The following is a 57,671-nucleotide window of genomic DNA, read 5'->3' as shown; positions in this document are numbered from 1 at the left end:
ATGACCATATAGATAATTTTGTAAAGGTAGAGCAATGAACAAAGAGCAACAAGATAGAAGAAAGAAATCACCAGTTCAGATAAGAAACAAGAAAGCTTCATTTGAATATTTCTTTGTAGACACATTCACTGCAGGTATTGTTCTGACAGGAACGGAGATAAAATCTATTCGTGCAGGGAAAGCATCGTTAGTAGATTCCTTTTGTTATATAAATAAAGGTGAGATGTGGGTTCAGGGAATGAATATATCTCCTTATTTCTATGGATCTTATGCTAACCATGAAGCTAAACGTCCTCGCAAACTATTACTAACACGTAAAGAAATACGTAATCTTGAGGCTGAGTCAAAGACACCAGGTTTCACGATTATCCCAACACTGATATTCATTGATGAAAATGGACGTGCAAAGGTTGATATTGCCTTGGCAAAGGGAAAGAAAGAATACGATAAGCGACAGACATTGAAAGAAAAGGAAGACCGACGAGAGATGGATCGGGCAAAGAAACATTATTAGTAAAAACAATTCATGACGATAAGGGATAGCATAAAGGAAAGAATATTGATATTAGATGGTGCTATGGGTACCATGATTCAAGGATACAAACTAACGGAGATGGATTTCCGTGGTAACCTTGAACTTCTACAAATGCTCAATTATCAGGGTAACAATGATATGTTGAACCTTACACGCCCTGATATTATAGAGGATATTCATCGCCGTTATTTAAAGGCTGGAGCAGATATCATTTCAACTAACACTTTTTCTGCTCAACGCATATCACAAGCTGATTATCACATGGAGGATTTCTCTTATGATATTGCCTTGCAAGGAGCTAAACTTGCACGTAAATGCGCTGATGAATATTCGACAACCAATAAGCCTCGCTTTGTCGCTGGAAGTATAGGTCCAACGAATAAAACTTGTTCAATGTCGCCAGATGTTAGTGATCCCGCTAAGCGTGACCTTACATACGATACTCTCTTCCATGCCTACAGCGAACAAGTTGAGGCAATGATAAAAGGTGGTATTGATGCTATTCTGATAGAAACTATCTTTGACACCTTAAATGCTAAGGTTGCCATTGATGCTTCGTTATCAGAGATGAGAAAGGTTGGCATTGATTTACCTATTATGCTTTCAGTTACAATTACAGACTTATCTGGTCGAACATTAAGTGGGCAAACACTTGAGGCTTTCCTTGCTTCTATCTCATCTTATCCTATCTTCTCTGTTGGTTTAAATTGTTCGTTTGGAGCAGAACAAATGCGCCCTTATATAAAGGAATTAGCATCTAAGGCACCTTATTATATAAGTATTTATCCCAATGCTGGTTTACCGAATTCAATGGGAGAATATGATGAGACTACTGAGATCATGGTTCCACAGATGCGAACTTATGTTGACGAAGGACTCGTTAATATCATTGGAGGGTGTTGTGGAACTACAGATGAATTCATTGCTGGCTACACACAGATTGTTAAAGACAAGTTGCCCCATGTTCCTACTCCTGTCTCCAAAGAGATGATTCTATCAGGATTGGAGCAGTTCCGACTTACTCCAGAGATAACCTTTGTCAATGTCGGCGAAAGATGTAATGTTGCTGGTAGTCGTAAGTTCTTGCGACTTATCAAAGAACGTAATTATGAGGAAGCTCTAACAATAGCTCGCAAGCAGGTTGATGATGGTGCATTAGTGCTCGATATTAATATGGATGATGGTTTGTTGGAAGCGAAAGACGAGATGGTTCATTTCGTCAACATGATTTCATCAGAACCAGAGATTGCTCGTGTCCCATTAATGATCGACTCCTCTGATTGGGATGTTGTTGTTGCTGCATTAAAATGTGTACAAGGTAAATCTATCGTAAATTCTATCTCTCTGAAAGAAGGTGAAGAAACCTTTATACGTCATGCGAAGGATGTTTTGCGTTATGGAGCTGCCGTTGTTGTAATGTGCTTCGATGAAGAAGGACAGGCAACTAGCTTTGAACGTCGCATAGAGATTGCGAGTAGAGCTTATAAAATTCTTACAGAGCAAGTAGGAATACAGGCAAAGGATATCATCTTTGATCCAAATATCCTCGCTATCTGTACTGGAATGAAAGAGCATAATAATTATGCTGTTGAATTTATTCGTGCAACAGAATGGATAAAGAAGAACTTACCAGGTGCTCACATCAGCGGAGGAGTAAGCAACCTATCATTTAGTTTCCGTGGTAATAATTATATCCGCGAGGCTATGCACGCCGTCTTCTTATATCATGCCATTCAAGTTGGTATGGACTTTGGAATTGTAAACCCTGCGACAAAGATTACCTATGCAGACATTCCACAAGATGAGCTAAAGATTATCGAAGATGTTGTACTTGATAGAGAAGAAGGGGCAGACGAGAAACTAATAGAACTTGCTAACAGGATTCTAGCTCAAAAGGATATTCTTAAACAAAATGGCAAGGAATCTAACCAACAAGAGGAATGGCGTAATAGTTCTTTAGAAGACAGATTAGTATATGCACTTCGCAAGGGTATTTCAAATTATCTGAATGATGATATCCACGAAGCATTAGAGAAGTATCCTAATGCTGTCAGCATTATTGAAGGTCCATTAATGCGTGGCATGAATGAGGTGGGAGATTTATTTGGTGCAGGTAAAATGTTCCTACCTCAAGTAGTTAAGACTGCTCGAACAATGAAGGACGCAGTAGCTATTCTTCAACCTTATATAGAGAAGGAGAAGGTCGGTGGGAAAGCTACAGCTGGTAAGGTTCTTTTAGCAACAGTTAAGGGTGATGTTCACGATATTGGCAAAAACATAGTTGGAGTTGTTATGGCTTGTAACAATTATGAAGTGATTGACATGGGCGTAATGGTTCCAGCTGACAAGATTATAAAGAAAGCAAAAGAAGAATGTGTTGATTTGATAGGGCTTTCTGGACTAATAACTCCAAGTTTGCATGAGATGGTCAATGATGTCATCGCTTTTAAAGAAGCAGGTCTACATATCCCCGTCATGGTGGGTGGGGCTACTACTTCAAAGTTACATGTTGCATTAAAGATAGCACCTTTATACGATGCTCCTGTAGTTTGGGTAAAGGATGCTTCTGTGAATCCTTCAATAGCAGCGTCTTTGCTCAATGAGGCAGAACGCCCAGCATTTTGCGAGGAATTAAATAAGAGCTATGAAAAATTGCGTGCTAATTATAAAGAACAACAACAGAAGATTCTTTCTTTAGAAAAAGCTAGAGAGAACAAGTTAAACCTCTTTGATTAAAGGGATAAAGTGAAGAGAGCATATTGTTCTAATTCCACTATCCCTGGTGAACTAGATAGTAGGTTACTTGCAAAGATTAAACACTATTGACAAAGGGTGTTAAACACTTACGATGAAGAGTGTTTAACACCCTTACTTATTAGTGTTAAACACTCTTGATCCTCGTTATTCCTCAAACAAAATTGAGTTCTATTATGAAATACCCTCAGTCCTATACTTAGGGTACCTTAGTCTTATACTTAGGGTACCTCAGTCCTATACCGAGGTGTTTGACCCCAATAAGTTATCACGATTAGATAACCTTAAACTTGGCAAATTTAAGAAGTAGTTGCTTTCTACCAGCATTACGAAAGTCAACTGTGGCTTTGGCATTCTCGCCTGTCCCTTCAAGACTAACTATCTCCCCTACTCCGAAACGCTGATGCTCTATTGTTGCTCCAACGCTTAGGGATGTAGCATTGCTATTTCCGGTAGAAGGCATTGTACGACCACCATTCGTCATAGCTGAAGATAACCTTTTAAAATTTCCGCCCTCAGCAAGTAACCTCTGCTTAGTACGTGCAGACAATGGATCAACAGTTACTTCAGGACGTTTACGTTCTGTTATCTTCGGTTTAGGATCTGCTCTAAACTGACTGGCGACTGGGTTAGAGTTTTGATATCGAGAACCTAACTGATGATACTCTTGTCCCCAAGGTCGACTACCCGTATAGGCTTTATTAGGCTCATATTCACGGAAGTTATCAGTAGAGCGAGTTCTCCAATTACTACTAAAGCCCTCATTAGTATCCTCATCCCAAGGTAATCTGCGACGATTCTCTCCCAATAACCCTGAAGCACTATCCTCCACATGAAGTAACGAAGCATCAATGTCTCTCAAGAAGCGACTAGGAGAATCAATTTGCATCGTTCCAAAGCGAAATCTATTCTTTGCATTTGTCAAAATACAATGACGCTCTGCACGTGTAATTGCAACATAAAGAAGGCGACGTTCTTCCTCAAGTCCTCGTTTTGAATCAGATGACATTGGACTCGGAAATATGTTTTCTTCCAATCCAACAACAAAGACCGTTGGAAACTCCAATCCCTTTGCCGCATGGATTGTCATTAAAGTTACTTTCGGCGCATTATCATCCTCTTTGTCTGCATCAGTATAGAGTGCCACCTCCTGTAAGTAATCCGTCAAATAAACATTCTCTTCTCTCCCCTCTTCACGATTAGTATCAACAAAACCTTGCAAAGCAGACATGAACTCTGCTAAGTTCTCTCTACGTGCCAAGTCTTCTGGCTCACTCCCTAACATCAAGTCAGCCTTTATACCACTTTCTTCTATAATCTTACAACCGAGGGTATAAGCATCTGTTTGTGCAACATCCTTAATAAATTCGCTGATTAATGCTCTAAAGGTAAAGAGTTTGGTCATCGTACCTTTATTCACATTCAGCCCATGAGTAACGGAATCCATAATGGTTTCCCATAATGAGACTCCATTCATTTGTGCACAATCAATAATCTTCTTTACTGTCGCATCTCCAATACCACGTGTTGGATAATTAATGATACGCCTAAAGGCTTCTTCGTCATTAGGATTAGTCACTAATCGGAAATAAGCAATGATGTCTTTAATCTCTTTGCGTTGATAGAAAGAGAGTCCACCTATAATCTTATAAGGAATGCCTTGATTACGAAACTCATCCTCAAAGGCGCGGCTCTGTGCATTTGTACGATAAAGGATGGCAAAGTTGCTGTAATCACAATCATCCATGTGCTTAATACGCTTCAGTTCTTTTGCAACTACCATTGCCTCTTCACGATCACTATAACAAGGTTTGTACAATACCTTATCCCCTTCATCTTCTTTTGAATAGACATTCTTGGGGATTTGGCGTTCATTGTGCTTCATCAGCGAATTAGCAGCTTGTACGATAAGTTGAGTTGAACGATAATTACGCTCTAACTTAAAGAGCTTAGCCTCATCAAACTTATTCTTAAAGTCAAGGATATTATCAATATTTGCACCACGGAAGGAATAAATACTCTGATAATCATCTCCAACCACACAGACACGTCTATGTATCTCTGCCAACTGACTAATAATACTTACCTGGGCATAGTTTGTGTCTTGGTACTCATCAACTAAAATGTATTCAAACTGCTTTCCATACTTATTCCTAACTTCTTGATGATCTCGGAAGAGGATATAAGTATAAAGTAGGATATCATCAAAGTCCATTGCATTAGCCTGTCTACACCTCGCTTCATACGCCTTGTAAATCATACTAATAGCAGGCATCTTTGCACTTCTATCTCGTTCTATCGCTGCACGGTCTTCTGCATATTCAGAGGCAGTTATCAGACGATTCTTTGCATTGGATATCACATTATGTACCGTCGCTGGCTTATAAATCTTATCATTGAGATCCAAGGCTTTGATAATATTCTTTAGCAATGAACGAGAGTCTGCTTCATCATAAATGGTAAAGTTACCATTGAAACCAATCACCTCCCCTTCTCTTCGAAGGATTCGAGCAAAGATAGAGTGGAACGTACCCATATATAGCTGTCGAGCATCCCTTAAAGATGTGACTTGTGCTATACGTTCTTTCATTTCTCTTGCTGCCTTATTGGTAAAAGTTAGCGCAAGAATATTCCAAGGCTTCAACCCTTTACTCAGTAGGTAAGCAATCTTATAAGTTAGAACTCTTGTCTTCCCCGACCCAGCACCTGCGATGACTAAAGAAGGTCCAGTGCAATATTCTACGGCTTCACGCTGACTAGTATTTAATGTAGCAAGGATTTGTTCCTCTCTCTCTTGATCTGTCATTTATAACTATATGATGTGATATAAAGTAACTCTAAGTGAATAAACAATTACAACCTTCACCCTTAAAAGCCTAATGTTCTTCAGGGAAAGCAGGAATGAAAGTCATTTGATGCTCTATCTGCTTAACTCGCTTCAACATATAAGGTCCAGGATTCTTTGAAGAGAACCGACGAGGATTAGGCAACGTTGCTGCTATCAACGCACAATCACGACGGTTTAATTGCATTGCCTCCATACCGAAGTTCTGTTCTGCGCAAGCCTGTACTCCATATATACCATCACCCATCTCAATAGAATTTAAGTAAACTTCCATAATACGTTGTTTACCCCAAAGTGTCTCTATCAAGAAAGTGAAATAAACTTCAAGTCCCTTTCTTAACCACGAACGTCCTTGCCATAAGAACACATTCTTAGCTGTTTGTTGTGAGATCGTTGAGCCACCCCGTAACTTCTTTCCCTTTTTAAGGTGCTCTTCTGCCGCCTGCTCAATAGCCTGATAATCGAAACCATGGTGTGTCAAGAAACGCTGATCTTCGCTAGCCATCACTGCAACAGGCATTGACTTTGGCATTTCGTCTAAAGATATCCAATGGTGATAGAGTTTTATAGTTTCTCCCTTGCCTATTTGTTCAAAGCAACGTCCTATCATTAGGGGTGTGAAATAAACGGGAATGAATCGATAAGCAACAACCATCAATATGGAGGATATGAAAGCCAATGCAAATACCCAACGTATTATCTTAAAAATCTTCTTAACCATAAACTTGCGTTTTAATGTCTGCAAAGTTACTAAATCTTCTTTGATTGAGAGAATGAAAGAAGAAAAGAAGATTCTTCCCCTTGAGTGCTTTATACTTTTTGCAGAAGGGTTACTAGTATTTATCAAAAAGCTTAAGAGTTTTCTTCAAAAAGCTTAAGAGCTTTTCGCAAATAGCTTAGGAGTTTTTCTTAGATTGCTTTGCACGTATAAGTTCATCTACGAAGAAGCCGTAAGTTAACTAACGAAAGTAGTTATCTTACGGCTAATATTCTTCTATTGATTCACCTTATTTAATAAGGCTAACAGAACGTTTCAAGAACTTGTCTAATGCAGCTCCCTGAAGCATACCATTCTGAAGCAATGCTAAATCAATGAGTTGATGAACAACCTCATTATCTTTTGCGCAAGCCTCAATAACAGTCTTCTTCTTATCTTGCAATTCAGAGATAGACTTTTGCGTATTCTGTACATCGTCCTTCTCCTCCTGTGTCAATTCTTCAGCCTTCTTCTTGCTCTGAGACTGTTGTAAAGCTGCAAGTCGAGCCTTCTGTCCCTTCAACTCACTAGCGATAGGCTCTAACTCCTTGGTTGTACCTTCTGTTACCTCATTCAATACTCTCTTAATAAGTGGATGATCGGCATTCAAAACAAAGTTATAAGCATCTGGCATTTGTGCATAGAAGCCCATCCCTTGCTGGAACTGACTCATCTCCTTCATACGGCGCATATACTCGTTCTGTGTAATGAGCACCGGTTGGAAACTCTCACCCAGAGCCTGCACCTCAATATTGAACTCTGCCTTTTGTATCTTAGGCATCTGCGAACGGAAAGTCTCTGACAGATTGTCAGTCTCTTCTTCTGACAAATTATTCTTAGGTGCGTCTTCCTTCTGAATGATTCTATCAATAATATCTGAGTCAACACGAACGTAGCGTGTCTTCTCTAGTTTCTGTTCGAGCATTGACAACATTGGTACATCTAGCTGTCCACTTGCGTCAATAATGCTATATCCCTTTTGTTTTGCAGCCTCGATATAAGTGTACTGCTCTTCTTTATTAGTTGTATAAAGATTGACAAGCACTCCTTCTTTGTCTGTCTGATTATCTTTTACGAGAGTCTTGTACTCGTCTAACGTAAAGTATTTGCCTTCTGTATCTTTGATAAGCGCAAAGTCTTTTGCACGATCATAGAAATCAGCTTCTGACAACATACCATAGTTTATAAAGAGCTTCAAGTCGTCCCATTTCTTCTCATATTCCTTACGGTCTTCCTTGAAAATGCTTTGCAATCTGTCTGCTACCTTCTTGGTAATGTAAGATGCAATCTTCTTAACGTTTGAATCGCTCTGTAAGTAACTGCGACTGACGTTCAAAGGAATGTCTGGTGAATCAATCACACCATGTAACAATGTCAAGAACTCTGGTACTATTCCTTCCACCTGATCAGTAACGAAGACTTGATTGCAATAAAGTTGAATCTTGTTACGCTGTAACTCAATGTTATTCTTAATGCGTGGGAAGTAAAGAATACCCGTGAGATTGAATGGATAATCAACGTTTAAGTGAATCCAGAACAATGGTTCATCGTTCATTGGGAAGAGCGTCTGATAGAACTTCTTATAGTCCTCATCCTTTAGGCTGGATGGAGCTTTAACCCACAATGGTTCCACATCGTTAATAATGTTATCCTCATCCGTCTCAACACTCTTACCATCCTTCCACTCTGTTTTCTTACCAAAGGCAACAGGAACAGCCATGAACTTGCAATACTTATTCAGCAACTCCTCTATCTTAGACTTCTGCAAGAACTCTTTGCAATCATCATCGATGTAGAGAACAATATCACTTCCTCTGTCCGCCTTATCTGCGTCCTCAAGTGTATATTCTGGACTACCATCGCAACTCCACTTTACAGCCTTACTCCCCTCACGATAGCTCTTAGTAATGATTTCTACTTTCTTAGCTACCATGAAAGAAGAATAGAAACCAAGTCCGAAGTGACCAATGATGGCTTCTGCTTTATCTTGATACTTCTCCAAGAAGTCGTTTACACCAGAGAAGGCTATCTGGTTAATATATTTCTCAATCTCTTCTGCAGTCATACCAATACCACGATCACTGATGGTTAGTGTTCCTGCTTTCTCGTCCAAGGTGATACGAACGGTCAAATCGCCCAACTCGCCCTTAAAGTCGCCTGTTGCTGCAAGTGTCTTCAACTTCTGCGTTGCATCTACAGCATTAGAGACCATCTCACGTAAGAAGATGTCATGATCTGAGTATAAGAACTTTTTGATAACGGGGAAGATGTTCTCGGTCGTAACCCCAATATTTCCTTTTTGCATAGTTATATTTATTATAATTTTATATTCACGCCGACTAAATTACAAATACCATGCCATAACAGGAAATGAAACTTATTGATAGTTCTTCGATATACTAAACGAAGAAGAGACTTCCCTCACATGGAGGAAAGTCTCTTCTGTATCTAAAGGAAGCCTTACCTTATTTATATTCTAACGACTTCCTTCACACCTTTTATCGTACGTAACTTCTTCATCAGAATGTTCAGCTTAGAGTTATCGTCTAGCATAACAATTAGGTTGCCAGAGAACAATCCATCATGTGAATCAATATTGATTGAACGCATGACGACTTTCTCATCTTTTGAAATAACATTCGTAATGTTACTTACAATACCAATGTCATCATTACCTATGATTCGTAAGGTGATAGCGTATTGTGACGTTCCCTTCCCACTCCATCGAGCTTTCACAACACGATAGCCGAAGCGTTTACGCATTTCCGGAGCATTGGGGCAATCACAACGATGAATCTTAATACCGCCATTAACTGTCACGAATCCAAAGACTGAGTCACCATAGATGGGATGGCAACACTTAGCAAGAGAGAAGTCTAACCCTTTGAGGTTTTTATCAATAACTAAAACGTCATCGTTCTTCTTCAGAATGTCTGGCGTTGGGTTCTCATACTCAAAGTTCTTTGCACTCTCTGCCTCACGTGGTTGGTTAAGGTTATGAAGATGATTATATATCTTCTGATATTCATCAATGACATAGTTAGGATCTAATTTACCATCAGCTATTTGTTGGTAAAATTCGGAACCTTCCTTAAACCCGAGCTTACGAATAAGGTGCCCCATTGAGGCTTCATCCACATCTATCTTCTTATTCTTGAATCGACGTTCCAGCAACTCCTTTGCATAGAGTTTATCGTTAGCTTGTGTTTCTTTCAACGCAAGACGAATCTTGGATTTAGCACGTGATGACTTGCAGACCTTCAACCACTCTTGTCGTGGTTTCTGTGTAGACGAAGTAAGAATCTCTACCATGTCACCACTATGAAGTTCCGTGCGGAAGGACACGTTCTTACCATTAATCTTTCCTCCAACACACTGGTTACCCACACGTGAATGAATGTGATAAGCGAAGTCGAGCACCGTTGCACCCTTAGGGAACTTCAATAAGTCACCTTTCGGTGTAAAGACATATATCTCTTTGTCATAAAGATCAGATTTAAACTGATCCATGACTTCTAAATTATCTCCTGCTTCAAGGGCTGAACGTATAGAGGCTAGCCAGTCATCCATACCGCCCTCCGCCTTTACACCTTTATAACGCCAGTGAGCTGCTAAACCATGTTCGGCTATCTCATCCATACGCTCGGTACGTATTTGTACTTCAACCCACTTCTTCTCTGGACCTAGCACTGTGATGTGCAAACACTCATAGCCATTTGACTTTGGTACTGAAAGCCAATCTCTTAATCGCTTTGGATTAGGCTGATACATGTCGGTGACTATTGAATAAGCCTGCCAACATTGCATCTTCTCTTTGTCTTCTGGTGAGTCGAGGATAATGCGAATAGCAAAGAGATCATAGATACCCTCAAAGCCACATTTCTGTTTCTTCATCTTTTGCCAGATGGAGTGAATGGACTTTGTACGACCCTTTATATGGAACTTCAATCCTGCTGCTTTCAGATGTTCGCTGACAGGTGTAATGAACCGACTAATGTAAGCATCACGAGCTGTCTTAGTAGCATTAAGTTTATCTTTGATCAGATAGTAAGCATCATGCTCTAAGTACTTTAAAGATAAGTCCTCTAGCTCGCTCTTTAGCTGATAGAGTCCTAGCTTATGTGCTAATGGGGCATATAGATAACTTGCCTCTTCTGACACCTTCTGCCTTGCCTCCGTATTCTCAACGTCTCGTATCTGACGCATGAGGTTAACTCGGTCGGCAATCATGATTAGAATTACACGCATATCCTCGGCAAAGGATAGCAAGAGATTGCGGAAATTCTCACTCTCTATGATTGGTGTTCTTTGATAAAGAGTCTGTATATGAATTAAACCATGAATGATTCTAGAAACCCCTTCACCAAAAAGTTTATTTACATCTTCTAATGACAGATTATCATCCTGCACACTTTGATAAAGTAGAATGGCAATGACAGAGTCACGTTTAAGCCCAATGTCCCTTACGGCAATAATGGCTGTTTGTATAGAGCAAAGTATCGGGTTCAAACCAAATACATTGCGTTGAATCTTATTATTAATAACAGATTCATCAAGATGTTTACGCAACTTCGGAAGGTCACTTTCTGCAAATAATGGCTCAAGAAGTCCCTTCAATTCTTCTAGTAATTGGTCGGATAAGAGTCTCTCTTCTTCCGTGTAAATGAATTTATCCTCCATAAGCATACCCATTATAGTTCGCAGACAAAGGTACAAGAAAAATGACACTTAAAGGAATAAAACTAGTAATTACTTGCTTGTTTACAAATTAATTCGTTATTTTTGCAATTACAAAACAATCTTTTTAAAACTTTATCGAATATGATGAACCCAACTGACCTAAGACAGATTACTAGTAAAGGAATAAGTGAAGAACAAATCAATAGACAGCTTGAAGAGTTTAAATTAGGATTCCCCTATTTAAAATTAGAAGCTGCTGCAACACCAACCAAAGGTATCGTTTTGATGAGTGGTGAAGAGCAAGAGAAGGTATGTAATAGCTGGAAGACTTATCAAAGTGGAGATCATAGAGTTGTGAAGTTTGTACCTGCTTCGGGAGCTGCTAGTCGTATGTTTAAAGATCTGTTTGCTTTCCTTAATGGTGTAAACCAGAAGCCTACAAATGACTTCGAAAGGGAGTTCTTTGACAATATACATGATTTTGCTTTCTTCAATGAGTTGAATCAGAAATGTGAGCAGAATGAAGGGAAGAGCGTAGATGAATTAATGAAAGATGGGGACTATAAGTTGATCGTTGACACCTTATTAAATATAAGAGGTTTAAACTATGGGCAACTCCCCAAAGGTCTACTCTCTTTCCACAAGTATGACGATGGCGTACGCACGCCGATTGAGGAACACTTAGTGGAGGCTGCACTTTATGCTGCTAGTAACAAGCAAGCATACGTACACTTCACGATCTCGCATGAACATCTGGAACTCTTTAAACAAAAGGTAACAGAGAAGATAGCACAATATGAAGCTAAATACGATGTTAAACTGAATGTCTCTTATTCGGAACAGAAACCTAGTACAGACACGATAGCTGTAAATCCAGACAACAGTCCTTTCCGCAACGATGATGGTTCTTTGCTCTTCCGTCCAGGTGGGCATGGTGCATTGATAGAGAACTTAAACGACCTCGAGGCTGATATTGTTTTCATCAAGAACATTGACAATGTTGTTCCTGATCGATTGAAGAAAGAAACTATCGATTGGAAGATGGTAATTGCAGGAAAACTCGTGGAACTACAGAAACAAACATTCGATTACTTACACCTGTTGGATAAGGGCTGTTATACACGTACTGAGCTAGAGGAAATACTAAGTTTCTTACAGCATAATTTATTCTGCGAGAGTTCTGAAGCAAAGACATTAGATGACTCTGCCCTTGCACAATATCTCTATGACAAGTTGAACCGACCAATGCGTGTATGTGGAATGGTTAAGAACGTGGGAGAACCAGGTGGTGGACCTTTCTTAGCTTATAACCATGATGGGACAATTAGTTTGCAGATTCTTGAAAGCTCACAGATTGATAAGAGCAATAAGGATTATGTGAAGATGTTTACCGATGGAACGCACTTCAATCCTGTGGATATTGTTTGTGCCATCAAGAACTATAAAGGCGAGCCATTTGATTTAACAAAGCATGTTGATAAGTCAACGGGATTCATTAGTTCCAAGTCTAAGAACGGACGTGAACTGAAAGCTTTAGAGTTGCCTGGACTTTGGAATGGAGCCATGAGCGACTGGAATACTATCTTCGTTGAAGTTCCACTTATCACTTTCAACCCCGTTAAAACAGTAAACGATTTACTGCGTGAACAGCATCAATAAGGACTTAAAAGTTAATGTCTAAAAGTCTTATCAATAAAACAACTATCCAGTAATTGATGGGACAACCATAGAAATAGTAATTAGGCTATAATCAACTAGAGATTATAGCCTTTTTTCTTGTCACTTTTAAAGTTTTTTATACGCTAAGTTAAACAACACTTGTACTTTAAGTTAAACAACACTTGTACTTTAAGTTAAACGACACTTGTACTTTAAGTTAAACATCAATTATACTTTAAGTTAAACATCAATCGTACTTTAAGTTAGAGCTTCCTCTTTACTTATATCAGTGTAAGAGCTGAGAATCAATAAGGTTTGATTTCTACCCTTTTTATAATTTTCATTGAGGACTAAGGCAAAAAATGATGTCTTTTCTTGTAGGAGTCAAATAATTATTATACCTTTGCAAGCACAAAAAGACACATTACTGATGTTTCTCTTTAAGAAACACAACAAATCAAAGATATAATTTCCTACATATATTATATATGTTAAGCAAAGAAGAACTATTAGAGAAAGATGTTTCTGAGCTTGAAACTATTGCTCAGAAGTCTGGTGCAGTATATAATCAAGGCGACGACAAGGATAAATTGGTTTATGCTATTCTTGACCGTCAGGCTGAAGAGCTTAGTACTGCACGACCATCGGAGTCAAAGCGGAAGCGCACAAGAATAACGCGGAAGGATACCGACAGGGTATATTCTGTGCATGGCGATGAAGGGGAGAATTTCGATGTTAAGAAGAATAAGCCTACAGGAGAAGCACAACCTTCACTCTTTAAAGAGGAAGTAGCACCTAAAAAAGCAAGTGAAACCGAGAAAACACCAGAGGAGATTCTAGCCTCAATGCCTAAGCATAGAGGTAGAAAGTCTAAAGCTGAACTCGAAGCTATCGCTGCCGCTGAAGCAGCACTCAAAGCCAAAGAAGAGGCTAAGAAGATGGAAACAAAAAGTCAGGAGGAGACAAAACCTATAGTTGAAGAAACTATACCAGAAGCTATGGAAGATAATTTTATTCCTGAAGACCATTTCTCAAGCATGCCAGTTAAAGAGGATGCCGAGAATAAGGAGGAACTCTTAGCTCGTTTACAAGAAAAGGTCAATGCACATAATAATACAGAAGTAGTCCCTGAAGGGGTTTGGGCTGGTGATCCAGGTGATGGAACAGACTTTATACCTATAGTTGACCTCCCTATTGAGGATCAAGGTGCGGTACCAAACTACGATATGTTTGACCAGCCTACTATGCCAACTCAGACGCCTTCTACACCTGCAATGTATGATGCACCAGTGGTTAGTAATGAGGAGGCTTATGACTTCACTAACATTATCAAGGCAAATGGAGTATTAGAAGTTATGCCCGATGGTTATGGCTTCTTACGTTCAAGTGATTATAATTACCTTTCTTCTCCAGATGATGTTTATGTCTCAAACAATCAGATTAAACAATATGGTTTAAAGACAGGTGATGTCGTTGAATGCTTTGTTCGCCCCCCACGCGCAGGAGAGAAATACTTCCCATTGACAAGTATTGAGATGATCAATGGTAGGAAACCAGCTGAGGTACGTGATCGTATTCCATTTGAGCACCTTACACCATTATTCCCAGAAGAGAAGTTCTCTCTCTGTAATGATCCAAAAACTACCAATCTCTCTACACGTATAGTTGACCTCTTCTCCCCTATTGGTAAGGGACAGCGTGCACTGATTGTTGCACAGCCAAAGACTGGTAAAACTATCTTGATGAAGGACATTGCTAATGCTATTGCAGCAAATCATCCCGAGGCTTACCTGATGATGCTATTAATAGACGAACGTCCTGAAGAGGTTACCGATATGGCACGAACAGTTAATGCGGAAGTGATTGCCTCAACTTTCGATGAACCAGCAGAACGTCATGTGAAGATTGCGGGTATTGTTCTAGAGAAGGCGAAACGTATGGTTGAGTGTGGGCATGATGTGGTAATTTTCCTCGATTCTATCACACGTTTAGCTCGTGCTTACAATACAGTTGCACCGGCTTCTGGTAAGGTTCTTACTGGTGGTGTCGACGCAAACGCATTGCAGAAACCTAAGCGTTTCTTTGGTGCTGCACGTAATATAGAAGGTGGTGGATCGTTGACTATTATAGCAACAGCTTTGATTGATACTGGTTCTAAGATGGACGAGGTTATCTTTGAAGAATTTAAGGGTACGGGTAACATGGAGTTACAACTCGATCGCAGTTTGAGCAACAAGCGAATATTCCCAGCTGTCAACCTTGTAGCTTCTAGCACTCGTCGTGATGACCTCTTGCAAGACCGCACAACACTTGATAGAATGTGGATCCTCCGTAAGTACATTGCTGATATGAATCCTATCGAGGCTATGAACTCTATTCATGATCGTATGGCTCGCACAAAGGATAACGAGGAATTCCTTCTTTCTATGAATGATTAAAACTTTATTCATATTAGTCAAGCACAATAAACGCTATAAATAAAGATAGTGCCAATCAACATAGCCTTCTCCTGTAAGTTGCTATTTTGATTGGCACTCTTTCTATCATGATTCGTGGAATAAACTATCTCACCAATCTATAAGTATTCGCTCTTTCCTTACTTTTATAATCAGAAGTATATTAAAGGACAATTAGTAAAAAGATTGTAGACCGAATTGTATCAAGATTATTGAGATAGTAGAGTTATCGTATTGGGCTACTTTAAATATAATAAAAGAAGTCAGTTGAAAAAGGTTTCAACTGACTTCTATTCTATTATAAATAAGTAACAATCAGGGAAACCCGATTGATTCTTAGTTATCAATTACTTACCCATTCCCTTATAAGCTTGATTCATACCTTTTACAACCTCGTTTGTAATGTTGTAAGCAGGATCAGCATATAGGATATTGTCTCCGCTCTTTGCAAGGATAATAGCATACTTCTTATCCTTATTGTATTCTTTCAAGTAATTGTGAACACTATCAGAGAGAGCCTTATTGTACTTAGCAACCTCACTCTGATATTCAGCACCCAAACGCTGTTGAAGAGCATCAGCATCCTGAGCTTGCTTCTGAATACTTGCTTGAATCTGTTGAGCCTGAGCCTGAGTGTACTTATTAGCCTGGGCATTCTGTTGGAAGTTAAGAGCAGCAGTTTGAATAGCCTTCTGCTTTCCAGCTAATGTACGTTGAATGTTAGCTTCTTTAGCCTTTATAATCTTAGTTACATCTTTCCAATAAGTATATTGACTCATGATAGAATCTATTTCTACATAAGCAATCTTCTGTGCCCCAGAGGTTGATGCACTTGCAGTTGTACCTGACTGTGTCTCTGTTGTATCGTTCTTCTGTGGCTGGTTGTTACACGCAACAAAAGCGAATGTTGTCATTGCCAGCATTGCAATACTACAAAATGTTTTCTTCATTATTGTATGTTTAAATGATTATTTTAATAAGCTTTGTTCTTTGCACGAGCTTCTTTGTCTTGATCTATTACACATCTAATACCTTTCTCCTTTAAGTAGGCATTGTCTGATATGTGTTGTGACTGGAAACTCCCATTCTTCTTTAGCATAACACGCACTCCTAAGAGCAACATGGCAATAGCAATTATTAACAATGAGTATAATAATGTTCCGAGCATTTTCTTTATCTTTGCATTGTTTATCGGCGCAAAGGTAATATAAAAGAGCAAGATAACAAAATAAAATATTATTAAATATGGCGAATATAGAATTAAAACCCGCTCGAGTATTCGAGCAGTTTGCGAAAATTAATCAGATACCACGTCCTTCAAAGCACGAAGAGCAAATGATTAAGTATTTACAAGAGTTTGCGAAAGCTCGTAACCTCGATGTTAAGGTAGATAAGACGGGGAATGTACTTATCTCTAAGGCTGCTACGAAGGGTATGGAGCATGTGCCTACTGTTGTTCTTCAGAGTCACATGGATATGGTTTGTGACAAACTTGTTGACGTTGAGTTTGACTTCCATAAAGATGCAATTCAAACTTATGTTGATGGTGAATGGTTGCACGCAAAAGGTACTACTTTAGGTGCTGACGATGGTATTGGTGTTGCACTAGAGTTAGCTATCCTTGACTCAGATGACATTAAACATGGACCTATCGAGTGCCTCTTTACTCGCGACGAGGAGACTGGTTTAACAGGTGCCTTCGGCTTAGAAGCTAACTTCATGACTGGGAAGTACCTTATCAACTTAGACTCTGAAGACGAAGGTCAGATCTTTGTTAGCTGTGCTGGTGGTAATAGCACAACTGCTACATTCAGTTTGGATCGTGAGCAAGCTCCAGAGGACTACTTCTTTATGGAAGCTAGTTTGAAAGGGTTAGTCGGCGGTCATTCTGGTGATGACATTAACAAGAAGCGTGCGAATGCAATCAAAGTCCTTGCACGTTTCCTTTATATGGAACAAAACAAATTAGATCTACGTTTGAGTCAGTGGAACTCGGGTAAGATGCATAATGCAATCCCTCGTGATGGTAAAATACTCTTTGCTGTCCCAGCAAACCATAAGGATGAGGTGAAAGCTGATTGGAACATCTTTAGCAAGAACGTTGAAGATGAATTCCACGTAACAGATACCTCGATGGAATGGTCACTTCAAAGTGCTGATGCGGCATTGGTTATGCCTAAACAGGTTTCTCACAATGCGATTCTTGCACTTCAAGCTCTTGATAATGGTCCATTGACAAATTGTCAAGATGAGGCTTTAGCCTATATGGTGGAAACATCAAGCAATGTTGCTAGCATCCAGACTTCAGAAGACAAGCTTGTCATCGTTAGTTCACAGCGCTCTAATGTTATGAGTAACCTTGAGAACATGACGAACACTGTTCGTGCTTGCTTCGAATTAGCTGGAGCCGAAGTTGTTGTAAACGACAGTTACCCTGCATGGAAAATGAATCCTAATTCCGAGTTAGTAAATGTCGCCGTTGAACAGTATAAGAAACTCTTTGGAAAAGAGCCACGTGTCCTCGGTATCCACGCAGGATTAGAGTGCGGTCTTTTCTCAGAGAAGTATCCAGAGCTTGATATGATTAGCTTCGGACCAACATTACGATATGTCCACACACCAGATGAATGTTTGCTTATTCCAACTGTTCAAATGGTTTGGGATCATCTCTTAGCCGTTCTTGAGAACATCGATTAAAGTTTTTCTTTATCTTTCATCTGATATCAATCCTATCAAGATAAAGGTATAAAATCATAAGTCACCCTACTTACAGCATATTCAGAATGCTAAGTATGGTGACTTTTTTAGATAACTATAAGTGCGTTGCGACTCATTCATTTCAATGGAAAACACAATCCTTTAAAGTAGCTTTCATCTCTCATTTCACTCTCTATGAAACACAAAGTAAAACAACATTCAACCTTTAACTTAAAGTACGATTGACCTTTAACTTAAAGTACAAACATCGTTTAACTTAAAGTACAAGCCTCGTTTAACTTAAAGTATGAACCACCTTTAAACAGCACCAACAATCGGGTGCTAATTCCTATTTAATTCGCTCTGCATTCTTCCTAGCAAAGTCCTTCCAAGAGGAGTAGTGTTGGGCATCAGTTATAGGGCGACTCATTTGCAAAAAGTGGCAATAAGCAGCAGCAACAGCATCGGTAGCATCCATAAAGTGTGGCATTTGATCATCACGTAGGTGAAGGAGTTTCTGTAACATACCTGCAACTTGTTCCTTGGATGCAGAACCATTGCCCGTGATTGCCATTTTAATCTTTAAAGGAGCATACTCTTGTATTGGAATGTCACGATGAATAGCGGCGGCAATCGCTACACCTTGAGCACGCCCAAGCTTTAGCATTGATTGTACATTCTTGCCAAAGAAGGGAGCCTCAATAGCTAGTTCGTCAGGAAGGTACTCTGCTATAATACCAGAAACACGATCGAATATCTTACCTAAGCGTAGATAGACATCTTTCTCTTTGCGCATATCTATTACACCCATAACAACGAGTTCCGCCTTATTGCCACGAACACGTAAAACTCCATAGCCCATGACATTAGTACCTGGATCAATCCCTAAGAGAATCTTTTCTGGCGTAACACTTTTCTTTTGCATTCGATCGTCTGCTAATTATCTGTCCATATATGGGTTATGAGCAAGTTCAAACCCGATAGAAGTTTGTGGTCCATGCCCCGGATAGACAATCGTCTTATCTGGTAATTGTGCAAGTTCACGCAGACTACTAATTATTTGAAACATGCTCCCTCCGGGGAAGTCCGTTCGACCTATACTTCCTTTAAAGAGTGTATCGCCAGTAAACAATACATTCTCCTCAGCACAATAGAACGATACAGAGCCAGGTGAGTGACCAGGTGTACGAATGATTTTAAAGGTATGCGAACCAAACTTAACTTCCTCATTTTCGGTAAGTTTCAAATTACCTGTAGGAAGGTCTATATTCAAATCCATCCCTAACATTTGCAAGGCTGCTTCTCTCGGGTGTTGCATGAGCCCCTTATCCCCTTCAGCAACTTCTGGTTGTAAGTTGAATGCAGATAGAATTGCAGCATCACCAAAATGATGATCTAAATGTCCGTGTGTACCAAGATTATGAACAGGCTTTAAGCCTTCCTCCCTTATATATGTAATGACAGTATTCTGTTCGGCTTCAGTAAGCGCACCGCAATCAATGATGACACATTCCTTTGTCTCATCATTGATGACATAACAATTCTCATGTAGAGGATTAACCTCAAAGGTCTGGATTCTTAGCATTTCTTTGGATGTTAATTGTAAGATAAAGTCGTTTGAATAAGGTTACTATATGACTTATCCCGGTACATAAATAAGATATTTCCCTTTAAACCATTCCTCATCAAACCATTGTGATATCTCTGTCTTCTCCACAATATTCTTATAAGGTTTCAACTCCTCTTCAAGGTTTCCTCCTTTAAGAACTATTACACCATTGGGCAAGACATTATGCTGATCACGAGCTATATTCTTTTTGACAATCTTCATTAAATCAGGAAGTGGCATGACGGCACGAGATACTATAAAATCAAACTTACCTTTCTCTTCCTCCCCTCTTAAATGTGCAGGAAGAACGTTAGTAAGTCCTATCGCAGAAGCAACTTCTTGTGCAACACGCACCTTCTTGCCAGTACCATCAATGAGTTTGAAATTAGCTTCAGGAAAGAGAATGGCAAGTGGAATACCAGGAAACCCTCCACCTGTTCCAAAGTCTAACACATTAGTACCATCCCGAAAGTTTATCACCTTAGCTATTGCAAGAGAATGAAGAACATGATGCTCATAGAGATTATCAATGTCCTTACGAGAGATAACGTTTATCTTCGCATTCCATTCATGATACAAAGCATTAAGCGCATTAAACTGCTCCTCCTGTTCTGTAGTTAAACTAGGGAAGTATTTCTTTATAATATCAATCATTAGTTGTATTGTTATATGCTACGAAGAATACTCATCAACAGCACCCGTATCCTTCCTAATTATTAATTAGCGAAGGCAAAGTTACAAAAAGTTTTCGTAACTTTGCATTGTATAGAATATTAATCAAGGAGAAAGAATGATAAAAGCTTGTTTGTTTGATTTAGATGGAGTTGTGTTTGAAACCGAGTCATTATATACCTCGTTTTGGAGTGAAATGAAGAAGGAATATTGCCCTGAAATAGCCGACTTTGAATATATCATTAAGGGGCAGACCTTAGTCCAAATCTATGATAAATACTTCGCTGGGGAGGAGAAGAAACAACAAGAAATAACAAATAAGCTGAATGAGTTTGAACAGAGTATGCCTTTCAACTATGTTGACGGCTTTGAACCTTTCGTTAAAGCGCTTAGGTCGAAAGGGATAAAGACAGCTGTTGTTACAAGTTCCAATCGTGAGAAGATGCAAAATGTTTATCGTAAACATCCAGAGTTTCAATCCTATTTCGATGCAATCTTAACATCTGAAGACTTTGAAGAAAGCAAGCCTTCACCAGATTGTTATCTCAAGGCAGCAGCCCGCTTTGGAGTACAATCCAAGGAATGTGTTGTCTTTGAAGATAGCTTTAATGGATTGCGTTCCGGTGTAGCATCAGGTGCTTGTGTGATTGGCTTAGCTACAACGAATCCTATACATGAAATAAAGAAATACACGGATAAGGTTATCCGCAATTATATTGGTTTTACTTTGCCAAATAACTAAAAACAAGTACCTTTGCACACACAAACTTAAAATAAGGTAAAAGGTATATATGGGATATTTAACAACAGATAAGAAGAAAGTAACAGCAAAGACACTATTAGAAATGAAGGCTGCAGGTGAGAAAATAACTCAAATGACAGCTTACGATTTCACAACGGCAGGGATAATCGACGCTGCTGGTATTGATAGTATTCTTGTTGGCGATTCAGCTTCTAATGTAATGGCAGGTAATCAGGACACAACCCCTATTACTATTGATCAGATGATTTACCATGCACGTGCTGTTGTTAGGGCTTGCCAACATTGCCTTGTTGTTTGTGATATGCCATTTGGCTCTTATCAGGTAAGTCGTGAAGAGGGGATTCGTAATGCTATACGCATTATTAAGGAAACTGGTGCTGGTGCAGTAAAGATGGAAGGCGGTCAAGAGATTGCTAACACTGTCAAAGGTATTGTTGATGCTGGCATTCCTGTCATTGGTCACCTTGGTTTAACTCCACAGAGTATTCATAAGTTTGGTGGTTATGGGCTTCGTGCAAAAGAAGACGCAGAAGCACAGAAACTCATTGACGATGCCTTAGCGTTAGATGCCGCAGGTGTTAGTGCTATTACGCTAGAGAAAGTACCATCTGCATTGGCAGCAAAGGTAACCTCAATGGTAAAGGCAGCTACTATTGGTATTGGCGCAGGTAATGAAACGGATGGTCAAGTACTTGTATATGCCGATGCTCTTGGAATGACACAAGGTTTCAAGCCTAAGTTTTTACGCCATTTTGCCGATGTCAATAAGTGCATGACAGAAGGAGTACAAGAATACATTAAGTGTGTAAAGGAGAAGTCTTTCCCTTCTATTGAAGAGTCTTATTAAGTCATTATTATGAAACCTCAAAGCGTTAAGGCTTAGTTGATATTAAAGACAAGAATTATGGATACTCAGAATACCCCTATTCATGTACGGTTATGGGATAAGCACTTTTGGACACTGGCAATAGCAAACCTGCTGTTGGTTATGTCATCCTATATGTTGATTCCAGCTATACCGATACGACTGAGGAGTGATGGGTATACGATGCCACAGATAGCGTTGGTATTAGGAATCTTCTTTGTTGGAATGTATCTCTTTGGCAATAGTTCGGCTTATCTCGTGCAACGTTATCGCCGTAAGATGGTGTTCTTACTATCAACGCTATTGCTATTAGCAGTGACAGCCATACTCTATTATTTGGCAACAATGCCTAATATCAACATAGACTACATCTTTCTAGTTGGTTTACGATTCTTACAAGGTTCGTTCTATGGCTTATCACAACTAGTCTTGTTGAGTACACTTGTAATTGATAATGTTGAGGCTGTACATCGCACCGAGGCTAATCATGCAGTAACATGGTTCGGACGTTTTGCACTAGCATTAGGACCGATAGTAGGGTTAATCGTTTATCATTCTATGAACTTTGGTTTCGTGCTATTGGCATCATGTTGTTGTGTATTGCTATCCTTTGTCCTTGTTAGCTTTGTACGTTTTCCCTTTAGGTTACCTAATGAAGATCTATGCAGATTCTCATTAGATAGATTCTTATTAAAGGGTAGTCATTGGTTGTTCATTAATACAACCCTCATCACCATTGTCGTGGGCTTGTTGTTAACGATTGAGCAAACCCCAAGGTTCTATGCTTTTATAATGCTAGGCTTCATCCTTGCGTTATTAGCCGAACGATTTGCGTTCAGTAATGCCGACCTTCGTAGTGAAGCCACAACAGGCTTGTTCTTTATGGGGGGAGCCGTCTTATTAATGCTCACAAGGAACCAATCAAGTGTAACTTATATAGCCCCCATACTTACAGGTTTTGGCGTTGGTATCATAGGTAGTCGTTTCTTACTCTTCTTTATTAAGCTAGCAGGACACTGCCAACGTGGCACAAGTCAAAGTACGTTTATACTAGCTTGGGAGACAGGAATAGGTATCGGATTAGTTCTTTCTTTTGCCTTACTTCATTGTAACCGCATATTGGTTTTATGGGTAAGTTTGACAATGCTTATTATCAGCCTTGTCTTTTATACGTTCTTCGTTCATAAGTGGTATGTAAAGCATAAGAACCGATAATTTGATGATAGAGTAACCATGGCAATTACTCTATCTTAAATGAGGAATTATGCTATAACTTAAACAGCAATTAGACTTTAACTTAAACAACAAATAGACTTTAAGTTAATGTAGGTTTGTACTTTAAGTTAAACGACGATTGTACTTTAAGTTAGAGGTGAAATGGACTTTTAGTTAGACATCAATTAAGCCCTCAATAAAAGTGCCCAAACACTTTCATTGAGAGCATTTGGGCACATACAACTAATGTATAGAGAAAGAGAGGAAATGAGTTCTTATTCTCTTATTTTTTATAAAACATCCAACTCTTTTTATTCACATCAAGGCTATCCAACAATCTTGTACTGCCTCACGAAATTGAAACGATTTCATAAAGAGCAGTTAGACTATTTAGAATTGGAAGTAAATAAATGGTTGTACGTCTGAACTCTTCACCTGCATGATGATAAATATCACGATGGTGATAGCTACAGCAGAAAGAACAACCCCACCCTTTTGCAAGAGCTTCACACTATTATTTTGCCAAGAGTTAGGCAAGAAATGGGTAATCAATGCAAATGCCATTAGAGCAAAGACATACTTATAAGCTACAAAGACATCGGGGAGAACAGATGGATTGAATTTCGTAAACATTTGCTTGATCATAATCCATGCACTTTCAAAGTCACGACAGCGGAAGAATATCCATGTAAAACAGAGAACGTGGAAGGTAATCAATACTGAGAAGAAGCGCCGAATGCCCGCTGGGTGATAGTGCCGATCATGACGCATTATAGTTTGCGACCAGAACTTATGTAAACAAACAAGCGCACCATGGATAACGCCCCATAGAACGAAGTTAAGGGAAGCTCCGTGCCATAAACCACAAGCTGTCATGGCGATCATTTGATTGATGTACATGAAGAATGTTCCTCTTCGGTTTCCCCCTAAAGATATATAAACATAGTCGCGAATCCATGTCGAGAGAGAGATGTGCCAGCGACGCCAGAAGTCAGTCATGGAATCAGCTGTTAGCGGCGCATTAAAGTTCATCGGTATTTCATAACCCATCAATAAGGCAATACCTATAGCCATATCTGAATAGCCCGAAAAGTCACAGTAGATTTGAATTGTATAGCCATAAAGCCCCAACAATACCTCACCACCAGAGAACAAGGTAGGGTTATCGAAGATTCGATCTACAAAGTTTTGTGAGATATAATCTGAAATAACAGCTTTCTTGAACAGACCTATAATGATGAAGAATACACCACGTGCAAACATCTCTGGAGAGATGTGTAAAGGCTTACGAATCTGTGGACCAAAGTCGGTTGCACGTGTAATTGGTCCAGCCAACAACGTTGGAAAGAAACTTACATAGAAGGCATAGTCTAACAATGACTCCATGGGTTGTGCTTTCTTCCTATAAATGTCAACTACGTAAGAGATTGTCTTGAAAGTGTAGAAGCTAATGCCGACAGGTAAGAAGATGTCCCATGGTTGAAAGTTTCCTCCTATCATCTGTGCGATAAGACCAGCAAAGAAGTTTGTGTACTTGAAGTATGCAAGTAAACCTAAATCAATGAGGAGACTCAAAATTAACCATAATCGTGGATACTTCCCACGTGCTACTCGTCGTGCAATATAGAAGTCGCTGACAGTGACAATTAGAAGTAGGAAGAAATAGAAACCACTACTCTTATAAAAGAAATAGTAAGAGAAGAGGGTCACGAACAATAGGCGTGCATCGACCTTCTTACGCAAGCAGAAATAGACCAGCATAAAGAAGAGGAAGATGAACAAGAAAGCCCCAGAAGAGAAGAGTAAAGGCTCGTGGGGGTTATAGAGTAAGATGTTAGCAATCTTGCTAAAATCTAGTGATGCGAAATAAGATAATATATCTTGGATCATTATAGTAATATACTTTGGATTATTATTTCTGTATAAGTTTCATCTTTCTTGCGTAGTTGTTCTGACCAGCAACTATTGACTTGAAGATGCGTGGTGCAACATACTTACCACCCTTAAAATTAATATGAACATAGTCTTTAGAACCCATATTCTTCTCATCAACAAGGCGCATCATCGTGCCAGGACCACCCATTGCTTTATAGAGACTATAGAAAGCAACTTTACAATCGGAAGCCATTTGGTCTTGATAACCAACAAGCATCTTGACTCCCTCCATTGTACCATCAGGTGAAGACTTCGAACCTCTATCTGGCGCACCTATCACAAGTATACTTGCTGTTGGGAAACACTTATGGAAGAGTTGTATGACACTTTTCATCTTAGAGGTATATGTTTGTAGCTCTCTTTCCTTAGATGCAGGAGTGATGGCATTGGCTCCAAATTGGAAGACAATGAGATCATAAGGACGAACTTGAGCAAACTGACGTAGTGTGGTCTCTGGTAGTTTTGATAAGGATAGCCCGTTAGAACCACGCATACTAAAGTTGTCAAGAACTATACCTCCATTGCCTTCTTGTGCTGTAGCAAAGAGAGTTGCATTAGTACCTGAAATATCTATAGAAGCATGAGAGGTTGCTCCGTTGAATCTTACCATCTGAACATTAGGAGAAGGTGAAACCTGTTCGGTAGTAGACTTACCTCCATCAATATGGAAAGTTACACTAGCACCATTCTTCGCACGTAGGTAAAGCTGTGTTGTACTCCACTTTTCAGTTCGTGGATATTCATGAGCCATGAAAGGGGCAAGAGTAATGTTTGCACGTCCAGAAAGAGGATAATAACGTTCCGCCATACCTGCTTGAAGAACATCATAAGAATCAGGCTTCTTCACTAAATGTTCTGTTAGTCCAGTGAACTTCTGAGTTGTTGTATGCTTGTATTGATTAAGGTCATTACCTGCATCTAACCATCCAACGCCTTCTCCACCATAATACTTCTGGAGTTCCTCACGAAGGTCTGCCAAGAGAATATCTCCTTCTATAAAAGAGTCGCCAAAGTAAGCTATACGAACAGGACGACCTAAGTTCTTCTTCTCCTTCAGTGCTGTTAATTGCTCATAGAAGTGCTCCATACCACCTGGCTTACCTTCAGAATAGTCGACGATACGTTCTGTTCCTTTTGGCCACTGCTCTTTGAAGTTAATGACTTTTCCATCTTTCTCCAAAGCAAGGGTTGTAGAAGGAGTTTTAGGAGCAGGAATTACATCTTTCAGCTCTTTCTTCTGCCGTGATAAATCACTTAAAATATCAATTTCTCTCAGTTCTGTATCCCCTATCTTGAATGTTGGTAGGAAATGAAGTAACAAGAGAAAGACTACTACTAAGCATGTTAATAGTAGCGTTTTATATGTGTTAGTCTTCATCTTAATTATCTTTTAATGGAAGTTATCCTTACTATATCTTTATTGGTAAAGGCAGTATTAGCTTTCAGAGAAGTATTGATCCAATAGCTTAATACCCTTATCTGTGCAGACACCTCTAACAAACAACATGATCATAATACGACTTAATTCCTTCATATCATACTTTTTAAAGAGGCAGTTATTCATAACAAACTGCTCTGAAGCAAATGAAAGTTCACGAACTATATCATAGTTTACATGCTCAAGGAAATAGCCTTCATTCTTACCTCTTTCTATAAAGTCCACCATCTCTGCCTCTCTGTTTTCATGCAATTTCCTCACATAGCTTAACAGATTGGGATATTTCTGAAGGTCTTCAAAGAAGAGAGGGTTAATCGTGATAAACTCTGATGTTCGCTCCCTATAGACCTCAAGAATAATGTTGATAACGTTCATACCAGGCTTATCAAACTCTATAACCTGTTGGCGTTCTATATCTGCCCTACGCTGTAAAACTTCAAAGAGTAAGTCCTCCTTCGTCTCGTAAATCTCATATAATGTACGCTTTGATATCTTTAAATCACTAGCTATATCATCCATCTTAACTTGTTTAATTCCATGTTGATGGAATAATGTAGCAGCAATCTTAAGAATCTTCCCCTTTAGCTTCTGTCGATAGACAGTCTCATTATTTGTATTTTGCATTAATAGTTTCAATTTTCTGCAAAATTACAAAAAACTTTGGGAATGGTATCTGCTTTTTAGGTAGTTTTATTATCTTTGTGGCTACGTATAAAATAATTCACGAGAAAAAATTATATAAGATTATGGTCAAGGTAACAAAAGAGGCCGCTTTGGAATACCATCATAACGGTCGTCCAGGAAAGATTGAAGTTAAACCAACAAAGCCCTATAGCACACAGACTGATTTAAGTTTGGCTTATTCACCAGGTGTAGCATATCCTTGTTTGGAGATACAGCAGAACCCTGATGACGTGTATAAATATACTACTAAAGGCAATCTAGTAGCTGTTATTAGTAATGGTACAGCCGTTCTTGGTTTAGGTAATATAGGTGCTATGAGTGGCAAGCCTGTTATGGAAGGTAAAGGTTTGTTATTCAAGATATATGGTGGTGTTGATGTATTCGACATAGAGGTTAACGAGCAAGACCCGGATAAGTTCTGCGAAGCTGTAGAAAAGATTGCACCTACCTTTGGTGGTATTAATCTTGAAGACATTAAGGCACCAGAGTGCTTTGCTATCGAGGAGCGATTGAAGCGCACACTAGATATCCCTGTAATGCACGACGACCAACATGGTACTGCAATCATCTCTGCTGCTGGTTTGAAGAATGCCTTAGAGGTAGCTGGTAAAGATATTAGCAAGGTCAAACTCGTAGTGAATGGTGCTGGTGCCGCAGCTATCTCATGTACGAAGATGTACGTAGCATTGGGTGTTAAGAAAGAGAATATCGTAATGCTAGATTCTAAGGGTGTCATCACTTCTGATCGTGAGAAGCTCACACCACAGAAAGCATTGTTCGCTACTGATCGCCGTGATGTCCACACATTGGAAGAAGCTATCAAAGGCGCTGATGTATTCGTTGGACTATCAAAGGGTAACATACTTTCACAGGATATGATTCGTTCTATGAACGAGAAACCTATCGTATTTGCTCTTGCCAATCCAGTACCAGAGATTTCATACGATGACGCTATTGCTGCTCGCCCAGACGTAATCATGTCAACGGGTCGATCAGATTATCCCAACCAGATTAACAACGTAATTGGTTTCCCTTACATCTTCCGTGGAGCATTGGACGTACATGCGAAGGCTATCAACGAAGAGATGAAGATGGCGGCCGTACATGCTATTGCCGACCTAGCTAAGCAAACGGTACCAGACGTTGTGAATGAGGTTTATCATGTAAACGACCTCACCTTTGGTCCTAAGTATTTCATCCCGAAGCCAGTCGATCCACGACTGATTACTGAGGTAAGTGCTGCCGTAGCTAAGGCTGCCATGGATAGCGGCGTAGCCCGCACGCCAATCAAGGACTTCGATGCCTACAAGCAGCACCTGCGCCAGATGCTAGGGCAAGAGACAAAGCTCACCCGCTCACTCCACGCAACAGCTGCTCAACACCCACAGCGCATTGTCTTTGCCGAAGGTGGTCACCCCACGATGATGAAGGCAGCTGTACAAGCAAAGCAAGAAGGCATTTGCGTACCTATCCTTTTAGGTAATCAAGACCGCTTGAATCGTGTGGCGAATCGCCTGAAGTTGGACATTAGTGACATAGAAATCATTGATATGCGTGCCGATAAGGAGCAAGGTCACCGCGCCACTTACGCCAAGCATTTAGCCGAGAAGCGTGCCCGTGAGGGATACACCTTCGAGGAGGCATACGATAAGATGTATGAGCGCAATTACTATGGTATGTCAATGGTTGAGAATGGTGATGCCGATGCGTTTATTACGGGTCTATACACCAAATACAGCAATACGATTAAGGTTGCCAAGGAAGTTATCGGAATCCGTCCCGAGTATAAACACTTCGGAACAATGCATATTCTGAATACAAAGAAGGGGGTATTCTACATCGCAGATACCTTGATCAACCGCCATCCAGATAGTGATGTCCTAACTGATGTGGCACGTTTGGCAGCCCATTCCGTTAAGTTCTTCAATGACGAGCCAGCTATTGCAATGCTCTCATTCTCTAACTTCGGCTCAGATAATGGAGGCTCTCCAGAGCAGGTGCGTGAGGCTGTTGCAAAGTTGCAAGCCGAGTGTCCAGACCTCACTATCGATGGTGAGATGCAAGTTAACTTCGCTTTGAACAAGGAGCTACGTGACGAGAAATTCCCATTCACACGCCTAAAAGGTAAGGATGTTAACACGCTCGTGTTCCCTGACTTGTCATCGGCTAATAGCGGTTACAAACTCCTGCAGGCGTTAAGCCCAGAGGCAGAAGTCATTGGTCCGATTCAGATGGGATTGAACAAGCCAATCCACTTTACCGACTTCGAGAGTTCCGTTCGTGACATCGTGAACATCACAGCTGTTGCCGCTATTGATGCATACGTGGAGAAGTTGAAGAAGAATAAGTAATCTGTTTTCAATCACATATTAATAAAGCTCAGACTTGCATAAGTCTGGGCTTTATTCGTTTAGTGCTATATACTGTTCATACGCTTTAAAATATCCCCTCAGTAACCTACTCGCTTATTTGCAATCATATACTAAACCTATAGACTTAACCCTATGCACGCTCTTTGACTAATAGGTTTCCGCTTTCTTTCTCACCCGTTCCAGCTTTCTTTCTCACGTGTTCTAGCATTCTGTCTCACGTGTCTTGCGTCTTTGTGTTCCGTGCCTTTTCTTATTATCACCATGGTGATAATATTTCCTCACCACGGTGATAATATTTCTTCACCACGGTGATAATATATTCTCACCACGGTGAAACTATTGTGTCACCATGGTGAAACTAACTTTATATACGTGTGTAAATGATGCTCAACACGTGAGAAAGAGATGCGCAACACGTGATAAAGGAAAGGGGAACAGGTGGAAAACGATTCGCAAACAGGTGAGAAAAACTGGGCAAACCTGTTAGAACGAATCAGATATAATAAGTATTCGGAAGATATTACTATGAGTTCACGCTCGTAAGTGCTATTTCTTAGAAAGAAGATGAGCCTTATTCACCCACAAGCCTACATAAGTTAGGAGTCCATTCAACATCAGTAGTTCGTAGCCAAACTTATATCCTGTAGCGTTAGAAACAATCATGTCTAAGGCAAAACATAGGAGTGGACTGGCAATAGCGATAAATGGGACATAGCGATCATTCACCTTGCGTTTCGTTGAAAGCCCAAAGGCGAAAAGACCTAAGAGTGGTCCGTAAGTGTAAGAGACGATTGTATAGACTGCATCTATCAGACTCGTGGAATTGACATAACGGAAGATGAGGATAAACAACACGAACACAACGGATACACCGAGGTGAGACCACTTGCGCAACCGCTCGTCCTTGCGTTGGTTACAGATATCGACACAGAAGGTTGTAGTTAGGGCTGTAAGGGCAGAATCAGCACTGGAGAAACAGGCTGCGACAATACCAATCGTAAACAAAATTAAGACCCATGTACCTAATTGACCGCCTGCTATGACTTGTAACATCAAATCGTCTGATACTGCTGGGAGAGCTTGCCCCACCCGTTGGTAATACATCATCAATAAGATTCCCAGGGCTAAGAACAGGAGATTGACGGGGGCGAATGCAAAGCCATAACTGCACATATCCTTTTGTGCCTCACGCAAAGTCTTACAAGTAAGATTCTTTTGCATCATGTCCTGATCAAGTCCAGTCATCACAATGACGATGAAGATACCGCTAAGGAACTGCTTCCAAAAGTTCTGTGTTGATACCCAATCATCTAATACAAAGATGCGCGAATGGCTATCTGTTGCGATGGCTTGCACGGTTTGGGGGAGATTCAATCCGAGTACATCCACTACCTTATATATTATGAGCAACAGAGCAAGAAGCATACAAAGTGTTTGAAAGGTATCTGTTAGTACTAACGTTCGTATTCCGCCCCTCCGTGTATAGAGCCATATCAATGCAACCAACACCACAACGGTTACGGGAAACGGAATGGCGTATTTGTCGAGAACGAATTGCTGGAGTATCATGCAGACAACATAGAAGCGAACGGCTGCACTTGCCATCTTTGACAAGAGGAAGAAGGCTGCGCCCGTCTTGTAACTCCTATTGCCGAGACGGGTTTGCAAATAAGTATAGATGGTTGTCAGGCGTAGACGATAATAAACGGGTAATAGTAGATAAGCCACGACGAAGTAACCCACGATAAAGCCCAAACAGGTTTGCATATAGGTCATATCACTTGTGAGTGTCATTCCCGGAACACTTACAAAAGTCACGCCCGAGATACTAGCACCTATCATACCAAACGCCACCAAATACCATGGAGACTTACCATTGGCACGAAAGAAAGTCTCGTTATCGGCTTTGCGCCCTGTAAGCAGACTGATGAGTAAGAGTATGCAGAAGTAGACTGCAATCGTAGCAATTATAATCATGATGTAGATAAAGAGAGAAGATGAGTTCCCGTGTGTTCCGTTTATTTGATTCTAGCAACACGAATACCGATATTCGATGCTCGTGACGTCATATACTGATAGAAAGTTTCAGTAGGTTCCACCACCCTATTGCCGTTCTTCTTAAGACTGGAGGCGTTCATGAGATGGAGTCCGTCCTCATGCCAAACGGCAAAGCCGAGATGAGTTGTATCGAGTTCCCGCTTGTTAGTCACGATAGCTATGATATCGCCATCATGGATAATCTCTCGCAACTCATTGTTATTATTCAGTAAGGCTGTAGGGATATAGCGCACCTTTGTTCCGTTACTAGCATCTTCTAATTTCTTGAGTTCAGCCACACGCCTCGGGTTATTCTTTAGCATATCATACGCCTTTGCGTTAAGGCTCATATAGTTTATTTTCAATGTTTGTACCGCTGTAAAAGGTGGGTTAGGCGTGTTTATCTCTTTGACAAATCCCATGCGCTCATTGTCTTCCAACCACCAGTGGAAATAGTGAAGACGGTTCACATAACTCATCTTACCGCCACGATAACGAATCAATTCCAGTTGATGTACGTAATCAGAGAACTTATGCTTGCCTCGCTCAGCACATAGCGTTAGAGCCGTCACAGCCTCAACATAAGTGGTGCAATCTAAGCCATGTAAATTGACGACAAGACTTTCCTCATCATTCTTATCCAATGTGTGCGCAACGTAAGGAACACCTATAAACTTGCGGGCTATCGTGAGGATAAGTTCCTCATGTGATAGACTATGCCTTTGTGCAGCCATATCCCGTAAGATACCACATACCAACGCACTGTCTGCTTTAGAATAAGAATCTATATAAGCAGGTAAGGCGTCTTTGTTCGCATGATGTTCGGCACTTACTGAACTATCTTCTATCTTTTCAGCCACTGCCCCCTGCTGTTTATGCTTATTCTCTATTGTCTTAGCTCCACATGCAGTCAATACTATGAGAAACAAACCAATTATGCTATACTTCTGCTTCATCACTTATCCTTTCTGTTCTTGATAACCTTCCTTCTTCTTCGCCTTCCTCTTTCCAAAGTTAAAGCCTACATAGAGATTGACACTACCAAAGAAGTTATTTGTTGAGAAGTTACTACGCCTGTAATTGTAAGCATGGAGTATCATGCTCATACCTGCATACCACTTACTATTGTTCCATACAAGCCCAAAACGCCCGATACCATCTATGTTGATATTATTGAACTTAAAGTCACTGATGGAGAAACGCTTATGTGTCACGTCACCCGAGCTCTGCTTGTAAGCCAGTGCAACAGACAACGAACTAGCAAGAAGCCAGTTGTGGGCGAAGACCCAATTATAAGCATAGCCACCACTAACAGATATATCCGTGTACTTTATCTTATCGAACATCAAAGTGCTATCCACCGCAACGCTCCCTCCTAGACGATTAGCGACAAGGTTGTTTAGCTCCTTCCAATCAACCTCGAGCGTATGTCTTGTGTAACCGATACCTAATAACGGACTACCCGCAGAGCGACGTTGTATGGTGCTTTGACTGAAGGCTGCAGGATAAGAGAAACGGCGGTGATTAAAGATATAATAGATATTGAAACCTTTGATACTTGAGGTTAATCCATCAAAGCCAGCCCCCTTTATGGGGTCGGTATTAATAGTCTCACCAAGATAGAGTTGCCGTATCTTATAATCGTTACCAGTCCTTCTGTAATAGATGTCAATGCCTAGCATCGAACTATACAAACTTAAATCATATTCCTGCCTGCGCTTATCATTAATCTTGCGTAGTAAATGCGTGATATCGACAGTATAACCTAGGAATATCCACCGCCAACCGAAGTAAGGTCCAATGCGGATATTAGCCTCTGGAGCAAAGGTAATACTTTGCCCTTTATCGCTCGCTATACGATACACCTCGTAAGTGTTCGTATTCTGCAACATCGTTGTGAAGTTGTATCGCTGTGGCTCAATATAGCTTGTATCTATGTCATTGAACTTATAGCCAGTCTTTCTCTTCTTGTGGTACTCCGCCTTATTCCTATAAGCACTAGAATCTACCCGCATCCAGCGTATCGTGTCAAGTGTGTGTTCCAGGTTACCAACCGCCTTTGTAGAAGTATGTGCATTCGCTATCCCAATTCCCATGAAGAACAAGAGGAATGACAACAAAACACAACGATTAATAAGCTGATTCATTGATAACACGGATTTGAATAATATGTAAATGTAGTAAGGCTTCTATATCTTACCAAGAATACGATCTATCACCCAGTTCGTTGGGGTCGCACTGATACTTGTACAATCGCAAGAGCCATATCCCTGCATATCTTCTATGACGGACTTAATAATTGGTAACTGAACGTAAGGCGGATTAGCCACTTCTATATCCTTTTCGCCCTCACTTGTACAGAGGTGGATGGGTGTATATGTATAGACGGAGAACGACAGACGTCCCTTTGTCCCATAAACCTCAATATGATCCTCACGCGCACTCTCATGAGCAACAAAGCACCAAGCACCACTTCCTGTAAGACCATTCTCGAAACGGAAGACAGCATTTACAGTGTCTTCAACATCATAAAGTCCGGCTCTATTAGCTGTATAGCCATGCGCCTTAACAATAACACCAAAGAAGTTCTGAAGCAAGTCTAACTGGTGGGGAGCTAAGTCGTAAAAGTATCCACCACCAGAGATATTCGACTGTAATCGCCACGGATGTTGCACATTGCTCTTATAATCCAGGTCACGCGGTGGAACGGCAAAGCGTACTTGCACGGTTAGGATATTTCCGATTGTACCATTATCTATTATCTCCTTTACCTTTTGAAAGTATGGAAGATAACGGCGGTAATAAGCAACAAAGCAAGGAACATTCGTCTGTTCTGATATACGATTGATACGAACACAATCCTCGTAAGATGCAGCCAATGGCTTCTCTATGTAACAAGGCTTACCAGCACGCATTGCCATGATAGCGAATGTGGCATGGGCAGCAGGTGGCGTCGCAATATATACGGCATTCACATCAGGATCATCAACTAACTCCTGCGCATCTGTATACCATTTTCTAATATTATGGCGTTCGGCATAAGAGCGTGCCTTCAGTTCGCTACGACTAAAGACAGCTACTACATGTGAGCCCATAACCTCATTAAACGCAGGTCCTGACTTCTTCTCTGTGACCTCCCCACAGCCTATAAAACCCCAATTGATTTGCTTCATTGCTCTTTGCTTTTCTGCAAAATTACTAAAAAACTATCAACTAACCAGCCCTAGCTCTTAAGTTTTTAGTATCTTTGCAACATAGGGTACACAATTACACATAAATCGGAATGATAATTAAGAAATCAGAATTTACTATATCATCGCCTAGTTTATCAAAATGTCCTGATGATACTAAAGCAGAATATGCATTTATCGGACGCTCTAATGTTGGTAAATCAAGTCTTATAAATATGTTATGCAACCATAAAGGATTGGCTAAGACATCAGCTAAACCTGGTAAGACTTTACTCATCAACCACTTCATCATTAATAATGAATGGTATTTGGTTGACCTCCCTGGTTATGGCTATGCTAAGAACTCTAAGACGGTACGTAACAAGCTGGAGCAGATGATAGCGCAATACATTCTACAGCGCAAACAACTGGTCAATGTGTTTGTTCTCATTGATATTCGACATGAGCAGCAGAAGATAGACCGTGAGTTTGTCGATTGGTTGGGAGAGAGCAATATTCCCTTCTCTATCATCTTCACTAAGGCTGACAAGCTATCTCCTGCAAAGGCTAAGTCTAACGCATTACTATGGATGAAGAAGTTACAAGACAGATGGGAAGTCTTGCCTCCTTACTTCATCACCTCATCAGAAGACAAGACTGGGCGAGACGAAGTACTTGATTATATTGACCAGATAAACGCAACACTGGAATAACCCCTAAATACATGGCACAGATACCTTACCTTGATGTCCAAAACTTAACAAAGAGCTTTGGAGCACAGGTTCTTTTCAAAGATATTTCATTTTCGATAGCTGAAGGGCAACACATAGGATTAGTAGCACAGAATGGTACGGGTAAGTCTACCCTATTATCTATTCTAATTGGAAAAGAAAGCTATGATACTGGTTCTATTATCTATCGCAATGACTTACGTGTAGGACTTCTAGAACAGAGCCCGAAGTTTGATCCCGAAGAGAGTGTGCTAGACGCCTGCTTTAACCATGAGGGAAATCCAGAAAGATTATTGAAGGCAAAGCAAATTCTCACAATGCTAAAGCTCACTAATCTTGACCAACCAATGGGACAATTAAGTGGCGGACAGCAGAAGCGTGTAGCACTAGCGAATGTTCTTATCCTCGAGCCAGACTTTCTCATTCTTGACGAGCCGACGAACCATTTAGATTTAGAGATGATTGAATGGCTTGAAGGTTATCTATCACGTGGCAATAAAACAATCTTTATGGTTACACACGATCGCTATTTCCTTGACAATGTGTGTAACACGATACTTGAATTAGACAATAACACGATCTACACCTATCGAGGTAATTATTCTTATTACTTAGAGAAAAGACAAGAACGTATTGATAATACACGTGCTGAGATAGCACGTGCCAATAACCTTTATCGCACAGAGTTAGAATGGATGCGTCGTATGCCACAAGCACGTGGTCATAAAGCGCGCTATCGAGAAGAGGCCTTCTATGAGTTAGAAGCAAAAGCCAAACAACGCATAGAAGAACGACAAGTAAGACTAAAGTCCTCTAACGTTTATATAGGTAGTAAGATCTTCGAATGCCAATACGTATCGAAGAAGTTTGATGAGAAAGTTATCCTCAACGACTTCTATTATAACTTTGCCCGATTTGAGAAGATGGGTATCGTGGGAAATAATGGAACAGGCAAGTCGACTTTCATTAAGATGCTTCTTGGAAAGGTAGCTCCCGATAGCGGACGATTTGATATTGGAGAGACCGTGCGCTTTGGTTATTTCTCACAGGAAGGATTAAAGTTCCGAGACGATCAGAAGGTTATTGACATCATCACGGATATAGCCGATTACATTGATATGGGAGGCGGTAAACACATGACTGCTTCTCAATTCTTAAATTACTTCCTCTTCTCTCCTGAAGAGCAGCATAATTACGTTTACAAACTATCTGGTGGAGAGAAACGTAAGCTATATCTCTGTACAGTACTCATGAAGAATCCTAACTTCCTCGTACTGGACGAGCCAACTAACGACTTAGATATTCAAACCTTACAGATTCTAGAAGAGTATTTGCAAGACTTCCCCGGCTGTGTTATAGTAGTTTCACACGACCGCTATTTTATGGATAAAGTCGTTGATCATTTGCTCGTATTCAAAGGTGAAGGAGAAATACAAGACTTCCCTGGTAACTACACGCAATACAGAGATTATCAGAAGATGAAATCCAAAGAAGATAATCAAACAAAGCCCGTAAAGAATACAAAACAGGTTAATTCTGAACCTAAGAACAATTCTTCGATAAATGGGAAGCGCAAGATGACCTTCAAAGAGAAACGAGAATACGAACAAATATCAGAGAAGATCAATCAACTAGAAACAGAACAGAAACAACTAGAAGAAGAACTTTGCTCTGGTAATCTCTCAGTAGAAGAATTAACCGAAAAGAGTAAACGATTGCCAATATTAAAAGATGAACTCGATGAGTTAGAACTTAGATGGCTAGAACTTTCGGAGTTAGTTTAACCCGTTTGAGTACAAGTGAAGTTCTTTTATCACACAGGTTATCATTAAATTATTGAAAGCTTTTTCTTACGAAAGAGCTTTCTTTTTTATATATCAGATAATCAGGTAGTTACATATTCACAATAGCTTCCTCCAAAAAGGTACTATCGTTTTCGAGAAAAAATACTATCGTTTTCATTGAAAAGTAGTATCGTTTTCAGGAAAAGATACTATCGCTTTATTCAAAACATATATACATTTCGATTGTACTTATTCTATTAGTATCGTCTATCCTATATTTGACGTCAGAATGATGTACTATCGGGACATCATTTTCATTACAATTTATGTAACCCTTTACCATTAAGAACGCACACGAATAACATTAAGTAAGCCTTCTGATACACGGAAGAATACTTCTTTTCCTCCAAAAGGCATTATATAAACACGCTCTGGATTGTGTTGATATTGTGGACGAGGATCTTGCGCAAGGACTTCCTTTAAGGCAGAAAGTTCCTCGACTCCAAACTTAGCTGCTATCTCATCAGGAATATAAACCGAAAGTTTCTGCCACTCCTTCTTGTCCGTAAAGCCACCTTTAGCCTCTGGATGACTATCGACATACGGAATATAAGGCTTTATGTCATATATGGGCGTACCATCCATAAGGTCGGCACCTATAACTTCAATTTCACTTTCGGTGATTTGCTTAATAAGAACAGAAGATAAACCAAGTCCGTTAGGGCGGAAAGGTGCCCTAGTAGCAAAGACACCCAAACGCTTATTCCCTCCTAATCGTGGTGGGCGAACAGTAAACTTGATTTCATTAGACGAAGGATTAGCAGAAAATCCCCATATCAACCACAAGTAATCGAAATCTTCTAAGCCACGTAAGGCTTCTTCTCTTTGATATTTCTTTTCAAAGACAATACGCCCCACAAGATTATGGGCTAATCCGCTCTGTCTAGGTATCCCAAACTTTGAAGTTAAAGGAGAACGGAAGAAGGCTATAGGTTCTATTTCTTTCACAGTTGCAAAGTTAATATTTTGCTTTTTATTAGGCATTAAATAAACGATTTTATTTATCTTTGCAAACAAATAATACTATTAAACAATGGAAAATAAAACAGAACAAAGTATTGAAATTCCTGAGAATGCTTTCAGAGAATTGAAGGAAGGTGAGGAGTATCACCCTATCATGTCTCCTCAACAAACTTACAGAGAAGTAAGCCCATGGTCTATCACTTGGGGTATCCTAATGACAGTATTATTCTCCGCAGCCGCAGCTTACTTAGGTTTGAAAGTTGGACAAGTATTTGAGGCAGCTATACCAATCGCTATTATTGCTATTGGATTGTCCTCTGCCACTAAACGTAAGAATGCACTTGGCGAGAATGTTATCATCCAAAGTATTGGTGCTTGTTCAGGAGCCGTTGTTGCGGGTGGAATCTTTGTCATGCCAGCTATCTATATGTTAGACTTGCAAGCTGACTTCCTAAAGATTTTCATTGCAGCGGCACTGGGCGGTGTATTAGGAATCTTATTCTTAATTCCCTTTCGCAAGTACTTTGTTAAAGATCAACATGGCAAGTATCCTTTCCCTGAAGCAACAGCTACAACACAAGTCCTTGTCAGTGGTGAGAAAGGTGGAAGCCAGGCAAAACCATTACTTCTTGCAGGACTCGTTGGTGGTTTATACGATTTCATTGTAGCAACATTTGGTTTCTGGAACGAAAACGTAACAAGCAGAATGATTGGTTTTGGTGAAACAATCGCAGAGAAAGCAAAACTAGTATTCAAAGTAAATACAGGAGCTGCTGTACTCGGACTTGGTTATATCATCGGACTAAAGTATGCTTTCATCATTTGTTTAGGTTCACTGGCTGTATGGTGGCTTATTGTTCCTGGTATGGCTCTCCTATTCCCTGACACAGTATTGAATCAGTGGGATCCAACCATTACAACAGCTGTTGGTCAGATGGCACCTGAAGTTATCTTCAAGTCTTACGCACGTTCTATTGGTATTGGTGGTATTGCTATGTCAGGTATCATTGGTATAGTGAAATCATGGGGAATCATCAAGAGTGCTGTTGGATTAGCAGCCAAAGAGATGAAAGGTAAAGGAGGCAATCAGTCAGAGGTTCTTCGCACACAAAGAGACATATCCTTCAAGATTATAGCCTTCGGAAGTATTGCAACGCTGATTATCACCTTCTTGTTCTTTTACTTCGGAGTAATGAACTTTAACCTGCTCCATGCTGTTGTTGGTATTATTCTTGTGACCATCATAGCTTTCCTCTTCACCACTGTTGCCGCTAATGCCATTGCTATTGTAGGAAGCAATCCTGTTTCTGGTATGACATTAATGACACTTATCTTAGCCTCAGTAGTCATGGTTGCTGTAGGTTTGAAAGGTAACGCAGGTATGTTAGCAGCACTTCTCATGGGTGGCGTTGTTTGTACAGCCTTATCAATGGCGGGATCTTTTATAACAGACTTAAAGATTGGTTATTGGCTAGGAACAACTCCAAAGAAACAAGAAACATGGAAGTTCCTCGGCACTATAATTTCTGCAGCAACCGTTGCAGGTGTGATGATTGTCTTAGATAAAACTTATGGTTTCAATTCGGGTAAGTTAGCTGCTCCACAAGCGAATGCTATGGCAGCCGTCATCAAACCATTGATGAGTGGTCAAGGTGCACCTTGGGTTCTCTATGCTATTGGAGCTGTGATAGCTTTAGTCTTAGACCGCTGCAAGGTTCCTGCTCTAGCTTTTGCCTTGGGTATGTTTATTCCTCTTGAGCTGAACATTCCTTTGTTAGTTGGTGGTGCTATCAATTGGTATGTGACAACTCGTTCTAAGAGTGAAACCATCAACAAGGCTAGAGGTGAGAAGGGAACATTGATTGCTTCAGGATTCATTGCTGGTGGAGCATTGATGGGAGTCGTTTCTGCCTTACTGAAGTTTGGTGGTATTGAGTTCCAATACGGTACATGGTGGGAGAATCATCTATCAGAGCTCCTTTCACTCATTGCTTACATTGTACTCATTCTCTACTTTATCGCTGCAACGAAACTAAGTAAGAAAGAGTTAGAATAAATCCTAATTCACACTGATTGTACATAAAGCCAATTACAATCAGTATGAAAACAAAAGAGGATATGTCTGAATGACATATCCTCTTTTATTATATACATATTATATAAGGTGAATCTTACTCCTCTTCTGCAGGCTTCATATTAGTGTACACATTCTGTACATCGTCAAACTCTTCAAGTCGTTCCACCATCTTATCTATAGTTTCACGCTGTTCAGGAGTAACATCTTTCAAGTCGTTTGGTATACGTGTAAACTCTGCTGAAGTTATCTCGAAACCATTATCCTCTAAATGTTTCTGAATGTCACCGAAGCTAGTTGGCTCACCATAGATGGTAATCTCATTCTCTTCTTCATCTTCATCAAACTCATCATCAACTCCATAGTCAATCAAGTCGAGGATCAATTCTTCCATATCTAAGCCGTCCTTCTTTTTGAATGAGAATACTGCTTTGTGATCGAAGAGGAAGCTCAAAGAACCTTGAGTACCCAAGTTGCCATTGAACTTATTGAATACGGAACGAACATCGGCAACGGTACGTGTAGTATTGTCGGTCAATGTGTCAACAAACACTGCAATACCATGAGGACCATAACCCTCATAAGGAACCTCCTTATAATCACTTTGATCCTTACCCATTGCGTTCTTGATAGCTCGCTGGATATTATCCTTTGGCATATTCTCACGCTTACATGTAGCGATAATTGCACGAAGACGAGGATTGTTTTCAGGCTCTGGTCCACCTGCCTTTACAGCAATAGCGATTTCCTTACCTAACTTTGTAAATGTGCGAGCCATGTGGCCCCATCTCTTGAGCTTTGTAGCTTTGCGATATTCAAATGCTCTACCCATTGGATTTTCTTATTAACGGAGTTCTGCTCCTAGTTTATTTGTTAAATTCTTAATTAATTTCTGCATGATAGCATCGATAGCCTTATCGTTGAGCGTCTTTGTCTCATCCTGAAGAATGAAGTTGACAGCGTAGCTCTTCTTGCCTTCTGGTAAGTTCTTACCCTGATAAACATCGAAGAGTTCCACACGCTTCAACTGTTTCTTATCTGTCTGACGTGCTATCTCTTCTATCTGAGCAAACTCTACATTATTATCAACCAATAATGCAAGGTCGCGACTTACTGCAGGGTACTTAGAAATCTCGTGGAACTGCAACTTATTCTTACGAGTTGCTTTCATCAAGCCAGTCCAATCAAGTTCTGCATAATAAACCTTCTGCTCTATATCAAAACTCTTCAGAACCTTATGATTAACGATTCCCATTTCTACCAACGCCTTGCCTGCACGTGTCTTCAAGACAAGTGCCTTATCGAAAGCATTATTGTCCGAATTAGTACAAACCAACAAACCTTGTGGTACACCTATACGGCGAAGGATATTTTCAACATAAGCCTTCAACTCATAGAAAGAACTATCCTCGTCTGGATGTGTCCATGATCCTTGAATATGTTTACCTGTTACCCATAAGGCAATGTGATGATCTTGTACATAAGCCTTTACTGGGCTTTCTTCAGACCATTTCTCCTTATCGTACTTATAGACATTGCCCACCTCAAAGAAGCGGAGGTTCTGTGCTTTACGATTAACGTTACGAACAATGCTCTCCAAACCACCAAAGAGTAAGGTCTGACGCATTACCCCCAAGTCAGCTGATAGTGGATTCATCACCTTTACTGTTTCTTCCCAAGGATAAGCATTAAAACCAGTCTCCTCATAGTAAGAAGCCTTAGTTAAAGAGTTGTTCATAATCTCTAAGAAGCCCTCGCCTACAAGCTGCTCACCAATGATATTCTCCTTATGGTACTCTTTATCAGCATCCTCTGCTATCGTCAACGAAGACTTCAATGTGGTTGGGATCTCTACATTATTATATCCATAGATACGAAGTATATCCTCTACAACATCACAAGGACGCTGAACATCCACACGATAAGCTGGAACCAATAAATCTAAACCTTCTGCATCTTCCTTCACCACCTTCATCTCAAGGCTTTCGGCAATTCGCTTAATAACATCATTGCCAAGTTTCTTACCAATGAGGCGATCACAATACTCGTAATTTAAACGAACTGGGAAGTCGGACATCTTTGTAGGATACTCATCACGAATCTCCATACTGATCTTGCCTCCTGCCAATTCTTTACAAAGAATAGCTGCTTGCTTGAGTGCATAGATAACGCCATTTGGATCAATGCCACGCTCAAAACGGAAGCTAGCATCAGTAGATAACCCATGACGACGAGCACTCTTACGTATCCATGTTGGATGGAAGTAAGCACTCTCTAATACCACATTACGAGTGGTCTCATAAGTTCCACTACCCTTTCCACCAAAGACACCAGCAATACACATCGGCTCTTCCTCATTACAAATGGCAAGGTCATGCTCACCTAGAATGTGCTCCTCACCATCGAGCGTAACGAACTTCTTTCCCTCGTTATTGTCTTTTACAATGATATGGTGCCCCTTCACCATGTCTGCATCAAAGCAGTGCATTGGCTGACCATACGCCATCATGATATAATTAGTAATGTCTACGATGTTATTGATGGGTCGCAAACCAATGACATTCAACTTATCTTTCAACCATTGTGGGCTTTCCTTAACCTCGCAATCGGTAATACTCAAACAAGCATAGCGACGGCATGCCTCGGGATTCTCAATAGTTACCTCGATTGGAAGATCATGATTATCAACTACAAAGGCATCACAATTAGGACGATGAAGCGATGTCTTATAGCCGTTCTGTGTGAGCCAAGCATAGAGATCACGAGCCACACCATAATGACTAAGAGCATCGGCACGGTTAGCAGTGATATCTATATCAATTAGCCAGTCGCTATCCAAATGATAATACTCTGCAGCAGGCTGACCTACTGGTGCATCTTCTGGTAAAACTATTATTCCATCGTGAGCTGTACCGACACCTATTTCGTCCTCCGCACAGATCATGCCAAGACTTTCAACGCCACGCAGCTTACTCTTCTTAATTGCAAATTCCTTGTCGCCATCATAGAGCACACAACCGAGATCAGCTACAATAACCTTCTGTCCTGCAGCTACATTGGGAGCGCCACAAACAATTTGCTGTGGTTCCCCTTTGCCTAAGTCTACGGTTGTAACGTGAAGATGATCTGAATTAGGGTGCGCCTCACAAGTCAATACTTTACCAACAAAGAGACCCTTGAGTCCGCCACGTATCGTTTCAACCTCTTCCAATGCGTCAACTTCCAAACCAGTAGATGTCAGCGCGTCCGCCGTCTCCTGTGGAGTAAGGTCAAAGTCAACGTATTCCTTTAGCCATTTGTATGAAATCTTCATTATCTAGATATATTGTTTATTCCAAAAATACATGCAAAATTACTAAAAAATTAAGATATGGCAAAGGGATGACTGAAAAAAGCCACCAAAGTAAGAGGATTCTACCCGTAAGCAACATCCATACTTAATAAGCAGAAGCATCCACACTATTCTATGAAATGGGTAAGAACATAGTCTACTCTAAATGATTTTTTATTACAGATAAAGATAATAAAAGTAACTTTCTTAACTATCAAAAGGATTACGAAAGTGCAACAGAACACATGATTAGGAGACAAAAGAACTTCAAAATAAAATACGTTCATATAGTAACATATTGTCCTCTATTAAATTATAACAGATACTTGAGAGAATCAATTACCACTCTATTCTCTAATCAACTAAAATTTAGTTGACTTCTAACTTTGAGTACTATTAACGTTTAACTTAAAGTACGGGGGACGTTTAACTTAAAGTATAATCAAGGTTTAACTTAAAGTACAAACGACCTCTAACTTAAAGTACAAACCAGTATGAGATATAACTTCAAAAGATATTAGATATAAATAGAACAAGAAAATTAATTTATCCTATCAATCAAGTATTTATAACCTATTTGTTTTACTTTTACTATAATAAAGAAATGATATTCATTTAGAACCTATTTACTCTTCAACTTTAACCCTTGAAATGACACAACGTAGGCTGGAATATTAGTGATAGTTATTGAATATAGTGTAATAAATAATGAACAATTACACATTTAAATAGGAAACGAATCACCTCCTAAATAAAGAGTTTATATAACGCTAATAACATAAAAAAAGGTAGTTAGGAAAAACCTAACTACCTTCTATATATAGGATGACAAATTACAAAGTATGTCCATCTAAGAAATCCTGTAACTTACTCTTATAACTATCAGATATTGGAAGAACAGCATTACCAATAACGACACGAAGACGATCGACTCCGTCAATATTCTTCATGTGTACAATGTAAGATCTATGAATACGCATGAATTCTGGTCGAGGCAGAGACTCCTCTATCTTCTTCATATTCATAAGGCTCATGATAGGCTCATGATTACCTGTGAGATATATCCTTACATAATCTTTCAAGCCTTCTATGTAAAGAATATCGTCAAACATGATTTTAACTAACTTATAATCACTCTTTACAAAGATGAAACGATCACCGGAAGCGTTCTCTGACTGATGAAGACTATTGAACCAATCTAACGCACGATTAGCTCCTGCCAAGAAATCATCATAGCTAATAGGCTTCATTAAATAGTCAACAGCATTAGCTTTGTAACCCTCTATGGCATATTGACTGAATGCTGTTGTAAATATTATTTTGGTTTCTTTTGGTAGAATCCTAGCAAACTCTAACCCACTTAGTTCGGGCATTTGAATATCTAAGAAAATAAGGTCTACCTTATTTTCACGAATACACTTTATCCCTTCTACAGCACTATTAAATACTCCAACCAGATTTAAAAATAGAGTCTTCTTCGCATAGCTAGCTAATAAACCTGCTGCTAATGGCTCATCATCAATGATTATACAGTTTAGTGTCATAGATAATTATTTTAGACGAATATATGTTCATTTTACTATCGTATTTCTTTTTCCATTGATACTTACCTGGGTAAGCTAACTCTAAACGACGTTCAACTTGTTTAAGCCCTATACCATGTCCACTTCTTTCTTCTTTAGTCTTCGGATGATGACTGTTCTCTATAGCAAAAACTATACGTTCGTCATTCGCATCCAATAAAATGTGAATAAAGTTCTTATGACTAGGACTGATCCCATGCTTAAACGCATTCTCAAGAAGTGATATAAATATCATTGGAGCAACTTGTATATTACAAGGCTCTGGAAGGTTGCACTCTCGTTTGATATCAACATTATCAGGTAAACGAATCATCATTAACTCAATATAGTTGTTCAAAAATTCTACCTCCTCCTTCAAACTTACGTAGGGTTGCTGATAATCATAAAGTATATGGCGCAACATCTTTGAAAGATCAATGATTGCTTTCTGCGCTTTCTCCGTATCAAAAGCTGTAAGCGCATAGATGTTATTCATTGTGTTAAGTAAGAAGTGTGGGTTCACCTGCTGTCGAAGATTAATTAGTTCAGCTTTTGTCATTGCAGTTTCAGCTTCTCTCTTCTCTTCTTCAGCCTTTGACCAGCGTTGCGCCATAAATACAGATGTTGCCGCACCTGCACATATACTAAGATTAAAGATATTGCGAGTAATAAAGAAAAGATGTGGGTTTATGTTTTCTTCCTCATTCTGTAATAACAATTGATAGGAGAATGATATAATATATCGTTCCGTACCTGTATAGTACAACCACTCATGTTGTGCTACGGACAAAAATAAGATGAGAATAACATTATAAATCCAGAATTCTCTCTCATCTCCTTTTAACAACTTTGGAGCAAAAACGAAATAATTGACGTAGGCTACTATCATCATTGACAATGGAACAATATACTGATATAAGCTCTCTTGCCATGAAAATAAACCAAAAGGTGAGTATATGATAGGCACGAGGAACAATGGAAGCCAAAGTACTATCTGACTCCAAAACACCTTTGATGTATAAATTTGTTTCCTCATTATTACTACTTATTGATCGTATCTATCACAAATTCGCAAACAAAGATAATAAAACTTTCTGTAAAAAAAATGTATTATCTGAATATGTGAGTTTATTTTACATTAATCATCTTGAATGTCTATACTAAAACCACGTAATTAACTAATTTTTATATTATAAGACCTTATTCATACAAAAAACGCATGCCAAAAGACATGCGTTTTTAGACTAAATAACTTGTTTGTTATTTTGATAAATGATATTGTATGCGACTATCATTCATAGTGCTGAAGTCTTGCAATATATTTACCGATTATATCAAACTCAATATTAACGATTGAGCCAAGTTTTATATCCGCAAAGTTCGTATTTTCCTTTGTGTATGGTATAATCGCTACTTTAAAACTATTATCAGTAGGATTACAAACGGTGAGAGACACTCCATTTACTGTTATTGAACCTTTATCTACAGCGAAATAACCTCTTTGAGCCATTTCACGATTAAGGGGATACTCAAAAGTATAGTATGTACTCCCATCAGCATCCTCCATGTTGATACATTTAGCAGTTTGATCTACATGACCTTGCACGATGTGACCATCTAAACGTCCATTCATCATCATTGAACGCTCAATATTAACCCTATCCCCTACTTTAAGTAAGCCCAGATTTGAACGCTCAAGTGTTTCTTTCATCGCTGTAACAGTATATGTTTCGTTTTCAAAACGAACTACTGTGAGACATACTCCATTATGAGCTATACTTTGGTCTATCTTTAATTCATTTGTAAATGAACAACGAAAAGTAAAATGGATATTTTCCTGTTCGTGTTCTATATGAACCAATTGAGCCATCTCTTCTACAATTCCTGAGAACATATAATTAATTCCTTTCTTTTCTCCTTTAGAGGATAGTAGTTAGTGCTTATGTCATCTGCCATATAATATAAGGACAACTATCTTTCACATGGAGCTTTTAAGATTTAGTTAATAAATTAGACACATATAAAAAGGTGAGACTCCTATGTAGGAATCTCACCTCAATTCCCTCATCTTGTATAGTTGGGAAATGGAAGAGTCGTATCGATGATGTGATGAAAAGTCCGAGTATCAATGATAAGAGAGCTCCTCGTCTTTGTAATCCACTGACCTTGCGGCTTAGTCGCATAATGCGATTTATGTGGCCCGCCATTAACAAAAGAAGTCATCTCGGGTTTTCTAATTTATTTGATGACTATCCCAATCGAATCGATACGACTAAATCTGTATCCTTTCGGTGTGCAAAGTTAGTATAAAGTTCCTGATCATCCAAACAATTTGTAATTAAATTGTTTATATCTTTATAGGACTTACACTTAATAAACCTCTTATTTCAACCGATTAATGTATCTTGTAATATTTCACTAAGGGTTGGATGAATATGAATAATATCACATATTTCGTCTAATGTAGTATCACGATTCATTAGAGCAGAGAGCTCTTGTATGAGATCTGCAGAATGACTTCCATAAGCATGTCCACCAAGGATTAGACCATCTTCTCCAATCAGGATTTTAATCAAACCTTCCGTCTCATTCATACTTAGCGCTTTACCATTTGATCGATAGAAACCTTTTCGTATTGTATACTTAATACCAGCTTCTTTACATTGTTCTTCCGTCTTACCCACACACGCAGCCTCTGGATAAGTGAAGATTGCAGAAGGCATTATTTCAAGACGAATATTATCCTGCTTACTTAAAATATGATTAACAGCACGGAATCCTTGGAAAATAGCTGCATGCGCTAACATCTGACGAGCATTTACATCTCCAATAGCATAAACGCCCTTAATGTTGGTTTCCATGTTCTTATCAACAGGGATTCCTTTGAGAGAATATTCTATATTTGTTGAATCTAGCCCAATATCCATCACATTAGGTTGTCTACCAGTAGCTATAAGGACTAGGTCTGCCTCTAATTTAATCTCTTTATCTTTTTTATTAAATACAACAACTGTATCCACATTATCCTCCTCTGTTGGAGGAATAACTTTTTCAACAGCACTTTGCATATAGAATGTTACTCCTCGCTTCTCTAGCATTTTCCTTAGACGTTTTGCAATATCACTATCTATCATAGGAAGACACTCCTTCATGTATTCTACAACAACCACCTGACATCCGAAAGCAGCAAATGCTGAAGCGAACTCCATACCAATAACTCCTGCACCTATAATAACAAGTCGTTTGGGGAGTTCGTCAATAGAAAGAAGTTCTGTAGAAGTGACAACTGAACGCTTAAGCGTAGGACTATTTAAATAATCTTCTCTATTAATAAAAGGTGGCAGCTTTGCTTGAGATCCAGTTGCTATAATAATATTCTTTGCTTCTATTTTCCTGTCACCGACTTCAACAATATGATCAGAAACGAAATGTGCTTCACCTTTTATTAAATTGATATTTGACTGATTAAGTAATATATTTATCCCCTCCCTTAACTGGTTAAGTACCCCATTCTTTCTTTCCATCACTTTCACAAAATCAAGTGAAGGAAGAGTGTCAAAAGAAGAAAGAGCTGCTATACGAACCTCTGCATCATGTGCAAGACATTTAGTAGGAATACATCCTGCGTTAAGACATGTTCCTCCTAGTTGATCTTTTTCGATAATAGTTACATGTAAACCATTCTTAGCAGCGTAAGAAGCGGTTCGGTAACCGCCAGGTCCCGAACCGATAATCAATAAATCTGTTTTATCCATATAAATCCTTATTAAATAGATTTATTATATTCAATATAGACTTTTCACAAACACAAATTAAGATTCTTCACCCTTATCATTAACTAGCTGTAGATAGGTCAAGATAGGATGTTTTGCTGCAAGGACATCATCCACTCGCCCAATAGGAGTATTGTGCGGAGCCTCTTTCAAAAGTTCTGGACTCTCTATTGCTTCCTTAGCTATGATATGCATTGTCTTAATGAATCCATCTATGGTTTCTTTACTTTCATTCTCTGTTGGTTCAATCATCATGGCCTCATGGAATAAGAGAGGGAAGTAAATTGTAGGAGCATGATAACCATAATCCAAAAGACGTTTAGCAACATCCATCGTCGTTATTCCCGTACTCTTATCTTTTAATCCATCAAACACAAATTCATGTTTACAGAGCATATCTATAGGAAGCTCATAATCATCTTTCAGGCTTTCTTTTATGTAATTAGCATTTAATGTCGCCAATAAGCCTACTTCCTTTATATGATTCTTTCCTAAAGTAAGTATATATGTATAGGCACGAAGAATAACAAGGAAATTACCTAAATAACCTCCAATATGGATATTACCAAGAGATTCCTCTTCGTCCAACTTTGATTCTGCTATATAAAAACCCTCATCGCTTTTACATACGTGAGGCTTAGGAAGGAATGGTATTAACTTCTCACAAACACCGACAGGACCAGAGCCTGGACCACCGCCTCCATGAGGAGTCGAGAATGTTTTGTGAAGGTTAAGATGGATAACATCAAATCCCATATCGCCTGGACGCGCTATTCCTAACAATGGATTAAGGTTAGCACCATCATAATATAATAATCCTCCACAATCATGCACTAGTTGTGCTATTTCGGGAATATCCTTTTCAAATAAACCAAGAGTATTGGGATTCGTCATCATCATACCAGCAATATCATCTCCCAATAGTTTCTTAAGATCATCAAGATCGACGAGTCCATTCTCTGTACTTTTCACTTCAACGACTTCAAGACCACATATAGCTGCAGAAGCAGGATTTGTTCCATGAGCAGAATCCGGTACTATAACTTTTTTGCGCTTAGTATCTCCACGTTGAAGATGATAGGAAGAAATAATCATCAATCCCGTTAATTCACCATGAGCACCTGCATAAGGGTTGAGCGTTACATCAGCCATACCCGTAATTGATGCTAATGCACGCTGAATATTATATTCAATTTCCAAAGCACCTTGCACCGTTTCAATAGGTTGACGAGGATGAAGTCCTGTAAAGGAAGGCATTGCGACAATTTCTTCATTAATCGTTGGATTATACTTCATTGTACAAGAGCCAAGAGGATAGAACCCGTTATCCACTCCGAAGTTATTTCCACTATGATTTGTATAATGTCTAACTACTGTGAGTTCGTCACATTCAGGAAGTTCTGCATCCTTTTCCCGTTTACATGATGATGGCAAATTATAACTTCCAAAAATATTTTCTGGTAAACTATAAGCACGTCTACCAGGATGAGACAACTCAAATATTAGATTGCCATATAACTTATTATTCATTGCAACTTATGATTTAGACATTATATAACTAGAATAATTCAATAAAGGAATCGACCTCATCCTTTGTACGCTTCTCTGTAACAGCAATAAGGAGCTTATCTTTCCCAACTTTTATACCTGGGAGAAAACCTTTTTCTATTGCCTTATCAAAGAAAGCATCCCTATCTTGTATTTCAACGAGGAACTCATTAAAGAATTCTTTATTATAAACTAACTTAGCTTTACCCGTACTAATAAGTTTTTCACAAAGATAATGAGCACCATCATAACTTAACTGAGCCGCCTCTTTCATACCTTCTTTCCCCATAAGACTCATATAAATTGTTGCATATAGAGCCATCAAACTTTGGTTCGAGCAGATATTTGATGTTGCTTTCTGGCGACGAATATGTTGTTCGCGTGCTTGAAGTGTAAGAACAAACACACGTTGTCCACGATTATCACGCGTCTCACCAACAATACGTCCTGGGAGTTTACGCATTAACTTCTGAGTAGAACACATATAACCAGCATAAGGTCCACCAAAGCTCATTGGTAATCCAAGACTTTGAATATCACCAACAGCAAGATCTGCTCCCCATTCTCCAGGAGTCTTAAGCAATGCTAGATCAGAAGCAACACTATTGATGATAAACATAGCTTTATTCTCGTGACAAACATCAGAGAAACCAGTAAAATCTTCTATTATACCATAACGATTAGGCTGTTGAACGATAACACCCGCAATACCTCCTACTGCCATTTGCTTTTTCAATTCATCAAGCGAGGTAGTACCTTCTGTCGTCTCAATAGCCTTGAGTTTAACTCCATGAAAGAACGCATAAGTCTTTAATACCGCTATAATATTCTCATTCAAAGCAGCAGAATAAAGGATAGTATCAGCTTTTTTACTATTATCGAAAGCCACCATCATGGCTTCAGCTGTAGCGGTAGTTCCTTCATACATTGAGGCGTTGGCAATATCCATACCTGTTAACTCCGCCATCATACTCTGAAATTCAAAGATATAATGAAGCGTTCCTTGAGAAATTTCGGCTTGATAAGGCGTATAAGAAGTGAGGAATTCAGAGCGACTCACAAGATTTGGAACAGCACTTGGGGTATAATGGTCATATACTCCCCCACCAGCAAAGCAAGTAAGCATATTGTTCTTTTTTCCGAGTTTATCAAAAAAAGAACGTATCTCAAGTTCGCTCATAGCATTCGGAATATCGTATTCTCCCGTAAAGCGAATCTCTTCAGGTATTTCCGAATAGAGCATTTCAAGATCATTGAAGCCGATTCGCTCTAGCATTTGCCGGACCTCTTCATTTGTATGAGGAAAAAACTTATGGTTCATTTCGTATAGAGTTGTTTAGGTGTATGATATAGATAAAACCATTTATCTGGTATTCTTCTTAATAAGAACGTAATTAGATAATAATCCTTATCTATCTTTAATCTTCAGAACAGAACTCTTCGTAAGCTTTGGAATCCATAAGATCTTTCAATTCTGATGTATCAGAAAGTTCCACCTTTATAATCCAATTATCAAAGGCATCTTTGTTTAGCAAACCTGGTTCATCCTCTAAAGCCTCATTGATTTCTAAAACTTTACCAGAAACGGGAGCTTTAAGGTCGGATGCTGCTTTCACACTCTCTATTGCGCCGAAATCTTCATCAACTTCAATCTCATCATCTACTTCTGGCATATCGACATAAACGATATTACCTAACGCATGCTGTGCATAATCAGTGATACCGATATAACCAACATTACCTGCAACTTTAACGAACTCGTGTGACTCTGAATAATAGAGTCCTTCAACTACTTTAGTCATAATAATTTATTTTTTAGGTTTTTAATTCAAATCATATCTTATAAAAACATTACTTCTTATAATGTTTATCGTAGAATTTCTTTTTAGCAACCACTCCAGAGAATGATTTCTTTCGGATTTGTATCTCTAGCTTATCGCCCAACTGGATAGAACCATCAACCAAAGCTACAGCACAACTCTTTGGTGTGGATATTAAGCGATAGCCAGTTGTTACCACGCCTACCTCTTCTCCATCCTTCAGCACCTTATATCCATGACGAGGAATAGCATTGGCATCTAGAACTATACCACGAAGACGCTGGCTTACTCCCTCTGTTTTCTGCTTTTGAAGTGCTTCTTTTCCTATAAACTCTTCTTTATCCAACTTAACAAACATAGATAAACCAGCCATTACAGGAGAGATTTTATCTGTTAATTCATTACCATACAAAGGGAGTCCTACCTCAAAACGCAATGTATCGCGACAGCCAAGCCCACAAGGTGTAACGCCAGCTGCGATGAGTTTATCCCATGCTTCATTGATATATTGGGGAGAACCATAGATTTCAAAACCATCTTCTCCTGTATAACCCGTGCGAGAAACAATAATAATTTCGTCACCTACCTTTACTTGTCTCACTTCATAGAACTTCAATTCTTTCGTACTAAGTCCTAAGACGCTCTCCATTTTCTCTTCAGCTTCTGGACCTTGCAAAGCTAATTGTCCGTAAGCCTCACTCTTATTTTCTAGAATAACATCATATCCTTTCGCATTTTCCTCAATCCATGCCACGTCCTTTTCTATATTTGACGCATTGATTGTCATGAGAAATACTTGATCATCTAGTTTGCAAATACAAGTATCATCTACTACTCCACCATCTGGATAACACATCATTCCGTATAACACCTTGCCTGCAGGTAGCCCCGTCACATCATTTGTGAAGATATGATTGATATATTTCTCTGCATCATGCCCAGTAACAAGCAATTCTCCCATGTGAGAAACATCAAAAACTCCACAATGTTCTCTTACAGCGTTATGTTCTTCCGTAATGCCAGTATACTGAATTGGCATATCAAAACCAGCAAATGGTGTGATTAGTGCGCCCAATGCAACATGTTTGTCATATAGGCAAGTTCTTTTGTTATTCATATTTGTTTAGGTTTTAATTTGTACTTCTCAACGATAAATTATCGATTTAGGTATTCATCTTATGGATTGCGCAAATGTACAAAGAAATAAACTCACCAACAAGCTTAACCTGTTAAAACATCGTTAACAAAGTTAAACTATGAATAAGCAAACTTATATCTATATAATAATAAAAGGTGAGAAATTATTAATTTGTATTTTTGCAACGCAATTCTTAGATGTTTAGGATATATTTATGAAGAAGTTACAGCAAGTATTTATATTGATTACATGTATTTTGGTAATCGCAGTAGCAGCCGTACAACGAGATGGAAAGCTATGGGGAGATAGCTTATTTAATAAAGAAAAAACTGCAAAAACCAATAAAATTGATACGCTCCGAACATTAGATGATGGCACAATCATTATTAATACCACTTATCTTGCCAAGGACGTAAAGGGATTCGGCGGGGCTGTTCCGCTGGAAATCTATATTAAGAAAGGTAAAATTGATAAGGTAAAAGCATTAAAAAACTCTGAGACGCCTGATTTCTTCCAAGAGGCGAGCGCATTATTGACCCGTTGGGATGGCAAAACGCCGAAGCAAGCACTCGCAATGAAAGTAGATGGTGTGACAGGAGCTACCTATTCGTCTCGTGGAATCATAGGAAATATGAAGGCGGGACTACTATATGCTTCTAAAAACATGGAACGCCCTTCGCTCTTCGATAAGATGGATTTGCGGGCAAAGTCGCTTATCGGTTTGCTAGTCGTCCTAATGGCGGCTATCATTCCTCTGTTTGTAAAAAATAAACGCTATCGCATTTTCCAACTTTTATTAAATGTTGCCATCTTAGGACTATGGAGCGGAACCTTCATTTCATGGTCGGTTCTTGTCGGATTCATGTCTGGTGGTGTCAATTTTTGGCTATCACTCATTCCCATCGTAATGCTCATTACCGCCTTTATCTACCCCCTATTTGGCAAAAAGAATTATTATTGTTCGAATGTTTGTCCCTATGGTGCAGCACAAGAATTAGTAGGAATGACGAATCATCATAAATGGAAAATGAGTAAACGACTGGTGCAAAATCTAGAACACTTCCGTAAAATTTTATTCTGGGTTCTAATGATTCTGATGTTAGCAGGTGTATGGTCGAAATGGATGGACTATGAATTGTTCGTTGCCTTCATCTTCCAATCAACAGGTTGGATTGTCATTCTCATTGCAATCCTATTCCTTGTATTGTCAATCTTCGTACCGCGTCCCTACTGCCGCTTTGTTTGTCCGATGGGAAGTCTATTTAAACTCTCTTCGACAACATCGGTTAAAAAACTGATTTGATTTATCAAACTCGACTGGCAAACGGCAGGGATTGTCAGTCGAGCCTTATCGAATAACCGCTTCCTAAGGGAGGATTTTACAAAAGAATATATCTCGCACTTTGTAATAATATATTGCTAATTGCAACGCTGTATTTGCGTTTTTACTCAATCAACCTTTATTCTCGCCCAAATATACGATTTTTGAGAGGATTTCATTAGTCCTTTATAACAATCTGATATACAATATCTTACAAAAATCATGCTTATTTCTGAATAAAACATACTATCGTTTTGGGCAAAAAGTAGTATCGTTTTAGGTAAAAAGTACTATCGTTTTATTAAAAACGGAGGTATGTTTTACTAAAAATGGAGGTACGTTTCATCAAAAACGGAGGTACGTTTTACTAAAAATGGAGGTACATTTCATCAAAAACGGAGGTACGTTTTATAAAAAGCCAATATATGCGTCAGAAAAATCCGATAATTACATTCTAAAAATGCTAGAATGGAAAAACTGAATGTAAAAGATATTTCCAATCATATCCTGGATGAATTAAGGGCAGACGAAGTTGTCTGCCCTTAATTTTAATCGTTACTAATCGCTGGTTTGAAATGATGAAATTCTATTCATCTATTACGAATTACACCTTTTATATATTGGCGATACTCATAATGTTCGCAAAAACACCTGCAGCCGTCACTGAGGCTCCTGCGCCATATCCCTGGATTTGCATGGGATACTCCTTATAACGTTCCGTCGTCAATAGGACGATATTATTTGAACCTTCTAGATTATAGAACGGATGATTAGCAGCTACCTCCTTTAACGCTACACTCGTCCGACAATTATCCATAGTCGCTACGAAACGCCATCGCTTACCTTCCTCGGAAAGTCTTTGTCGGCGTTGCTCAAAATCAGTATCAAGATTGGGCAAATTCTTCCAAAAATCCTCCAAAGAGCCTTTGAAAAACTCGTCAGGCACAAAGAGATTTTTCTCAACATCCTCTTGATTTACCTTGTAACCAGCCTCACGCGTAAGGATAACCAGCTTGCGAATGACGTCCTTTCCACTCAAATCTATGCGAGGATCAGGCTCACTATAGCCTTGTTCCTTCGCTCGTTTCACGGTTTCGGAGAAAGGAATATCCGCATTAATCTCATTAAAAATAAAATTAAGTGTGCCCGATAGGACTGCTTCTATCTTTAGAATCTTATCACCCGAATTACGTAAATCGTTGATTGTACCAATGATTGGCAAACCAGCTCCAACGTTTGTCTCAAAACGGAATTTCACACCACGTTGTAAGGCGGTACGTTTCAGTAATTCATACTCCTCAAATGGTCCCGAAGCAGCTATCTTGTTAGCTGCAACGACGGATATATTATTCTCTAACAAAGATTGATACAAGTCGGCAACATCCTTTGAGGCAGTGCAATCCACGAATACAGAATTAAAAATATTCATCTGTAAAATCGAATCACGCAGCTTCTCTGGGTTAGAAGGTTCGCTCGCTTTTAGCTCTTCCGAATAATGATCAAGGTCTAAACCTTCACGATTAAAGATAGCATTATGGGACGAAGCAATGCCAACGACATTCAGTTTTAGATTAGAATGTAGCTTCAATTCTTCGTATTGTTTCTTTATTTGTTCGATAAGCTTACCACCAACAGTTCCAACACCACATATAAAAAGGTTGAGAACCTTGTATTCGGATAGGAAAAACGAATCATGTAATACGTTCAAAGATTTCCTTAAATCGGAGCCTTTCACTACAAAAGAGATGTTCATCTCTGATGCGCCTTGGGCAATGGCAATAATGCTTATACCCGAACGTCCTAGCGTTCCAAACAATTTTCCTGTTATGCCCGGCGAGTGCTTCATATTCTCTCCAACGATAGCAACCGTCGCTAAGCCGCTTTCGGCATACATCGGGAACATACGCCCATCCTCAATTTCGAGTTTAAATTCCTCATTTAGAACGTTAACGGCATTGACAGCATCCTCATCCTTAACACCAATAGACGTGTTATTCTCAGACGCTGCTTGAGAAACTAAGAATACGCTGATTCCATTTGCAGCCAGCGAACTAAAGATACGACGGTTCACACCGACAACTCCCACCATTGAAAGTCCGGTGACCGTAATGACGGTTGTGGCTTTAATAGAGGAGATTCCTTTGATAGGCTTCTGATTATTCTCTATACTCGATTTGATAATCGTCCCTTTTCCCTGAGGATTGAAAGTGTTTTTCACCCTGATGGGGATGTTTTTTACGCATACGGGATAGATGGTTGGCGGGTAGATTACCTTTGCACCGAAGTTGCTTAACTCCATCGCCTCCGCATAAGAAAGTTCGTTGATGGTATAGGCTTCCTTGATAACACGTGGGTCGGCGGTCATAAAGCCATCCACATCAGTCCAAATCTCTAAGACTTCTGCATCGAGCGCAGCAGCAAGA

The 57,671-nt window shown here is 39.4% G+C and carries 42 protein-coding genes (2 of these 42 running past the window's edge); 14 read left to right on the top strand and 28 right to left on the bottom strand.

All coding sequences use genetic code 11. From position 1 onward, the window contains the following. The 3 genes in view from F0475_RS06485 to metH are tightly spaced (at most 12 nt apart) and all read left to right on the top strand, a layout consistent with a single transcriptional unit that may run on beyond the window. Positions 1-38, top strand: partial view of a DMP19 family protein gene (locus tag F0475_RS06485; protein WP_155715979.1) — the end only. It extends 469 nt beyond the left edge of the window; only the last 38 of its 507 coding nucleotides appear in the window; its start codon lies beyond the left edge, outside the window; the stop codon is at positions 36-38. Further along, a complete protein-coding gene (gene smpB, locus F0475_RS06480; protein WP_009434065.1) occupies positions 35-514 on the top strand; it encodes an SsrA-binding protein SmpB in 480 nt (159 codons plus the stop codon). The genes F0475_RS06485 and smpB overlap by 4 nt, the downstream gene beginning before the upstream one ends. A 12-nt stretch (positions 515-526) precedes the next feature. After that, positions 527-3,271 (top strand): methionine synthase, encoded by a 2,745-nt coding sequence (gene metH / locus F0475_RS06475; RefSeq protein ID WP_155715978.1) that lies wholly within the window; start codon positions 527-529, stop codon positions 3,269-3,271. 292 nt (positions 3,272-3,563) lie between these two features. Here metH and F0475_RS06470 read toward each other — a convergent pair whose 3' ends face one another. The 4 genes from F0475_RS06470 to F0475_RS06455 all read right to left on the bottom strand — a co-directional run bounded on the left by F0475_RS06470 (position 3,564) and on the right by F0475_RS06455 (position 11,571). Then, positions 3,564-6,095 (bottom strand): ATP-dependent helicase, encoded by a 2,532-nt coding sequence (locus tag F0475_RS06470; protein WP_155715977.1) that lies wholly within the window; start codon positions 6,093-6,095, stop codon positions 3,564-3,566. A 70-nt stretch (positions 6,096-6,165) separates the two neighbouring features. Then, positions 6,166-6,855: a monofunctional biosynthetic peptidoglycan transglycosylase gene (gene mtgA, locus F0475_RS06465; RefSeq protein WP_155715976.1), complete on the bottom strand. Its 690-nt coding sequence runs from the start codon at positions 6,853-6,855 to the stop codon at positions 6,166-6,168. A gap of 286 nt (positions 6,856-7,141) precedes the next feature. Further along, positions 7,142-9,196, bottom strand: coding sequence for a molecular chaperone HtpG (htpG, locus tag F0475_RS06460; RefSeq protein WP_155715975.1), 2,055 nt, complete (start codon positions 9,194-9,196; stop codon positions 7,142-7,144). Between the two features lie 164 nt (positions 9,197-9,360). Further along, positions 9,361-11,571 (bottom strand): RelA/SpoT family protein, encoded by a 2,211-nt coding sequence (locus tag F0475_RS06455; RefSeq protein WP_036894653.1) that lies wholly within the window; start codon positions 11,569-11,571, stop codon positions 9,361-9,363. A gap of 141 nt (positions 11,572-11,712) precedes the next feature. On the opposite strand from F0475_RS06455, the gene F0475_RS06450 reads away from it, so the two are divergent. Together F0475_RS06450 and rho are read left to right on the top strand one after the other, a co-directional pair. After that, positions 11,713-13,230 carry a DUF4301 family protein gene (locus F0475_RS06450; RefSeq protein WP_155715974.1) on the top strand — a complete coding sequence of 506 codons (1,518 nt, stop codon included), beginning with the start codon at positions 11,713-11,715 and terminating at the stop codon, positions 13,228-13,230. 488 nt (positions 13,231-13,718) lie between these two features. Next, the gene (gene rho, locus F0475_RS06445) at positions 13,719-15,668 is read left to right on the top strand and encodes a transcription termination factor Rho (RefSeq protein ID WP_155715973.1); all 1,950 of its coding nucleotides are present in this window, start codon (positions 13,719-13,721) and stop codon (positions 15,666-15,668) included. 365 nt (positions 15,669-16,033) lie between these two features. Here rho and F0475_RS06440 read toward each other — a convergent pair whose 3' ends face one another. Together F0475_RS06440 and F0475_RS06435 are read right to left on the bottom strand one after the other, a co-directional pair. Further along, positions 16,034-16,636, bottom strand: coding sequence for an OmpH family outer membrane protein (locus F0475_RS06440; RefSeq protein WP_155715972.1), 603 nt, complete (start codon positions 16,634-16,636; stop codon positions 16,034-16,036). Between the two features lie 23 nt (positions 16,637-16,659). Further along, positions 16,660-16,854 (bottom strand): hypothetical protein, encoded by a 195-nt coding sequence (locus tag F0475_RS06435; protein ID WP_009434048.1) that lies wholly within the window; start codon positions 16,852-16,854, stop codon positions 16,660-16,662. A gap of 77 nt (positions 16,855-16,931) precedes the next feature. Here F0475_RS06435 and F0475_RS06430 point away from each other — a divergent pair, with 77 nt between their 5' ends. Then, on the top strand, positions 16,932-18,383 hold the full coding sequence (locus F0475_RS06430) for an aminoacyl-histidine dipeptidase (protein ID WP_155715971.1): 1,452 nt from the start codon (positions 16,932-16,934) through the stop codon (positions 18,381-18,383). A gap of 349 nt (positions 18,384-18,732) precedes the next feature. Here F0475_RS06430 and ruvC read toward each other — a convergent pair whose 3' ends face one another. Genes ruvC through rsmG form a run of 3 tightly spaced genes read right to left on the bottom strand, consistent with a single transcriptional unit; the run spans position 18,733 to position 20,646 of the window. Next, positions 18,733-19,308: a crossover junction endodeoxyribonuclease RuvC gene (gene ruvC, locus F0475_RS06425; RefSeq protein WP_009434230.1), complete on the bottom strand. Its 576-nt coding sequence runs from the start codon at positions 19,306-19,308 to the stop codon at positions 18,733-18,735. Positions 19,309-19,323: 15 nt separating this feature from the next. After that, a complete protein-coding gene (locus tag F0475_RS06420; RefSeq protein ID WP_155715970.1) occupies positions 19,324-19,968 on the bottom strand; it encodes an MBL fold metallo-hydrolase in 645 nt (214 codons plus the stop codon). 54 nt (positions 19,969-20,022) lie between these two features. Beyond that, positions 20,023-20,646, bottom strand: coding sequence for a 16S rRNA (guanine(527)-N(7))-methyltransferase RsmG (gene rsmG, locus F0475_RS06415; protein WP_009434190.1), 624 nt, complete (start codon positions 20,644-20,646; stop codon positions 20,023-20,025). A 136-nt stretch (positions 20,647-20,782) separates the two neighbouring features. On the opposite strand from rsmG, the gene F0475_RS06410 reads away from it, so the two are divergent. Genes F0475_RS06410 through F0475_RS06400 form a run of 3 tightly spaced genes read left to right on the top strand, consistent with a single transcriptional unit; the run spans position 20,783 to position 23,507 of the window. Further along, a complete protein-coding gene (locus F0475_RS06410; RefSeq protein ID WP_155715969.1) occupies positions 20,783-21,406 on the top strand; it encodes an HAD family hydrolase in 624 nt (207 codons plus the stop codon). A gap of 49 nt (positions 21,407-21,455) precedes the next feature. After that, the gene (gene panB, locus F0475_RS06405) at positions 21,456-22,274 is read left to right on the top strand and encodes a 3-methyl-2-oxobutanoate hydroxymethyltransferase (RefSeq protein ID WP_009434133.1); all 819 of its coding nucleotides are present in this window, start codon (positions 21,456-21,458) and stop codon (positions 22,272-22,274) included. 57 nt (positions 22,275-22,331) lie between these two features. Next, positions 22,332-23,507 carry an MFS transporter gene (locus tag F0475_RS06400; protein WP_155715968.1) on the top strand — a complete coding sequence of 392 codons (1,176 nt, stop codon included), beginning with the start codon at positions 22,332-22,334 and terminating at the stop codon, positions 23,505-23,507. 390 nt (positions 23,508-23,897) lie between these two features. Here the strand turns inward: F0475_RS06400 and F0475_RS06395 are convergent, their stop codons facing one another. From F0475_RS06395 to F0475_RS06385, 3 genes are read right to left on the bottom strand one after another with little or no spacing between them, the layout of a single operon-like run. After that, a complete protein-coding gene (locus F0475_RS06395) occupies positions 23,898-25,397 on the bottom strand; it encodes an MBOAT family O-acyltransferase (RefSeq protein WP_009434125.1) in 1,500 nt (499 codons plus the stop codon). Positions 25,398-25,419: 22 nt separating this feature from the next. Continuing rightward, on the bottom strand, positions 25,420-26,820 hold the full coding sequence (locus F0475_RS06390; protein ID WP_155715967.1) for an SGNH/GDSL hydrolase family protein: 1,401 nt from the start codon (positions 26,818-26,820) through the stop codon (positions 25,420-25,422). A gap of 57 nt (positions 26,821-26,877) precedes the next feature. Next, a complete protein-coding gene (locus tag F0475_RS06385) occupies positions 26,878-27,504 on the bottom strand; it encodes a TetR/AcrR family transcriptional regulator (RefSeq protein WP_155715966.1) in 627 nt (208 codons plus the stop codon). Between the two features lie 122 nt (positions 27,505-27,626). Here F0475_RS06385 and F0475_RS06380 point away from each other — a divergent pair, with 122 nt between their 5' ends. Then, complete coding sequence (locus tag F0475_RS06380) at positions 27,627-29,915, top strand: NADP-dependent malic enzyme (protein ID WP_155715965.1); 2,289 nt, start codon at positions 27,627-27,629, stop codon at positions 29,913-29,915. A gap of 567 nt (positions 29,916-30,482) precedes the next feature. Here the strand turns inward: F0475_RS06380 and F0475_RS06375 are convergent. Genes F0475_RS06375 through F0475_RS06360 form a run of 4 tightly spaced genes read right to left on the bottom strand, consistent with a single transcriptional unit; the run spans position 30,483 to position 35,146 of the window. Continuing rightward, positions 30,483-31,913, bottom strand: coding sequence for a sodium:solute symporter (locus tag F0475_RS06375; RefSeq protein ID WP_155715964.1), 1,431 nt, complete (start codon positions 31,911-31,913; stop codon positions 30,483-30,485). Positions 31,914-31,954: 41 nt separating this feature from the next. Next, entirely contained in the window at positions 31,955-32,929 is a 975-nt protein-coding gene (locus tag F0475_RS06370; RefSeq protein ID WP_155715963.1) for an N-acetylmuramoyl-L-alanine amidase-like domain-containing protein, read from the bottom strand. A 3-nt stretch (positions 32,930-32,932) separates the two neighbouring features. Beyond that, positions 32,933-34,120 (bottom strand): DUF4421 domain-containing protein, encoded by a 1,188-nt coding sequence (locus tag F0475_RS06365; protein ID WP_155715962.1) that lies wholly within the window; start codon positions 34,118-34,120, stop codon positions 32,933-32,935. A gap of 42 nt (positions 34,121-34,162) precedes the next feature. Continuing rightward, the gene (locus F0475_RS06360) at positions 34,163-35,146 is read right to left on the bottom strand and encodes a Gfo/Idh/MocA family protein (RefSeq protein WP_009434137.1); all 984 of its coding nucleotides are present in this window, start codon (positions 35,144-35,146) and stop codon (positions 34,163-34,165) included. Between the two features lie 110 nt (positions 35,147-35,256). Between F0475_RS06360 and yihA the strand changes: the two genes are divergently transcribed. Next, positions 35,257-35,856 carry a ribosome biogenesis GTP-binding protein YihA/YsxC gene (gene yihA, locus F0475_RS06355; RefSeq protein WP_155715961.1) on the top strand — a complete coding sequence of 200 codons (600 nt, stop codon included), beginning with the start codon at positions 35,257-35,259 and terminating at the stop codon, positions 35,854-35,856. 11 nt (positions 35,857-35,867) lie between these two features. Continuing rightward, positions 35,868-37,658, top strand: coding sequence for a ribosomal protection-like ABC-F family protein (gene abc-f / locus F0475_RS06350; protein ID WP_155715960.1), 1,791 nt, complete (start codon positions 35,868-35,870; stop codon positions 37,656-37,658). Between the two features lie 342 nt (positions 37,659-38,000). Here abc-f and tsaA read toward each other — a convergent pair whose 3' ends face one another. Continuing rightward, positions 38,001-38,666 carry a tRNA (N6-threonylcarbamoyladenosine(37)-N6)-methyltransferase TrmO gene (gene tsaA / locus F0475_RS06345; protein ID WP_317163197.1) on the bottom strand — a complete coding sequence of 222 codons (666 nt, stop codon included), beginning with the start codon at positions 38,664-38,666 and terminating at the stop codon, positions 38,001-38,003. 85 nt (positions 38,667-38,751) lie between these two features. Between tsaA and F0475_RS06340 the strand changes: the two genes are divergently transcribed. Then, complete coding sequence (locus F0475_RS06340; RefSeq protein ID WP_155715958.1) at positions 38,752-40,737, top strand: OPT family oligopeptide transporter; 1,986 nt, start codon at positions 38,752-38,754, stop codon at positions 40,735-40,737. A gap of 115 nt (positions 40,738-40,852) precedes the next feature. Here F0475_RS06340 and F0475_RS06335 read toward each other — a convergent pair whose 3' ends face one another. The 10 genes from F0475_RS06335 to gcvT all read right to left on the bottom strand — a co-directional run bounded on the left by F0475_RS06335 (position 40,853) and on the right by gcvT (position 53,906). Further along, a complete protein-coding gene (locus tag F0475_RS06335) occupies positions 40,853-41,587 on the bottom strand; it encodes a YebC/PmpR family DNA-binding transcriptional regulator (protein WP_009434046.1) in 735 nt (244 codons plus the stop codon). A gap of 12 nt (positions 41,588-41,599) precedes the next feature. After that, positions 41,600-44,068: a phenylalanine--tRNA ligase subunit beta gene (pheT, locus tag F0475_RS06330; protein ID WP_155715957.1), complete on the bottom strand. Its 2,469-nt coding sequence runs from the start codon at positions 44,066-44,068 to the stop codon at positions 41,600-41,602. Between the two features lie 851 nt (positions 44,069-44,919). Next, positions 44,920-45,630, bottom strand: coding sequence for a LytR/AlgR family response regulator transcription factor (locus F0475_RS06325; protein ID WP_155715956.1), 711 nt, complete (start codon positions 45,628-45,630; stop codon positions 44,920-44,922). Beyond that, positions 45,605-46,684: a sensor histidine kinase gene (locus F0475_RS06320; RefSeq protein ID WP_155715955.1), complete on the bottom strand. Its 1,080-nt coding sequence runs from the start codon at positions 46,682-46,684 to the stop codon at positions 45,605-45,607. The genes F0475_RS06325 and F0475_RS06320 overlap by 26 nt, the downstream gene beginning before the upstream one ends. A gap of 255 nt (positions 46,685-46,939) precedes the next feature. Beyond that, on the bottom strand, positions 46,940-47,542 hold the full coding sequence (locus tag F0475_RS06315) for a riboflavin synthase (protein WP_155715954.1): 603 nt from the start codon (positions 47,540-47,542) through the stop codon (positions 46,940-46,942). 493 nt (positions 47,543-48,035) lie between these two features. Further along, complete coding sequence (gene lpdA / locus F0475_RS06310; protein WP_155715953.1) at positions 48,036-49,403, bottom strand: dihydrolipoyl dehydrogenase; 1,368 nt, start codon at positions 49,401-49,403, stop codon at positions 48,036-48,038. Positions 49,404-49,460: 57 nt separating this feature from the next. Next, on the bottom strand, positions 49,461-50,951 hold the full coding sequence (gene gcvPB / locus F0475_RS06305; protein WP_155715952.1) for an aminomethyl-transferring glycine dehydrogenase subunit GcvPB: 1,491 nt from the start codon (positions 50,949-50,951) through the stop codon (positions 49,461-49,463). A gap of 28 nt (positions 50,952-50,979) precedes the next feature. Further along, on the bottom strand, positions 50,980-52,290 hold the full coding sequence (gene gcvPA / locus F0475_RS06300; protein WP_155715951.1) for an aminomethyl-transferring glycine dehydrogenase subunit GcvPA: 1,311 nt from the start codon (positions 52,288-52,290) through the stop codon (positions 50,980-50,982). A gap of 97 nt (positions 52,291-52,387) precedes the next feature. Further along, positions 52,388-52,771 carry a glycine cleavage system protein GcvH gene (gene gcvH, locus F0475_RS06295; protein WP_009434089.1) on the bottom strand — a complete coding sequence of 128 codons (384 nt, stop codon included), beginning with the start codon at positions 52,769-52,771 and terminating at the stop codon, positions 52,388-52,390. A gap of 49 nt (positions 52,772-52,820) precedes the next feature. Further along, entirely contained in the window at positions 52,821-53,906 is a 1,086-nt protein-coding gene (gcvT, locus tag F0475_RS06290; protein ID WP_155715950.1) for a glycine cleavage system aminomethyltransferase GcvT, read from the bottom strand. A 235-nt stretch (positions 53,907-54,141) separates the two neighbouring features. Here gcvT and F0475_RS06285 point away from each other — a divergent pair, with 235 nt between their 5' ends. After that, positions 54,142-55,230, top strand: a complete 1,089-nt coding sequence (locus F0475_RS06285) for a 4Fe-4S binding protein (RefSeq protein ID WP_155715949.1) — start codon at positions 54,142-54,144, stop codon at positions 55,228-55,230. Positions 55,231-55,861: 631 nt separating this feature from the next. Here F0475_RS06285 and thrA read toward each other — a convergent pair. Continuing rightward, on the bottom strand, positions 55,862-57,671 hold the 3' portion of the coding sequence (thrA, locus tag F0475_RS06280) for a bifunctional aspartate kinase/homoserine dehydrogenase I (RefSeq protein ID WP_155715948.1). The gene runs 626 nt beyond the window's last position; the window shows 1,810 of its 2,436 coding nt (coding positions 627-2,436); its start codon lies off the right edge, out of view — the gene reads right to left on this strand; it ends in the stop codon at positions 55,862-55,864.

Origin of the sequence: Prevotella vespertina (genome assembly GCF_009728485.1) — a bacterium.
Taxonomy (GTDB): domain Bacteria; phylum Bacteroidota; class Bacteroidia; order Bacteroidales; family Bacteroidaceae; genus Prevotella; species Prevotella vespertina.
This window is presented reverse-complemented; position numbering and strand designations above follow the sequence as displayed.

What these genes read in the sequence shown, in the direction of transcription:
- smpB (WP_009434065.1), top strand. Translation starts at nt 35, where the DNA reads ATGAACAAAGAGCAACAAGATAGAAGAAAGAAATCACCAGTTCAGATA.
- metH (WP_155715978.1), top strand. Translation starts at nt 527, where the DNA reads ATGACGATAAGGGATAGCATAAAGGAAAGAATATTGATATTAGATGGT.
- F0475_RS06470 (WP_155715977.1), bottom strand. Translation starts at nt 6,095, where the DNA reads ATGACAGATCAAGAGAGAGAGGAACAAATCCTTGCTACATTAAATACT.
- mtgA (WP_155715976.1), bottom strand. Translation starts at nt 6,855, where the DNA reads ATGGTTAAGAAGATTTTTAAGATAATACGTTGGGTATTTGCATTGGCT.
- htpG (WP_155715975.1), bottom strand. Translation starts at nt 9,196, where the DNA reads ATGCAAAAAGGAAATATTGGGGTTACGACCGAGAACATCTTCCCCGTT.
- F0475_RS06455 (WP_036894653.1), bottom strand. Translation starts at nt 11,571, where the DNA reads ATGGAGGATAAATTCATTTACACGGAAGAAGAGAGACTCTTATCCGAC.
- F0475_RS06450 (WP_155715974.1), top strand. Translation starts at nt 11,713, where the DNA reads ATGATGAACCCAACTGACCTAAGACAGATTACTAGTAAAGGAATAAGT.
- rho (WP_155715973.1), top strand. Translation starts at nt 13,719, where the DNA reads ATGTTAAGCAAAGAAGAACTATTAGAGAAAGATGTTTCTGAGCTTGAA.
- F0475_RS06440 (WP_155715972.1), bottom strand. Translation starts at nt 16,636, where the DNA reads ATGAAGAAAACATTTTGTAGTATTGCAATGCTGGCAATGACAACATTC.
- F0475_RS06435 (WP_009434048.1), bottom strand. Translation starts at nt 16,854, where the DNA reads ATGCTCGGAACATTATTATACTCATTGTTAATAATTGCTATTGCCATG.
- F0475_RS06430 (WP_155715971.1), top strand. Translation starts at nt 16,932, where the DNA reads ATGGCGAATATAGAATTAAAACCCGCTCGAGTATTCGAGCAGTTTGCG.
- ruvC (WP_009434230.1), bottom strand. Translation starts at nt 19,308, where the DNA reads ATGCAAAAGAAAAGTGTTACGCCAGAAAAGATTCTCTTAGGGATTGAT.
- F0475_RS06420 (WP_155715970.1), bottom strand. Translation starts at nt 19,968, where the DNA reads ATGCTAAGAATCCAGACCTTTGAGGTTAATCCTCTACATGAGAATTGT.
- rsmG (WP_009434190.1), bottom strand. Translation starts at nt 20,646, where the DNA reads ATGATTGATATTATAAAGAAATACTTCCCTAGTTTAACTACAGAACAG.
- F0475_RS06410 (WP_155715969.1), top strand. Translation starts at nt 20,783, where the DNA reads ATGATAAAAGCTTGTTTGTTTGATTTAGATGGAGTTGTGTTTGAAACC.
- panB (WP_009434133.1), top strand. Translation starts at nt 21,456, where the DNA reads ATGGGATATTTAACAACAGATAAGAAGAAAGTAACAGCAAAGACACTA.
- F0475_RS06400 (WP_155715968.1), top strand. Translation starts at nt 22,332, where the DNA reads ATGGATACTCAGAATACCCCTATTCATGTACGGTTATGGGATAAGCAC.
- F0475_RS06395 (WP_009434125.1), bottom strand. Translation starts at nt 25,397, where the DNA reads ATGATCCAAGATATATTATCTTATTTCGCATCACTAGATTTTAGCAAG.
- F0475_RS06390 (WP_155715967.1), bottom strand. Translation starts at nt 26,820, where the DNA reads ATGAAGACTAACACATATAAAACGCTACTATTAACATGCTTAGTAGTA.
- F0475_RS06385 (WP_155715966.1), bottom strand. Translation starts at nt 27,504, where the DNA reads ATGCAAAATACAAATAATGAGACTGTCTATCGACAGAAGCTAAAGGGG.
- F0475_RS06380 (WP_155715965.1), top strand. Translation starts at nt 27,627, where the DNA reads ATGGTCAAGGTAACAAAAGAGGCCGCTTTGGAATACCATCATAACGGT.
- F0475_RS06375 (WP_155715964.1), bottom strand. Translation starts at nt 31,913, where the DNA reads ATGATTATAATTGCTACGATTGCAGTCTACTTCTGCATACTCTTACTC.
- F0475_RS06370 (WP_155715963.1), bottom strand. Translation starts at nt 32,929, where the DNA reads ATGAAGCAGAAGTATAGCATAATTGGTTTGTTTCTCATAGTATTGACT.
- F0475_RS06365 (WP_155715962.1), bottom strand. Translation starts at nt 34,120, where the DNA reads ATGAATCAGCTTATTAATCGTTGTGTTTTGTTGTCATTCCTCTTGTTC.
- F0475_RS06360 (WP_009434137.1), bottom strand. Translation starts at nt 35,146, where the DNA reads ATGAAGCAAATCAATTGGGGTTTTATAGGCTGTGGGGAGGTCACAGAG.
- yihA (WP_155715961.1), top strand. Translation starts at nt 35,257, where the DNA reads ATGATAATTAAGAAATCAGAATTTACTATATCATCGCCTAGTTTATCA.
- abc-f (WP_155715960.1), top strand. Translation starts at nt 35,868, where the DNA reads ATGGCACAGATACCTTACCTTGATGTCCAAAACTTAACAAAGAGCTTT.
- F0475_RS06340 (WP_155715958.1), top strand. Translation starts at nt 38,752, where the DNA reads ATGGAAAATAAAACAGAACAAAGTATTGAAATTCCTGAGAATGCTTTC.
- F0475_RS06335 (WP_009434046.1), bottom strand. Translation starts at nt 41,587, where the DNA reads ATGGGTAGAGCATTTGAATATCGCAAAGCTACAAAGCTCAAGAGATGG.
- pheT (WP_155715957.1), bottom strand. Translation starts at nt 44,068, where the DNA reads ATGAAGATTTCATACAAATGGCTAAAGGAATACGTTGACTTTGACCTT.
- F0475_RS06325 (WP_155715956.1), bottom strand. Translation starts at nt 45,630, where the DNA reads ATGACACTAAACTGTATAATCATTGATGATGAGCCATTAGCAGCAGGT.
- F0475_RS06320 (WP_155715955.1), bottom strand. Translation starts at nt 46,684, where the DNA reads ATGAGGAAACAAATTTATACATCAAAGGTGTTTTGGAGTCAGATAGTA.
- F0475_RS06315 (WP_155715954.1), bottom strand. Translation starts at nt 47,542, where the DNA reads ATGTTCTCAGGAATTGTAGAAGAGATGGCTCAATTGGTTCATATAGAA.
- lpdA (WP_155715953.1), bottom strand. Translation starts at nt 49,403, where the DNA reads ATGGATAAAACAGATTTATTGATTATCGGTTCGGGACCTGGCGGTTAC.
- gcvPB (WP_155715952.1), bottom strand. Translation starts at nt 50,951, where the DNA reads ATGAATAATAAGTTATATGGCAATCTAATATTTGAGTTGTCTCATCCT.
- gcvPA (WP_155715951.1), bottom strand. Translation starts at nt 52,290, where the DNA reads ATGAACCATAAGTTTTTTCCTCATACAAATGAAGAGGTCCGGCAAATG.
- gcvH (WP_009434089.1), bottom strand. Translation starts at nt 52,771, where the DNA reads ATGACTAAAGTAGTTGAAGGACTCTATTATTCAGAGTCACACGAGTTC.
- gcvT (WP_155715950.1), bottom strand. Translation starts at nt 53,906, where the DNA reads ATGAATAACAAAAGAACTTGCCTATATGACAAACATGTTGCATTGGGC.
- F0475_RS06285 (WP_155715949.1), top strand. Translation starts at nt 54,142, where the DNA reads ATGAAGAAGTTACAGCAAGTATTTATATTGATTACATGTATTTTGGTA.